We start from the raw sequence: 56530 nt of genomic DNA on the forward strand, positions 1-56530 counted from the left end.
CCCTTCCTCTCCCCCGTCGATCGGGGGAGAGGAAGGGCGCCAAGTCCTACTCGCTTACCGCTCTTCTCGTCGAAACGGCTTCAGCAGCGCCGACGGCGCAACCGCGTTGCGTGACATCACGGCCATCGCGACGATGGTGAAAATGAACGGCAGCATCAAGAACGTCTCATAGGGAATATGCCCGAGGCCGCTCGCCTGCATGCGCAATTGTAGCGCATCGACGAAGGCGAACAGCAGCGCCGCGCCCGCAGAGCGCCACGGGTCCCAGCGGCCGAACACGACCAGCGCGATCGCCACCCAGCCACGGCCCGACACGACACCAAAGGTGAAGGCGTTGAACTGTGCCATGGTGAGGAAGGCGCCCGCAAGCCCCATCAGCGCACCGCCGAGGATGACCGCCTGGAAGCGCGTGGCGATGACGCTGACCCCAGCGGAATCAGCGGCGCGCGGGTTCTCGCCGACCATCCGCACCGACAGCCCCCAAGGCGTGCGGTAGAGCACGAAAGCAGCGAGCGGGATGGCAATGATTGCCAAGTAGACCAGCGCAAACTGGTTGAAAACCGCTGACCCCAGAACCGGAATATCCGACAGCAGCGGGATCGGCACCGTCTGAAAACCCTTGATGCTGGGCGGCACCGATTGCTGGCCGAAGGTCAGACGGTAGAGGAAATAGGCAAGGCCGGACGAGAACAAAGTAACGCCGATGCCGCAGACATGCTGGCTGAGGCCGAGCGCCACGGTGAACAGCGCATGCAGCGCGCTCATCGCCATGCCGGTCAACACCGCGGCCAGCACGCCGAGCCACAGGCTGCCGCTGAGGCTGGCGGCGGTGAAGCCGGTCATCGCGCAGAGCAGCATGATGCCTTCGATACCGAGATTGAGCACGCCGGCCCGCTCGGAGAACATCTCGCCCAGCGTGGCAAATGCCAGCGGCGTGGCGATGCGGATAATGGCGGCGAGGAAGCCGACCTGAAAGATCTGTTCGAACACCGCGCTCATAAGGCGGCACCGACGCGGCGGATGCGATAGGCCGTGAACAGCAGCGCCACCAGCATGGCGAGCAGCGCCGTGCCCTGGATGACATCGCTGAGGAACGCCGGCACGCCGGTGGCGCGCGACATCGCTTCGGCGCCGGTCATCACGGCGGCCAGGAAGATCGCCGCCGGTACGACGCCGAGCGGATTGAGCCTGGCCAGCATGGCAACGACGATGCCGGAATAGCCATAGCCCGGCGAAATGTCGCTCATCACCTGGAAATGCACGCCGCCGACCTCGCCTACGCCGGCAAGCCCGGCCAGCGCGCCCGACAGCAGCGCCGTCGAAATCAGCACCCGCTCGACGTGGATGCCGCCATAGCGGGCGGCTTCCGGGCTTTCGCCGGTGACCCTGATCCGGAAGCCGAGCGTGGTGCGCACGATCAGGAACCAGATCAACGGTGCCGCGATCAACGCGGCGATGACACCCAGATGCAGCCTTGTGCCTTCGAGCAGCACCGGGAAATTCGCCGAATCCTCGATCGGCGGCGAGATCGGATAGCCGCTGAACGAGTCCTTCCACGGCCCCTCGATCAGCGCCATTAGCGCATAGTAGATGACCGAATTGAGCAGCAGCGAACTGACGACGTCATCGACTTTGAATTTCACTCGCAGGGTCGCCGGCACAAGCGCGACAGCGGCACCGGCAGCAGCGCCGGCCAGCGCCATCGACAGGATCGCCAGCGCGCCCGGCATTGGGATGGCGCCGACGAAGCAGCTGGCCACGGCGCCGGCCAGCAATTGGCCCTCGGCGCCGATGTTCCAGAATTTGGCCCGGAAGGCGACGGCCACAGCCAGCCCGGTGAAGATCATCGGGGCGGCGCGCACCAGCGTTTCGGTGATGGCATAGCTGTCGCCGAACGAGGCCGACAGCATCACGCCATAGGCCTCAAGCACGCCGGCGCCGGCCAGCGCGATGAGGCCGCTGCACAGGACCAGCGCTGCGCCGATGGCCAGCAGCGGCAAAGCGAGATTGAACCAGGCGGGGGTGGAACTGCGGGCTTCGAGGCGGAACATCAGCTATGCCCCTCCGCCGCCCAGACGGTCGCGCCGCCCTTCATCCGCCTGCCGGCACCTTCTCCCCGTATAGACACGGGGAGAAGGGATCCGGGCCCTATGCAACTCCCCTCTTGCAGCTGTGGTGATTGGCGAAACCATGGGTGAGAGCCCCTCTCCCCGTCTCTATACGGGGAGAGGATGCCGGCAGGCAGGTGAGGGGCAGCGCTGACGCTTAAAGTCAGCCAAAAGCGGGCAGTATTATTTGAGGTTTCTGCGAGGAACCGAGTGAGAAAGTCCATCTAGGCTCTGCCCTCCGCCCCGGTCATCAGCAGCCCAAGCCGCGCGATGGTCGCATCGGCGCTGTCCAGCGTGCCGGCGATGCGGCCCTCATACATCACCGCGATGCGGTCGCAGAGCACCAGCAGCTCTTCGAGATCCTCGCCGATGACGATGATCCCGCAGCCCTTGGCACGCATGTCGAGGAATTTTTCGTGGATGAAGCGGGCGGCACCGATGTCGAGGCCGCGCGTCGGCTGCGAGACGATCAGCACCTTCGGGTCGAAAGCCAGTTCGCGCGCCAGCAGCGCCTTCTGCAGATTGCCGCCCGACAGCGCGCCGGCGCGGGTCATCGGCCCGGGGCACCTGATGTCATAGGCCTTGATCTGTTCTTCGGCGAAGGCGCGGATCGCATCTGGCTTGAGCAGGCCCCGGCTGCTGAAAGCCGCAGTACCAATGCGCGGCAACACCATGGAATCGGCGAGCGGCAGATTGGTGACCAGCCCGGTCGTCATACGGTCTTCCGGGATGCGGCCAAGGCCGAGCGCCTGCACCTCGCGCGGCGAGAACCGCGTAACAGGTTTGCCGGCTATCGTCATCGCGCCGGCGTCGGGCGCGCGCGTGCCGGAAATCACCTCGGCCAGCGCCCGCTGGCCATTGCCGGAGACCCCGGCAATGCCGAGGATTTCGCCCGCGCGAACGGCAAGCGATACATCGCGCAGCGGCGTCCCCGAATGCCGTGAGGTGGAAATACCGTCGAGCGTCAGCACCGCCGCGCCTGGGGTCGAAGGTCCTCTTGCCGGCGGCACGATCTCATGGCCGCACATCAGCTGCGCCATTTCTGCCGATGTCGTGTTCGCCGGATCGTCGACACGGCCGGCGACGCGGCCGTGCCGCAATACGGTGCAGCGATGGGTGAGCGCCCGCACCTCGTTCAATTTATGCGAGATGAAGATGATTCCGAGCCCCTGCGCCGCCATCGAGCGCAGCGCCGAAAACAGCCCGTCGACCTCGCCCGGCGCCAACACCGCCGTCGGCTCGTCGAGGATCAACAGCCTGGCGCCGCGAAACAGCGCCTTGACGATTTCGAGCCGCTGCTGCTCGCCGACCGACAGCGCGGAGACAGGCAGGTTGGGGTCCAGCGTCAGCCCATGCCGACGGCTGATGTCGGACAACCGGGCAAGTCCGCCGGCGCGGTCGATGCGGCCGGATTTGCCGGGAATGCCAATCAGAAGGTTTTCCAGGACCGTCAGCCTTGGCGCCAAATGAAAATGCTGGTGCACCATGCCGATGCCGGCGGCCAGCGCATCGGCCGAACTGGTGATCCGCACGGTCTTGCCCTGGATAAGAATTTCGCCGGCATCCGGCGCATAGGCGCCGAACAGCACATTCATCAGCGTCGTCTTGCCGGCGCCGTTTTCGCCCAGCAGGCCGAGGATCTCACCTGGGGCGACGCTTAGATCGACAGCCTCATTCGCCTTGACGGCGCCGAAGCTCTTGGTGATGGCGCGCATTTCGATGAGAGGGGCGGACAAAGGTGCTCCTGCGGAGGGCTGCGCGAGTCTTCACCCTCCCCCTTGTGGGGAGGGCCGGCTTACGATCGCAGCGAAGCGTAGATCGGAAGACGTAGATCGGAAGACAGGGTGGGGGTGCGGCGCCGAAGACCCCCACCCCGATCCGCTTCGCGGATCGACCCTCCCCACAAGCGGGAGGGTAAAAAGCGCCTAATCCGAAACCGGCGTGTTCTCATCCACATCCACCCGGAAATTGCCTTCCAGGATCTCGGCCTTCTTCTTCTCGACCAGATCCTTCACATCCGCCGGCAGCGTCTTGTCGAATTTATGGTAGGGCGCCAGGAACGACCCGCCCTTGGCCATGCGCGAGAAATCGCCATAGTCCTGCGCGGTGAAGACACCGGCCTTGACCAGCTTGATCGCCTGCTCGACCGTCGGATACATGTCCCAGACCGGCCCGGTTATGACCGTGTCGGGGCCGAGGCTCGACTGGTCGGACATGTTGGAGATGGCGAGGATCTTCTTGTCCACCGCCGCCTCGATGACGCCGAAGCGCTCCGCATAGATGACATCGACGCCGGCATCGATCTGGGCGACCGCCGCTTCCTTGGCCTTGGGCGGATCGAAGAACGAGCCAATGAAGGCGACCTTCTTCTTGATGTTGGGATTGACCTCCTTGGCGCCGGCAAAGAAGGCGTTGACCAGCCGGTTCACTTCCGGAATGCCCATGGCCGCCACCGCGCCGATCGTGCCCGACTTCGACATCTTGCCGGCGATCATGCCGGAGAGATAGGCCGGTTCGTGGATCCAGTTGTCGAAGACGCCGAAATTGGGCTCGGCCGGCCCGGCGCCCGAGCCGAACAGCCATGCCGTCTTCGGGAACTGCTTTGCCGTGCGGCGCGATTCACGCTCGGCGGCGAAGGCGTCGCCCAGCACCAGCTGATACCCGCCTTGCGCATATTCGCGCATGACGCGGCTGAAATCGGCGGTCTGCACCTTTTCCGACCATTTGTATTCGATGCCGAGTTCCTTCTCGGCCTTCTGCAGGGCGACGTGGATCTGGTTGTCCCACGGCTCCTCGATCGGCGTGGCGAAGATCGCCGCCACCTTCAGCTTCTTGTCCTTGGCGAAGGCTGCACCCGGCAGCATGGCTGCGGCCAGGCCAAGTGCGCCGAGTTCCAGCACGTCGCGCCGCGACAGGCCGGTCGATTGCGATTTGTTTTTCCGGTTTTCCATCTAGTGCCCCTCTGTTTGACAGCCGTGTCGAGCCGGCTGTTCCGAAATCAGACGCGGAACTATGGAACGGGTGCGGACTTTTGTCCACATGGTCAAATTTGGCGGTGTCGCTGGCAGGAGCCGGCGCTAGCGTACCGCTTTCTCGCCGCCGGCTACGGTGATGACGCCGACGATGATCAGCCCGGTCAGCAACAGCCGAACGCCGGCGCTGACGCCGAACGTGTTGAGCATGGTCAGAAGCAGTACCAGGAACAGCGCCGCGCCCCAGACACCGGGAACATTGGCCTTGCCACCGGCGACCGAGGTGCCGCCGATGACGACGACGGCGATCGAGGCCAGCAGGTACTCGTTGCCGATATCGACATTGGCGCCGCGGAAATAGCCGGCGAGCAGCGCCCCGTCCATGCCGCCGAGCGCGCCCGACAGCGTGTAAGTCAGGAAGCGGGTGCGGCCGACATTGACGCCGGCAAGCCACGCGGCGCGGATGTTCTGGCCGATCGCCAGCACCGAGCGGCCATAGATCATGCGCTGCAAGGCGATGGCCGCACCGATGCTGAACAATACGGTAAGGATCGCCAGCACTGGAATGCCCAGGATTTGCCAGTTCGCAAAATCGGCAAAGCCGGGCGGCGGCTTGATCTGCAGGCCACGCCCATAGCTGATGTCGATCGACTGGATGATGAAGCTGGCCGACAGAGTGGCGATGATCGGCGGGATCCTCAGCGCCCAGATCAGGAGATAGTTGACGGCACCGATGGCGGCGCCGCAGGCGAGCGCGGCGAGCAGCCCGACCACGATCATGGAATCGCTGCCGCCCATGACCTTCATGGCGACGGCACTGGCGAGCCCGATATTGGCCGGCAGCGACAGGTCGACATTGCCTGGCCCGAGCGTGATGACGAACATTTGGCCGACTCCGACGATGACGGTGAACACCGCCAGCGACAGTGCCGCCGTGACCATGCCACCGCCGCCATAGCCGCCGGTGAAAGCGATGGTCGCCAGCCAGACGAACATCGCGCCGATGAACGACCATATCCAGGGTTTGGCGGCCAGCGATTTAACCAGCGTCATCGCTACCTCTCCCTGCGGCTGATCAGGACGCGGGCTGCCAGCACGATGATCAGGATGGCGCCGTTGGCGGCGACCTGCCAATCCGGCGGAATGTGCATGAAGGTGAGCAGAGGCGATGCCGCCAGCGCCAGTGTCAGCGCGCCGAGCACGGCGCCGATCGGCGACACCCGGCCGCCGACGAACTCGCCGCCGCCGAGAATGACGCCGGCGATCGCCAGCAGCGTGTAGCCATTGCCGATATTGGCGTCGGCCGAGGTGGTGATGCCGATCAGCGCCATGCCGGACAGAACGCCGAACAGGCCGGTCAGCGCAAACAGCACGATCTTGGTTCGAAGCAGCGACCAGCCAGCGCGCCTGAGCGCCGCCGGATTGCCGCCGGATCCCCGCAGGATGACGCCATAGGAGGTGCGCATCAGCCCAAAATGCACCACCGCTGCGATCGCCAGCGCGGCGATGATAGGGAACGGAATGAAGGGCGGCTTGAAGGCCATCAGCGACAAGAGCCAGTCCGGCGCCTTGCCACCGGGCTTGGGCAGCACCAGAATGGCAAGCCCCTGCCAGACGAAGCTCATGCCCAGCGTCACCACGATCGACGGCAGATTGCGCAGATGGATCAGTGCGCCGAGCAGCGCATAAACGCCTATGGAGCCGAGCAGGATGATCACGCCGAGCAGCGGCGCGTCCTTCAGCCAGGTCGCGGTGACGCAGCCGACAAAGCCGACAAAGGTGCCGATCGACAGATCGAGCTCATTGCCGGCGATGACGAACATCTGGGCGATCGTCGCCAGCGCGATCGGAATAGCGAGGTTCAACATCAGGCTGAAGCCGAAATAGCTGATGGCGCGTGGGTTGAGCCAGGCGATGGCGATAACCACCAGCGCCAGCGACAGCGCCGGCAACAGGCTGCGCAGCAGGCGCGCGCGGGCCGCGCTGCTGCGCGGCGAGGACGTAGGGCCGGGAGCGACTGCCGTCATCTCAGGCCGCGTCGCCGAATGAGGACTGGATGATCTTTTCCTCGGTCAGCTCGTCGCGCGTGAGATTGGCGACGATGCGGCCGTTCTTGAAGACATGGATGTGGTCGCAATTGTCGAGCTCTTCGGTCTCGGTGGTGTACCAGAGGAAGGTCCGGCCCTTGGCCGCCTCCTCGCGCACGAGATCGTAGACCTCGAGCTTGGTGCCGATGTCCACGCCGCGCATCGGATCGTCCATCAGCACGATCTGCGCATCGGAACCCAGTGCGCGGGCAAACAGCGCCTTCTGCTGGTTGCCGCCGGACAGCGAGAAGATGTTGTTGGTCATGTCAGGCGTGCGGATGCCGATCTTCTGCTTCCAAAACTCAGCAAGCTCGGCCTCGCGCTGCGGCGAGATCAGCAACCCTTTGCGCAGCCGCGCCAGCGAGCGGATGCCGATGTTTTCGGCAATAGACCATTGCGGGAAAATGCCGTCCGATTGGCGGTCTCCGGCCACCAGCGCCACCGGGGCGGTCACCTCGATATCAAGCCTTCTACGCGTCGCGGCGGCAAAGATCGCCAGCAACAGGTCGGTCTGGCCATGGCCGGCAAGCCCGGCAAGCCCGATGATCTCGCCGGCGCGGGCGACAAGCTCCTTGCCGTCCTGCTGCCGCTCGGGCCGCGCCCGCACCCTGAGCGGGCCCGCCGCCGGCCTGGCGGCGATCTCCGCCGCGATCTTCTCGCGCGCTTCCGCGCCGCCCATCGTCGTCACCAGCCGGTCGCGGTCGAACGCTTTTGCAACGTCCGTGGCGACCACCTTGCCGTCGCGCATGACCACGATGCGGTCGGCATTCTGCAGCACCTCGCCCAGCACATGCGAGATCAGGATGCAGCTGCCCCCGGTGGCGACGAAACGGCGCACGAAGGCAAGCAGCTGGCCCGCAGTATGCGCGTCCAGCGAAGAGGTCGGCTCGTCGAGGATGACCAGGTCGAGCGGATCGCGCGTCACCGTGAAGGCGCGCGCCACCTCGACCATCTGCCGCCGGCCGATGGAGAGATCGCCGGCAATGTCGTCCGCCGAGATGCCGTGATCCGGAAAGATTTCGTCCAGCTTGGCGGCAATGAGAGCAGCCGCCTTGCGTCGCCAGCCGAAGCCGGTGAGCGCCGGATGGTTGATGCGCGTATTCTCCGCGATACTGAGGTTAGGGCAGAGCGACAATTCCTGGAACACGCAGCGTATGCCGAGTTTCAGCGCGCGCGCCACCGAGTAGTCGGTTTCGGCATTGCCACGCACCGCGATCTCACCGCCATCGGGCTGCAGTGTACCGGCCACCATATGCATCAGCGTCGACTTGCCGGCGCCGTTGTGGCCGACCAGCCCGACGCATTCGCCTGATGCGACATAAAAATCGACGCCGTTAAGCGCCCGAACGGCGCCGAAATGTTTTTCGGCGCCGTTCAGCCTGATGATGTCCAAATGGGCGGCGCCGATTTGTTTTTCGGCGCCGCCCAGTCTGATGATGTCCGTATTGGCCTCAGGCATGCTCAACGATATCCGGTCGGTCATGCCGCTGGCAATGAATGCAATGCATCACTTGATATTGGCTTTGATCGCCGCGATTGCGTCTTCCTGGCTGTATTCGTGGGTGGCGACGCCGCCCTCCTTGATTTTCGGCAGCTCGGTCTCGAAATTGTCCTGGGTAAAGGCGAGATACGGCACCAAAAGGTCATGCGGAATGTCGGTGCGGCCGTCGAGCACCTGCTGCGCCACCCAGAAGGCCAGCGACGACACGCCGGGCGCGATCGAGGCCGACCAGGTCTGGTAGCCATCCTTGTCCTTCTGCTCCTTCCACCATTTCAGCTCGTCCTGGCGGTTGCCCATGATGATGGTCGGACGCGGCTTGCCTGCGGCGGCAAAGGCTTGTGCCGCGCCATAACCGTCACCGCCCTGGTCGACGATGCCGACGATGTCGGGCAACGAAGGCAGGATCGTCGCGACCGCCTTCTGCGCCGTCGTCTGGTCCCAGTCGCCGGTCACCGAACCGACGATCTTGAACTCGGGATGGGCGGCGACGCCTTCGAGGATGCCGGCATGGATGGCATCGTCGATCGAGGTGCCGGCAAGGCCGCGGATTTCCAGCAAATTGCCGCCCTTGGGCTGGAACTTGGCCATCTGCTCGACTTCCTGCTTGCCCATATCCTTGAAGTCGACGACGACGCGGTAGGCGCAAGGTTCGGTGACCGTCCCGTCGAAGGAGACGACGACGATGCCGGCATCGCAGGCCTGCTTGATGGCGCCGTTCAGCGCATCCGGCGAGGCGGCGTTGATGACGATGGCGTCATAGCCCTGCAGGATCAGGTTCTGCACCTGGGCAGCCTGCGTCGGCACTTCCTTGTCGGCGGTGGTGAAGATGTCGGCGGCGCCGACGATCTTATCTTCCACCGCCTTCTTCGTGACGATGCCGTAGCTGTCGAGCATCGCCTGACGCCACGAATTGCCGGCGTAATTGTTGGAGAAGGCGATCTTCTTGCCGCTGGTGTCGGCAAGCGCCGTGCCCGAGGCGAGCATCGCCGCCAGAGCGCTCAGGACGAGCAGTGTCTTCATGTCATAATCCTCCCATGGATTGTCGGCCCCGCCGACTGTTGCTGATGGTTTTGGCGTTGGCTGCCTGTTTTTTATCTATTGTCAGACAAATGCAGATGAGCTCGCTTGTCAACTGCGATCGGTTACGCTTTGGCGATCAACTTCAGGTGCGATGATTGAAAAGCCTTCGCCTGCTGGTCTAGGGAAGGGCCCAGGAGACCATGCATGGCAGCGACGCCGCCGACCCTTCCCCCCAGTGCACCCAAAAGAATGGGCGCGCCCGGAATTCCGGCGCGCTGGACGTCAAGCGCCAAGAGCGGCGTAGGTGCCGCGCTTTCAACGGCGAGTCGCGTCTGGTTCACGCTCAGCCATGGCATCGTCAATGAAGTCTACTATCCCGGCCTCGACAGCGCCTGCACGCGCGACATGGGACTGCTGGTCACCGGCCTCGGCGGCTGGTTTTCCGAGGAGAAGCGTGACGCCACGCATGCCATCGAGCCGTTCGAGGAAGGCGTGCCCGCCTACCGGCTGGTCAACGCGACGGCGCGTTACCGGATCGAAAAGCGCATCCTGGCGGATCCGGCGCGCCCGGCCCTGCTGCAGGAAATCAGCTTCACGGCACTCGAGGGCGTGGCCACGGACTACCGCGTCTACGCCCTGCTGGCGCCGCATCTGGTCAATGCCGGCATGGGCAACACCGCCTGGATCGGCGAGCACAAGGGCAAGCCGATGCTGTTTGCGTCCGGGCACGGCGCCTGCTTGGCGCTTGCCTCCTCGCTGCCCTGGGGCGACTGCTCGGCCGGCTATGCAGGCTTTTCCGACGGCTGGCAGCAACTCAGCCGCGCCGGCCGGCTCGATCCGACCTGCCAAAGCGCGGAGGACGGCAATGTCGCGCTGACCGGCGAGATCGGCTTTTCTTTAGCCAACAGCGAAGCCTTGCTTGCGCTTGGGTTTGGGGCGACGCCGGATGAAGCGGCCGAAAACGCCGCCGCCAGCCTGAAACGCGGTTTTGAGCCGGCGGCAAAGGCCTATGTCGCGAAATGGCGGAAATGGCAGGCAGGCCTGACGCCGCTCGACCACCATGATGCATCCGGCCTCAACACCTACCGCGTCAGCACAGCGGTGCTGGCGACGCACCTGTCGCTGGCGAGGCCCGGCGCGGCCGTTGCCAGCCTGTCGATCCCGTGGGGAGCGAGCAAGGGCGACGACGACCTTGGCGGCTATCATCTGGTCTGGCCGCGCGACCTTGTGGAAACCGCGGGCGGCTTGCTCGCCGCCGGCGATCCGGCGCAGGCGCTTGAGATCCTCGCCTATCTCCGTTCCATCCAGCAGCCGGACGGCCACTGGCCACAAAATGTGTGGCTCGACGGCTCGCTCTATTGGCCGGGCATCCAGATGGACGAATGCGCCTTCCCACTGCTGCTTGCCGATGCGCTGCACCGCGCCGGCCACCTGCCGCGCGCCAAGCTCGCCGCCTTCATGCCGATGGTCGAGAAAGCAGCGTCCTATGTCGTGCGCAATGGTCCCGTCACCGGGCAGGACCGCTGGGAAGAGGATGCCGGCTACAGCCCATTCACGCTCGCCGTCGAAATATCGGCACTGCTTGGCGCCGCCGATCTGTTCGACGTTGACGGCAAACCGGAGCCGGCTAACTATTTGCGCGAGGTCGCGGATTGCTGGAACGACCAGATCGAGCGCTGGACCTATGTCAGCGGCACACCGGAGTGCCACGAGGCTGGCGTCGACGGCTACTACATCCGCATCGCGCCGGCCGACGGTTCAGGCGCCGCATCGCCGAAGGACGGCTTCGTACCGATCAAGAACCGTCCGCCGGGCGATACCGACAAGCCGGCCGAAGCGATTGTCAGCCCGGACGCGCTGGCGCTAGTCCGCTTCGGCCTCAGGGCCGCGGACGATCCGCGCATCGTCGGCACGGTCAAGATCATCGACGCGCAACTGCGCTGCGACCTGCCGCAAGGGCCTCTATGGTACCGCTACACCAGCGACGGTTATGGCGAACACTCCGACGGCGCCCCCTTCGACGGCAACGGCCAGGGCCGACCCTGGCCGTTGCTGGCCGGCGAACGCGCCCACTACGAGCTGGCCGCCGGTAACAAGGACAAGGCGGCAAGCCTGCTCAGGACATTCGAGGCTTCGGCTGGTGTGGGCGGTCTGCTGCCGGAACAGGTCTGGGACGGCGCCGACATACCGGAGCGCGAATTGTGGCTGGGCAGGCCGTCGGGCAGCGCCATGCCGCTGGTCTGGGCGCATTCGGAACACATCAAGCTGTTGCGCTCGCTCCGCGACGGCGCCGTCTTCGACATGCCGCCGCAAGGCGTCAAGCGCTATGTCAGGGACAAGACCGGCTCGCCGCTGAGGATAGGGCGCTTCAACAACAGGCTGCGCACCCTGGAAGCCGGCAAGACGCTGCGGGTTGAACTGCTGCAGCCGGCACTGATCCGCTGGAGCGGCGACCAGTGGCAGACCAGCCATGAAATCAACACGTCCGTGAATGTCTTTGGCGTCCATCTGGCGGATCTGCCGGTGGCCGATATTCCGCGAGGTAATACGATCGTCTTCACTTTTTTCTGGCCCGACGGCGACCGTTGGGAGAATGTCGACTTCACCGTCGGCATTGAGAACTAACTCGCCCACAATTTTCTTTCCTCAAGCGACTAGGACAAGACCATGCAGATCGGAATGATGGGACTGGGCAGGATGGGCGCCAACATGGTGCGCCGCCTGATGCGCGACGGCCATGAATGCGTCGTCTACGACATCAACCCGGCAAGCGTTGCCGCCCTGGTTGCCGATGGCGCCATCGGCGCCGCCTCCATGGAAGAGTTCGTCGGCAAGCTGTCCAAGCCGCGTAGCGCCTGGCTGATGCTGCCGGCGGCGATCACCGGCAGGATCGCCGACCAGATGGCAGCATTGATGGAGCCCGGCGATATCATCATCGACGGCGGCAATTCCTATTATCACGACGCTGTCGACCAGGCGGCCGAGCTCGCGGCCAAGGGCCTGCACTATGTCGATGTCGGCACCAGCGGCGGCGTCTGGGGCTTGGAGCGCGGCTATTGCCTGATGATCGGTGGCCCCGACACGGCGGTCAAACACCTCGACCCGATCTTCGCCACGCTGGCGCCCGGCGCCGATGTCGGCGCCACGCCCGACAAGGCGGGTGGAACCGCACCCTTTGGCTACCTGCATTGCGGACCGAGCGGCGCCGGCCATTTCGTCAAGATGATCCATAACGGCATCGAGTATGGCGTCATGGCCGCCTATGCCGAAGGCATGAACATTTTGAAATCGGCAAATGCCGGCAAAAGACAGCGCACGGCGGACGCCGAGACCAGCCCTTTGGAAAACCCGCAATACTATCAGTTCGACATCGACCTGCCGCAAGTGGCCGAGGTCTGGCGCCATGGCAGTGTGATCGGCTCGTGGCTGCTCGACCTCACCGCCGGCGCACTGAAGAGCGACCCGGCATTGGCCCAGTTCGGCGGCCGCGTCTCCGATTCCGGCGAAGGACGCTGGACGCTGAAGGCGGCGATCGACACCGGCGTGCCGGCGCCGGTTCTGTCCTCGGCTTTGTTCGACCGCTTCTCCTCGCAGGGCGAATCCGAATTCGCCGACAAGCTGCTGTCGGCCATGCGCTATGCCTTTGGCGGCCATGTCGAAAAGCCGAAGGCCGGCAAGTGAAGGCCGCAGGGGAGACGCGCAAGATGAGCCCGGAACGGTCCGACACGCTGGTGCTCTTCGGAGCAACCGGCGACCTTGCCCACAAGAAGATATTTCCGGCCCTCTACCAGATGGTAGCCAAGGGGACGCTGACCGAGCCGATGATCGGGGTCGCCTTCGATGCCTGGGACATCAACCAATTGCAGGCGCGGGCCCGCGACGGCATCGTCAACGCTGTCGGCAAGATCGACGAAAAGATCTTCGCCAAATTCGCCAATCTGCTGCGCTATGTCAGCGGCGACTACCGCGACGGCGCGACCTTCGAGAAGCTGAAGACGGCGCTCGGCTCGGCGCAGCGGCCGCTGCACTATATGGCGGTGCCGCCGACCATGTTCGAGACCGTCGTCCAGGGGCTGGAGCAATCCGGTACCGCGCATGGCGCGCGGCTGATGGTGGAAAAGCCGTTCGGCCACGATCTCCAATCGGCGCGCTGGCTGAACCGCGTGCTGCATCTGGTGTTCGAAGAGCAGTCGATCTTCCGCATCGACCACTATCTCGGCAAGGAGGCGATCCAGAACCTGCTCTATTTCCGCTTTGCCAATTCCTTTCTCGAGCCGATCTGGAACCGCAACTTCGTCGAAAGCGTACAGATCACCATGGCCGAGGACTTCGGCGTCGAAGGCCGTGGCAAATTCTATGACGATGTTGGCGCTATCCGCGATGTGATCGAGAACCATCTGCTCAACATCCTTTTGCTGCTCGCCATGGAACCGCCGGTCGGCCGCTCGGCCGACGATCTGATCGACGAGAAGGTGCAGGTGCTGCGCGCCATCCGCACGCTGACCAAGGACGACGTCGTGCGCGGCCAGTTCACAGGCTATCTCGCTGAACCCGGCGTGAAGCCGAACTCGCCGGTCGAAACCTTTGCCGCGGTGCGCTTCATGGTCGACACCTGGCGCTGGCAGGACGTGCCCTTCTTCATCCGCACCGGCAAGAACATGCCGGTGCATGTGACCGAAGTGATCGTGCGGCTGAAGCGGCCGCCGCTGGACGTCTTCGATCCGATCAAGCCCAGCGACGCCAATTACGTGCGCTTCCGCATCGACCCGCAGGTGGCGATCTCGATCGGCGCGCAACGCAAGGCACCCGGCGACGACATGGTCGGCGAGCAGGTCGAACTCACCGCGCTCGACGATTCGAAGGGCGACATGCCGCCCTATGAGCGGCTGATCGGCGATGCCATGAACGGCAATGGCCAATTGTTCACCCGCCAGGATGCCAGCGAGCTTGCCTGGCGCATTGTCGGCCCGGTGCTCGGCGACACCACGCCGCCGCATATGTATGAGCCGAAGACCTGGGGGCCTGCCGACGCCATGGCCAGCTTCGGGCCGCCCAACGGCTGGATCAATCCGAGTTGAGCAACTCCACGAAAAGTGCGAGCGGTCTTTCCGTCCGGAATTGCGTAAAACAAAGAGTTGGAGCATTCCCCGTTTCCCTGAAACGGGGAACGCGCCAAGTGAGCGGAGGAAACGACATGGCCAAGGCAGCCAAGGCAGCCAGGCCCGCGAAGGCCAAGGCCGAACCGATCGTACTGACGATCGATGTCGGCGGCTCGCATGTGAAAATCCTCACCAGCGCAGGCGGCGAGATGCGCCGGGCCGATTCCGGACCGGACCTGACGCCGCAGCAAATGGTCGCCACGGTGAAGACGCTGGCCGAAGGGCTGGCCTATGACGTGATCTCGATGGGCTATCCCGGCCCGGTCAGGCACAACAGGCCTTCGCTCGATCCCGCCAACCTCGGCAAGGGCTGGGACGGCTACGATTTTGCTGCCGCCTTCGGCAAGCCGGTCAAGGTCGTCAACGACGCGCTGCTGCAGGCGATCGGCAGCTACGATGGCGGGCGCATGCTGTTCCTCGGCCTCGGCACCGGCCTGGGCGCGGCGATGATCCTCAACAATGTCGGCCAGCCGATGGAACTGGCGCATCTGCCGTACCGCAAGGGCGGCAGTTTCGAAGATTATGTCGGCGAGCGCGGCCTGGAGAAATACGGCAAGAAAAAATGGCGCAAATACGTTTTCGACGTCGTCGGGCGGCTGCGTGCGGCGCTGCAGCCGGATTATGTCGTCATCGGCGGCGGCAATGTCGACAGACTGGATGAATTGCCCGGCACATCCAGGCGCGGCGACAATACGCGCGCTTTCGAGGGCGGTTTTCGACTATGGCGCGACAAGGCGCTGATCGTCTGATAGTATTAAAATTCAGTATAGTTGTTCAAAATGACGTGTGGCGCGATACGAAGTCATTGCGTTACGCAGATTTGGCGATTAGATCGGTGGCACCGGATGGAATCATCTGGCGCAACCGCACATATGCGGCAAGACAAATGACTAGAGCGGATTTCCGGCTCCGCTGGGACCACTCTGGGAGTTTCCGCCACCCCCCTAGCGACGGAGAGATAAATTGGCCGACGACAGCAACGACTCTGACAAGGACATCGACCTGCTCGAGCTTACCGCCCATATCGTGTCCGCTTACGTCGAGAAGAACCGCTTGCCCGTTGCCGGCCTGAGCGATCTCATCGCCAGCGTTGCGGCGTCGATCGGCGGGCTCAGCCAGCCGCCGGCCCCAGTGGCGGCGCCGCAGATCCCGGCCGTCAATCCCAAGCGGTCGGTGACGCCGGATTACATCATCTGCCTCGAGGACGGCAAAAAATTCAAATCGCTGAAGCGCCATCTCGGCGTCCATTTCAACCTGACGCCGGAAGCCTATCGTACCAAATGGGGCCTGCCGGCCGACTATCCGATGGTTGCCCCCAACTACGCGGCGTCGCGCTCCGAGCTGGCCAAGTCGATCGGCCTCGGCCGCAAGGCTGCAGTGGCCGCGCCGACGAAAGCCAAGGGTCGGAAGGCCAAAGTTCCGGCCTGAGTGGGATCAGCGCCTCGGCCCTGAGCCAATCGTTTGGACGACTGGAACAGAAGCCTGCCGGCGAATGAGCCTTGGCAGGCTTCGTGCTTTTATGGCTTGTACCTCTGAGTGTCAGGACTTTGGGGGAGCAGCCATGAACTACGCCAGAATGGTGATCGAGAAAGAGGCGCCGGAGGAATACGGCTACGATCGCATTCGGTTCAATCTCTCCGAAAGCTCGATCGCCGATCAGAAACTCTCCGACGTCGGCCTGTCGCTGCCGGATCTCACGCTGTTCTACGGCGAGCATCGCGGCGACAAGGAGTTGCGGGCGCTGATCGCGGCGCAGGATTCCGGCATTTCGCCTGACGATGTTCTGGTGACCGCCGGTGCGGCGGGCGCGCTCTTCATCATTTCGACCTCGCTTCTGTCGGAGCGCGACCACCTTGTCGTCGTCCGGCCGAACTACGCCACCAACATCGAGACCCCCAAGGCGATCGGCTGCGCCATCTCCTATGTCGATCTCGATTTCGACGCAGGCTTTGCCATCGATTTCGGCCGCGTCGCCGCCAGCATGCAACCGAACACCAAGCTGATCAGCGTCACCTGCCCGCACAACCCGACCGGCACGATGATGGGCCGGGCCGATCTCGACGCGCTGATTGCGCTGGCCGAAGCGAGCGGCTGCCATCTGCTGGTCGACGAGACCTATCGCGACCTCTCCTATGGACAGCGCCTGCCGGCGGCGGCTTCTCTCAGCCCCAAGGCGATCAGCGTCTCGTCGCTGTCGAAAGCCTTCGGCATTCCCGGCATCCGCATTGGCTGGCTGATCACCAGCGATGCCGAACTGCAGGAGCGCTTCCTCGCCGCCAAGGAGCAGATCGGCATTTGCGGCAGCGTCATCGACGAAGGCATTGCGCGCGGCATGCTGGGGCGCCGCGACGCTTTCCTGGCCGCGCTGCTGCCCGAGATGGCGAAACGCCGCGACATCGTGCAAGATTGGATCGACCGCGAGCCGCTGGTCGACTGGGTGCGGCCACAAGGCGGCGTCGTCGGATTTCCAAGGCTCAATGTCAGTCCAGACTTCGACCTCGACCGTTTCTACGTCAATCTCTTGGAAAACCACGGCACCTATGTCGGTCCCGGCCACTGGTTCGATATGCCCAAGCGCTTCTTCCGCGTCGGTTTCGGCTGGCCGAAAGAGGCGGAATTACAGGGCGGCCTCGACGCCATCACCGCCGCGCTGAGGCAGTAACGTCCGCGTGCAATCGGGCGAGCGGCTTGAAAACCGCTTGATCCAGGTCCGATTTTCACGCATACGCGCCCCGAACTTTGATAAGTTTCATTGGCCGGAACAGCGCCCATTTCCGGGAAGTGCCCCGCCGGCCAATGCAAGCAACGGGGCCTGTATCCATGACATCCCATTCCCATACACCGCCTGACCGGCGTTACGCCGCCTTCCGCCATCGCTCCTTCCTGAGCTATTGGGCGGCGCGTTTCCTGACCACCTTCGCCAGCATGATCGTGTCCGTCGCCGTCGGCTGGCAGATCTATGATCTGACGCGCGATCCCTTCGATCTCGGCATTGTCGGCATCGTCCAGTTCCTGCCGTCGCTGCTGCTGGTGCTGGTCACCGGCGTTGTCGCCGACCGTTTGGGCCGCCGCCTGATCATGGCGCTGGCGACGGTAGTCGAGGCAGGTTGTGCGCTTGTCCTGTTGTACTTCACGCTGCGCGGTCTCGTCAGCCCGCTGCCGATCTTCATCGTGCTGGCTATGTTCGGCCTGGCGCGCGCTTTTTACGGACCGGCCTCGTCGTCGCTGTTCGCCAACCTTGTTCCGCCGGAAGATTTCGGCAATGCGATCGCCTGGAACTCGTCCGCCTGGCAAACGGCGACCATTGTCGGCCCGGTCGCCGGCGGCCTGCTCTATGGCGTCTCGGCCGAAGCCGCTTACGCCGTTGCCTCCGTGCTGATGCTGGTGGCCGGTCTGCTGATCTTCACCATTCCGAAACCGGCCCAGCAGAGCGCCACCGACAAGCCGACGATGGAGACGCTGTTTGCCGGCTTCCGATACATCTGGAGCGAGAAGATCGTCCTGGGCGCCATCTCGCTCGACCTCTTCGCCGTGCTTCTGTCCGGTGCCTCGGCGCTGCTGCCGGTCTATGCCCGCGATATTCTGGAACTCGGCCCGTGGGGCCTCGGCCTGCTGCGCTCGGCGCCCGGCATCGGCGCCATCTGTGTCGCGGTCTGGCTTGCCGGGCATCCGCTGCGCGACAGTGCCGGCAAGATCATGCTCGGCTTCGTCGCCGGGTTCGGCGCCTTCACCGTGCTGTTCGGCGTCTCGACCATCACCTGGCTGTCGATCCTGGCCCTTGCCGGCCTCGGCGCCACCGACATGTTCAGCGTCTATATCAGGGAGACGCTGATCCAGCTGTGGACACCCGACGAGGTGCGCGGCCGCGTCAACGCCGTCAACCAGGTCTTCGTCGGCGCCTCCAACGAAGTCGGCGAGTTCCGCGCCGGCACCATGGCGGCGCTGATCGGCACCGTGCCGGCGGTGGTGATCGGCGGCGTCGGTGCGATTGCCGTCGCCGGACTGTGGGCGGTGCTGTTTCCGCAACTGCGAAGGGTGCGGCATCTCAACAGCCGCAACTGATCGAGTAAGCCGCAGGATCCGGCGCTCGGTCCAAATCAGCTTGCGCCGATGACGGCTGAGATGGGCCGGAAGCGGATGGGCCGGTTCTGGGCGAACTAGCCAGATGGCGGGGCAGCCACAGGGTGGACATTTCAGTCCATATGGAAAATGATTATGTTGCCATGCACAATACTGCAGTGCTCTGGTCTCGACGAGAAACCTTAAATATAGAAGAGAACCACCCGACCTCCGGGTCCAGCTAGCGGGGACGCAAATGGACACTTCAGGGAATCGGCAATCGCATCGCGACGCAAGCGGGCGACCCAGCCGATCGGTCGGCTGGCTGGCCCGCTCCGCCGTCCCAGTGGCATTCCTGCTCGGCATGGCTTTCAGCAGCAACGCGTTTGCGCAGGACCAGCAACTGCCGGTGGTGACGGCGGCCAAGCCGGTGGTGCGTGAAATCGTCGAAGACGATGAGTTCGTCGGGCGCTTCGAAGCCGTCGACGAGGTCGCCATCCGTTCGCGCGTCAGCGGCTATCTGGACAAGATCAGCTTCCAGGACGGCGCACTGGTCAACAAGGGCGACCTGCTCTTCACCATCGACCAGCGTCCGTACCAGGCGGCCTACGATGCCGCCAAGTCGCAAGTAGACGTCGCCAAGTCCCTGCTCGAATTCTCCAAGATGCAGCTGGATCGCGCCGATGAACTCGCCAAGACCGGCAATATCTCGGCCGCGACGGTCGACGACCGTCGGCGGGAATACCTTTCGGCGCAGGCGCAGATGCAAGGCGCGACGGCTGCGCTGACGACGGCCAACCTGAACCTGGAGTTCACCGAGATCAAGGCGCCCTTGTCCGGCCGCATCGACCGCCGGCTGGTGTCGGTCGGCAACCTCGTGCAGCCGGATTCCACCTTGCTGACGACTATCGTCACACGCGATCCGATCGACTTCTATTTCGACGTCGATGAGCGCCTGTATTTCAGCTACGCCCGCGACGCGAAGGAGCGCGGCGGCAGCATGCAGGAAGGCGCCGGCGGGCTCGAGGTGGTGGTTCGCGTCGCCGACCGCGCGGAGGCGGTATTCAAGGGCAAGCTCGATTTTGCCGAGAACCGGATCGACAACGCGACCGGCACCATGCGGGTGCGTGCAAGGTTTGCCAACGCCGACGGCGTTCTCCAGCCAGGCATGTTCGGGCGCATCAACGTGCCGGGGTCGCTGCCGCATAGCGGCGTCCTGGTGCCCGACGAGGCGGTCGGCGCCGATCAGGATCGCCGCATCGTGTACCTGGTGGATGAGGCCGGGATGGTGTCGGCGAAGCCCGTGCGCACCGGCCCGCTTCTCGACGGCTACCGGGTGATCCGCGCGGGCCTGACCGGCGACGAGACGATCATCGTCAACGGGCTGATGCACGCCAGGCCCGGCACCAAGGTGAAAGTCGAGATGGTGACGTTGCCGCCCAAGGTCGAGACCGCCGGGTTGCAGCAATGAGGTTCGCCCATTTCTTCGTCGACCGTCCGATCTTCGCATCGGTGGTTTCGATCGTCCTCCTGATCCTCGGCGGGATTGCTTATACCCAGCTGCCGATCGCGCAATATCCCGAGATCGCGCCGCCGACCATCGTCGTTCGCGCCCAGTACCCGGGCGCGGACGCCGAGACGGTCGCAGCGACGGTGGCAACGCCGATCGAGCAGGAGATCAACGGCGTCGAGGGCATGCTTTACATGTCGTCCTATTCGTCCGGCGACGGGGCGATGGCGCTGACCATCACCTTCAAGCTAGGCACCGATCTCGACCAGGCACAGGTGCTGGTACAGAACCGCGTCTCGGTCGCCGAGCCGCGCCTGCCCGAAGAAGTCCGCCGCCTCGGCATCACCACAATCAAGAGCTCGCCCGACCTGATGATGGTCGTGCACATGCTGTCGCCCGACAATACCTACGACCAGCTCTACGTCTCGAACTACGCCCGCTCGCGGGTGCGCGACATATTGCTCAGGTTGGACGGCGTTGGCGACCTCATCATCTTTGGCGAACGCGAATATTCGCTGCGCATCTGGCTCGATCCGGAAAAACTGTCCGCCCTGGGGATGACCTCGGGCGATGTGGTGCAGGCGCTGCGCGACCAGAACGTCCAGGTGTCGGGCGGCTCCATCGGCGCGCCGCCGACCAATACCGGCACGGCGTTCCAGTACACGGTCACCACGCAAGGCCGCTTCAACGACGCACGGGACTTCCGATACGTGATCGTCAAATCGGCCGAAGACGGCCGCCTGATCCAGCTGCAGGACGTGGCGCGCATCGAGCTCGGCGCCAAGGATTACGTCACCAACTCCTATCTCAACGGCAAACCGGCGGTGGCGCTCGCCATCTTCCAGCGGCCAGGCACCAATGCGCTCGCCGCAGCCGCGGAGATCCAGGACAAGATGAAGGAGCTTTCCCAGGACTTCCCGAAGGGATTGAGCTACGACATCGTCTACAATCCGACCGAGTTCGTCGCCGAGTCGATCCAGGAGGTCTACAAGACGATCCTCGAGGCGATGGTTCTGGTCATCATCGTCATCATCGTCTTCCTGCAATCGTGGCGCATGGCGATCGTGCCGATCGTGGCGATCCCCGTGTCGCTGATCGGCACGCTGGCGGTGCTTTACGCCGCCGGCTTCTCCCTCAACATGCTGACGCTGTTCGGCCTCGTGCTGGCCATCGGCATCGTCGTCGATGATGCGATCGTCGTGGTCGAGAACGTCGAGCGAAATATCGCCAGCGGGCTGGCGCCCAATCCGGCGTCGCATCTGACCATGGACGAAGTCGGAACGGCGGTCATCGCGATCTCGCTGGTGCTGATAGCGGTGTTCGTGCCGACGGCCTTCATTCCCGGCATTTCCGGGCAGTTCTACCTGCAGTTTGCGATCACCATCGCGGTGTCGACGGCGATCTCGGCATTCAATTCCCTGACGCTCTCGCCGGCGCTGGCCGCGCTGCTGTTCAAGCCGCACCACACTGCTGCGGCGCCGCCGCGCTTTTTCCTGGCGCGGTTCGGACGGGCGCTCGCCGACGGCTTCAATCGCGGCTTCGACAAGGTCGCCCATTGGTATTCGAGCATCGTGCGCGTGTTGGTCGGCTCGCGGATAGCGATCGCCGCCACGCTGGCCGTTTTCGCGGCCCTCATCTACGCCACGGTCTATATGGTTCAGACGGTGCCGCGCGGTTTCATTCCGTCGCTCGACCAGGGCTATGCGATCGTCGTCGTCCAGTTGCCGGACGGCGCCTCGCTATCGCGGACCGATGCCGTCATCCAGCAGGCGTCGCAGATCATCCAGAAAACGCCGGGCGTCGACTACGCGGTCGCCTTCGCCGGCTTCTCCGGTGCCACCTTTACCAATGCCAGCAACGCGGGCGTGATCTTCGCCAGGTTCAAGCCGTTTGACGAGCGACTGGAAGCCGGCCAGTCCGCGACCCAGGTCATCGGCAATTTGTTCGGCAGCCTGCAAAGCATCAAGGAAGCCTTCATTATCGCACTGCCGCCGCCGCCGATCCGCGGCGTCGGCAATGCCGGCGGCTTCAAGCTGCAGATCCAGGAGCGCAACAGCGCCGACATGCGGCAGATCCTGGCGCTTGCCTATGAAATTGCCGGCAAGGCCAACAAGACGGCGGGGCTGACCGGCGTGTTCACCACCTTCTCCGCGTCCAGCCCGCAATTCTTCCTGGCGATCGATCGCGACAAGGCGCGCATCCTGAACGTGCCGATCCCCAACATCTTCGAGACGCTGTCGATCAATCTGGGCACCGCCTACGTCAACGACTTCAACGCTTTCGGGCGCGTCTACCAGGTGCGCGCGCAGGCCGACCAGGCGTTCCGCCTCGATCGCGCCGACATCTTGAAACTGAAGGTGCGCTCGGCGACCGGCGCGCTGGTTCCGCTGGGCACGTTGATCGAGATCCGCGACGTCACCGGCCCGGCGCTGGTCCAGCGCTACAACATGTACGTCTCCGTGCCGCTGCAGGGCAACGCCGCGCCCGGTGTTTCCACCGGCGATGCGCTTGCCAAGATGGAAGCGATCACGGCACAGACGTTGCCGGCCGGTACCTCCTACGAATGGACCGAACTCGCCTATCAGGAGCGCAACACCGGCAATGCCGCTGTCTATATCTTCGGACTGTCGGTGCTGTTCGTGTTCCTGGCGCTGGCGGCGCAATATGAAAGCTGGGTGCTGCCGTTCGCCATCGTGCTGGTGGTGCCGCTCGGCGTGCTCGCGGCGTTGCTCGGCGTGTCGTTCCGAGGGCTGGACAACAACATCCTCGTGCAGATCGGCCTCATCGTGCTGATCGGGCTTGCCGCCAAGAACGCGATCCTGATCGTCGAGTTCGCGCGGCAGGCCCAGGAACGCGGCCTGTCGGCGGCCGAGGCTGCCGTCGAAGCCTGCCGGCTCAGGCTGCGGCCGATCCTGATGACCGCCTTCTCGTTCATCCTCGGCGTCGTGCCGCTGATGATCGCGACGGGCCCGGGCGCGGAAATGCGCCAGTCGCTCGGCACCGCGGTGTTCTCCGGCATGCTGGGCGTCACTTTCGTCGGCCTGTTCCTGACGCCGGTGTTCTACGTCACGCTCAGGTCGCTGTTCTCACGGCGCAAGCCGCATGCCGAGGCCGAGTCTTCGGCACCGGCAGAGGTGCCGTCCGAGACGGCCGCCGAGTAGTGTTACACGGGCAGTTCGTGGCGCTGCCGACTATTTCGTTTTGGTGTTGAATTCACGGTTTGCAGCATAGTCGATAGTGAAGGTGCCCGCAGGAGCGCGAACGCCCTGCTTCACGTTGGATATGGTGACTGTCGAGGTAAGGCCCCTCTCGTCAGTCAGGGTCCATCTCCGTAGATCCAGCGATTCCCTGTCAAACGCCATAGTGATATTCGAATTGCCGAAGGCCGACTTGTCGGCCAGCCTGATGATCACCTGGGCGCCATCGTCCCTGATACTTTTGAGGCGATTGCCGGAAAAGTTGACCTGATTGTCGAGGAGCAGCTTGAGCGGCGTCTTCGAGAGAGCATAAAGCCGCGATGTCTTGAGCTTCTTGTTATAGACCACCAAGGATTTTCCATCTGCAATTACGCTGACCCCTGATTGGCCTGCATAGTTGAACCGGATCTTGCCCGGCCGCTGGAGGAAAAATTTCCCTTTGGTCCTTTCCGCTCTTGGGCCCGACTGGACAAAGTCCCCGGACATGGACTTTACCGATGAGAAGTGATCGGCAATCGTCTTCGCTTCTACAGGTGCGGCCAACGCCGCGGTCGAAAGTTCGGCGTTTATCGCGACAGCGCTGACAACGGCTAACCGGAAAGCCAGCAGTCTTTTGCTGTTATATGCCATTCAGTTATCCTACCCCGAGCAGGCGCGTGATCGAAAGAGATCACGCGCCTTTGAGATCAGTAGCCGTCCGGGCACTGAGCAACGTAAACTCGACCGTTCCGACCGCGATATCTGCACTGGCCGGCTTCGCTGGCGTGCCCGATGACCGCCCCGGCCAGCGCTCCGACCGCACCGCCAACAACCGCCCCTTTTACCGGGTCGCCGGCCACTGCTGCGCCTACAGCTGCGCCACCCAAACCACCGACGGCAGCGCCTTGTTCGGTGCGGGAGCATGCCGCGAGCGGAATGAGTAGGCTTAAAATGAGCAGCGTCTTCTTCATTGGTTCTCTCCTGGGGCCGTTATTAGCCGAAGCTTAAATGCGCCACGGAGTTTTTCGATCCATCGGAGTGTTTGGGGCGCAATCCAAATCTGCGGGAACGGGCTAAGGTCCCGGATCCATCGTACACGCCTCCCAGAGGTAAGTCGTCTTTGGGCAAGCTCGGCCGTTCAGAGTAGTTGGATTTTGCTCAATCCCTCAGTAGGCTTGCCGAAGATCAGGCTCAAAAATTCGCTCAGCCAGCGCTTGAGGTGCATATCCCAGATCAGCCGGCCGCCGAGATGGTCGCGGCCGGGCTGCGCGCCGGGCAATTCGAAACGGTGCGCGCCGCGCACCACCCAGCGCTGCATCATCAACCGGGTCAGTTCGCCATGGAACTGGATGCCCCAGGCATTGTCGCCATAGCGAAAAGCCTGGTTGGGGTAGGTTTCCGCCGTCGCCAGCAGCGTCGCATCCCTGGGCAGCGAAAAGCCTTCGCGGTGAAACTGGTAGACCATGTCGGGCCAAGGCAGCAGTTTCTTGCCGGCTTCGGTCGGCTTCAGCGGATACCAGCCGATCTCGACCAGCCCCTCGCCATGCCCCTCGACCTTGCCGCCGAGATGATTGGCCAGCATCTGCGCGCCAAGGCAGATGCCGAGGAAGGGCCGGTTCTCCTTTAGCGGAACAGTGAGCCAGTTGGTCTCGCGGCGGACGAACTCATCTTCGTCATTGGCGCTCATCGGCCCGCCGAACACCACGGCGCCGGCGTGTCCCTCGAGCGTCTCCGGCAGGCTGTCGCCGAGAGGCGGCCGGCGGATGTCGAGGTCGAAACCTTCCTCGAGCAGCATGTGGCCAACCCGGCCGGGGCTCGAAGTCTCCTGATGCAGCACGATCAGGATTTTTGGTTTCGAGCTCGGTCTGGGCGGCATGGAAAGGCGGAATCCTATTCGTCGCTCGACGTTCCGCTGGCGCCGGGCGCGGCGGCCGCCGCCTTGCGGCGCGCCTCGACGCGGTCGTGGCGCTCGACGCCGATCAGTTCGGCGACGCGCCAGACGGTGTTGTCCTCCAACTCGTGCAGTTCGCCATCGGCATAGACGATTTCCCACATCAGGCCGATGAAAGCCTTGCGCGCCTCGGCGTCGAGATGGCGCTTCAAGACGCTGGTGAAGGCATAGAGGTCGATCGCCTCATTGTCGGCGCGCTCGCCGGCGGCAGCCAACGCATCGAGTTCGTCGCCGCTGATCGAATAGCTCTGCGCCAGCACCTGCTTGAACCGCTCCCACTCGACATCCTGGCGCACGCCGTCGGCATTCATCACATGATAGAGCAAAGCCGACGCCGCAACGCGCGGATCGTCCGCATTGGCGCGAGCCCCAGCCCCGGAGGGCAGGTCTTTCAGAAAGGCCAGGACGCGTTCGAACATGGTGCTCACTTCACTTTATTAGAGCATGATCTTTTCCAAAAACCGGTATCCACTTTTTGGGATCATGCTTCAGGGATCAAAACAGGCGGAAGCGGCGCGGTGACTTCTCCGCTTCGTCATCGGGGTCGACGCCGGGGTCGTCGGGCAGCCGCGCCAGTTCCTCGGCAGGTTCGACGGGTTCGGCGTCGTTTGGTATTGCGGCGAAAGCGGCGGCGGTGACCGGCGTGACCTGGTCATCGCCCACAGCGGGCTTCGGCTCGGTCGGCGCCTCGCTGATCGTCTTGGCAACGGCGGGATGATCGATCACTTCGGCTTCCTTTGTCGGCTTGGCGGGTGCCGCAAGCACCGGCACATCGGCTTCGTCTTCATGGCTGTCGATGAGCTGGCCCAGCCGCTCCATCGGTGCGCGCCAGGCGAAAGCGTCGAGCTTGCCGCTGACCGGCGATACCGGCGCCCAGCGTTCGGAGACGACGGCGTCGGCGACCCAGGCCGGATCGCGCGGCGCCCTGACCGCCTTGGACAGCAATTGCCTGATCTTGCCCTGGTCGCCGGTCTCTGCCTCCTCGATATCGGCCAGCAGCAGGTAAGCGCCTTCCCGGCGATCCATGCGGATCGCGGCTTCCGCCTCGCGGCGGGCGGTGGAAAAATCCTGCGCATCGAGCGCGGCGCGCGCCACCGTCATTGACGATTCGGCATTGTTGCGCTTCAGCTCCTGCAGCTTCTTCGCCCGGTTGAGACGATCGACCACGGCATCTCCCGGCCTTGCATGGGTGTAGAGCTCGGCGATCTCGGGATGCGGCTCCGCCTTCCAGGCTGCCTCAAGGATCTTCGAGCCTTTGCGCACATCGTTCTGTTTGAACAGAAGATTGGCGGCTGCAACCGCGGCCGGCGCGAAATCGGGCGCGAGCTTGTTTGCCTCGAGTGCCGCTGCCTTGGCTGCATTGGGGTCGCTATCGGTCAGCGCCTGCGCCTTGGCGGTCAACAGCACAGCGCGGCGGCGATTGGCGGCGTCGCGTTCGATCTGCCTGGTCGACTTCTGCGCCTCCACCAGCTTCAGCGCGCCGTCCCAGTCGCCGCGCCCGGTCAGATCTTCCAGCGTCGATTCGGCGGCCCAAGCCAGTTGCGGTGCGACGGAAGCGGCGCGCCCGGCATAGTGACGCGCCGCGTTGCGGTCGCCGAGCCGTTCGGCTTCGAGATAGAGCCCGCGCAGGCCGAGCAGCCGCATTTCGGGGTCGTCGAGCATGGCCTCGAATTTTTCGCGCGCGCCCTCATGGTCGCCTTCGAGCAGCGAGGCTTGCGCTTCGAGCAGCTGGATCAGCGGCTCCTGGTCGGAGCGGATCAGTTTGGCGGCTTCCTTGGACTTCTTGCGGGCCAGCGCGCCATCGCCGGCGCCGGCTGCGATCATGCCGGTCGACAGCGCCTGATAGCCACGGTCGCGGCGGCGGACGCGGAAATAGCGCGAGATCGTGTACGGGCTGTTCCACAGCGACTTGATCAGCCACCAGACGATCATCACCGCTGCGACGACGGCAACGATCGCCACCGCCGCCACCATCAGGCTGACCTGGTATTGGTAACCGTTGAAGGTGACGACCATCTCGCCGGGACGATCGGCCAGCCAGGCAAAGCCGAGGCCGAGCGCGAAGACGGCGGCGAGAAAGATGAGAATGCGGATCATCGTGTCGTCCTCATGCCTTCATCGCACCTGCAATCAGCGCGTCGACCTGCGTCTCGACGTCGATGCGCGCCTTCAGTTTGCCGGCAAAGTCGGCGCCGGCAGCCTTGACTGGATCCGGCAGCGTTGCGTATTCGCTGAGCGCCTTGGCGTAGTCGCCCTGATTGACCGCCACTTCGATGCGCGCCACGGTTTCCGGCGCGCCGGCGCCTTCGACGGCGCCGATCGGCCGAACCTTGACCAGCGATTCGGCGCTCGACAAAAGGTTCTGGAAGAAGCCGGCATTTTCATCGACCGGCGTCGCCGCCGCGACCATCGCATTGGCCGCGGCATCGGCCTCGCCGGCGATCTCGGTGCGGGTCGGGACGCCCTTTTCAGCGTAGGGACGCAGCGCCGCAATCTGCGGTGCATCGGGCGAGATCGCTGCGAAGGTCTCCAACTCGGCGGCGAACGGCGCGCCGCGGTCAAGCGCCGCCTTCAAGGCCGAAGCGGCGATGGCCATCGCGATCTTTGGCTGCGAGGCCTGCGCATCGACCTTGCCGGCGAGCTGCGTCACCGACTGCTCCAGCGCGGCGATCTTGCCTTCCTGCGTCTTGGCTGCCTCACCGGCCGATTTCACCAGTGCGTCGAGGCCCGCCAGTCTTTCATTGAGCGGCGCGAGATCGACGGGCGCTGCACCACCGGCCTGGCCAAGGGCGGCAACCGCCGTCTCGATCTGCTTGACCTTGTCGCCAAGCGCTGCAAGCCCGGCATTGTCGCCGGCGCCGCCCTTTTCGACCGCCGATTTCAGCGATGCGACATCGGCCTTGACCTGATCCAGCGCCGAAGACAGCCCGTCGACCTTGGCGGTTGCGGCGCTATTGCCGCTGGCTTCCCTGAGGTCGGCGATTTCGCGCTTCAGCGAAGCGATCTCGCCATTGACGCCGTCGAGCGAGACCGTGCCCGCCCCTGAGCCCGGAGCGCCAAGCATGCCGGCAAACTGCAGCCCGCCGGCGGCAGCCAGCGCGATGACACCGCCGATGATGCCGGCGGCAATGCCGCTCGTGCGCTTCGGTTGCGCGGCCATGGGCTGGTTCCCGGCTGTTCTTGGGGTTTCCTTGGGTGCACCCGGCTTGGGCGAGGCATCCTCGAAATTGTAGTCGGAGGTTCTGGCGCGCGGTGGCGCATCCGAAGCGGTGGGATAAGGCTGCTCCGCCTGGGTGAACGCCTTGGCATCGGCGCTTTCGGGAGCGGCCTGCGCCGCGGCGTCGGAGTGCTCCCACGGCTCGAGATCGGCTTGATCGGCATGAACGGGCTCGTCAGGCGTCTCCGGCTGCGCATTGGCCATGGCAGCCGCATCCTCGGCCGCAACCGATTCTGCCGGGCCCCCGACGTCATCCGAGTTGGCGACATCCGTCTTGGCGGCATCCGCATCGGCAATGCGCGAGACAGCGCCGGGTTCGAGTTCGATGGTCACCGGCTCGCGGCGGCTTTTCGAATGTCGCATCTTCGGCGTCTTGACCATGCCTGGGCTCCGCAATCCTGCTTCGTCTGGGCGCCCGACGGCGCGTGATGGTTTGAAAAATGGTCTAGCACATCATCATCAGGTGAAAAGGGGCGGCGTGATGACACGGGGCTCAGTCGCCGCGGTGCAACAGCTCAAGCAGCGCCTCCTCCTGCGGTTCCCGCGCCATGCGTATTTTTTTGCCGGCGGCATTGTCAAATGCCGCTGCCACGCGCTCGGAGAGCGCAAAAGCCTGCATGTTTTCAAAGAGATCGCGCAGCCCCGCCCGGTTGGTCAAGGCCTGCAACGCTGCCGCCGCCTTGGCTGAATAGAGCAGCACCGCGTCGACCGCCTGATCGGACAGGCGTGCACGGATTTCATCATCGGAATAATCGAGCGAAATCGTGTCGTAGGTTTCGACGGTGCGGACCTCGACGCCGGCCTTTCGCAGCCGCGCCTCGAATGCCGGAAACCGCACGCGCCCTGTGAGATAGACGACCGCCTTGCCGGAAAGGCCGGCAGCAATCGCCTCGGCCAGCCGCTCGGCGTCGCCCGCCCCTTCGCTGACCGACAAGAACCCTGTCGAACGTGCCGCTTCAGCCGTCCTGCGTCCGACGGCATGGCAAGGCAAGGCGGCGAGCGCACGAATGAGTTCTTTCGGCGCATGCCGCACCGCATTTGCGCTGGTCACAGCGACGGCCACGGCATTGTCGCTCGCAGCATCGGCGCCAACCCGCAGTGTCACCGTTTCGGTCAGCGGCAGAAGGAGCGGCTCAAATCCCAATTCCTGCAGCCGCCGCATGGTTCGCGACGCCCCAGGTTGCGGCCGCGTCACCAGGACACGCATATCAGACCCAGCCGTCGAAGAAGGTTTCGCCCGCTTTGACCCGCACCATCCTGGCCGCGTCCGTGCCGATGTCAGCGGCATCCAGCGCCAAGCCTTCGGCCTTGACCTCATGCGATTGCGTGCCATCGGGCGAAATGATCAGCCCGGCGAAAACCAGCCTGCCGCCCGATATCGTCGCATAGCCGGCGATCGGCGTGCGGCAGGAGCCATCGAGCGCCGCCAAGAAGGCGCGCTCACAGGCCAGCGCCTGGCCTGTCGGCACATCATGGATGGCCACCAGCATCTTTTCGACCTCGCTGTCGCCGATGCGGGTTTCGATGCCGATTGCGCCTTGTCCCGGCGCCGGCGGAAAAGCATCGAGCGGCATCAGATCGGTGACGACATGGCCGAGCCCGAGCCGCTTCAGCCCGGCATAAGCGAGGATCGTGCCTTCGGCGACGCCTTCCTCCAGCTTGCGCAGCCTGGTCTGCACATTGCCGCGGAACATGACCACGTCTAGGTCCGGCCGCATGCGCCGGATCAGCGCCTGACGCCTGAGCGAAGACGACCCGACCTTGGCGCCTTGCGGCAAATCAACAATGCGCTCCACCGCCTTGCCGATGAAGGCGTCCCGCGCATCCTCGCGCGGCAGGAAGGCGGACAGCTCCAGCCCGACCGGCAGCACTGTCGGCATGTCCTTGGAGGAATGCACGGCGATATCGATCGTGCCGGCCAGCAGCGCCTCTTCGATTTCCTTGGTGAACAGGCCCTTGCCGCCGGCTTCCGACAGCGGCCGGTCCTGGATGCGGTCGCCGCTGGTCGAAATGACGACGACCTCGAAGGCTTCCGCCGGCATGCCATGCGCTTCCATCAGCCGCGCCTGCGTCTCATGCGCCTGGGCGAGCGCCAGCGGGCTGCCGCGTGTTCCTATTTTCAAAGTTTGCATGGCGCGCGGTCCGTGATAACCCCCGGCTGGCTTTGCGTTTCCGGCGCTCTCCCTTGCGAGGCCCGCCTCTACTAACTAGGAAAGTCCGGCGACACAATCTCTGGAGACAGCGACGAATTGATCCGCGTTCTGGGCATTGAGACGAGTTGCGACGAGACCGCCGCCAGCGTGGTGACGCTGGACGGCGATTCCGTGCCGGTGATTGCGTCCAACATCGTGCTCAGCCAGATCGAGGAGCACGCCGCCTTCGGCGGCGTCGTGCCGGAGATCGCCGCGCGCGCCCATGTCGAGGCGCTGGACGGCATTGTCGAGGCCGCTCTTGCGGATTCGGGCGTAGCCCTGGCCGACATCGACGCCATTGCCGCTACTGCCGGCCCCGGCCTGGTCGGCGGGCTGATCGTCGGCCTGATGACGGCCAAGGCGATTGCAGCGGCCGCCGGCAAGCCGCTGATCGCCATCAACCATCTCGAAGGCCACGCACTGACCGCAAGGCTGACCGACGGGCTCGATTTTCCCTATCTGCTGCTGCTGGTTTCCGGCGGCCACACCCAGATCGTCGCCGTGCGCGACGTCGGCGACTACCAACGCTGGGCGACGACCATCGACGACGCGCTCGGCGAAGCTTTCGACAAGACGGCCAAAATGCTCGGCCTGCCCTATCCCGGCGGCCCGAATGTCGAAAAGGCGGCAATCTCGGGCGATGCGACGCGATTTGCCTTTCCACGGCCGATGAAAGGATCTGCGCAGCCCGATTTCTCCTTCTCCGGCCTCAAGACCGCGGTGCGCCAGGCGGCGACCGCCATCCAGCCGCTGAGCGAGCAGGATGTCGCCGACATCTGCGCCTCGTTCCAGGCGGCGGTAGCCGATGCGCTGGGCGACCGCGTGGCCCGCGCGCTTGCCCGCTTCCGTGACGAATTTCCGGACAAGGCCAAGCCGGCGCTGGTCGTTGCCGGTGGCGTCGCCGCCAACAGAGCGATCAAGGCGACGCTGCAGAAGCAGTGCGCCGAGGCCGGCTTCGCCTTTGTCGCGCCGCCGCTGAAGCTTTGCACCGACAATGCGGCGATGATCGCCTGGGCCGGGATCGAGCGGTTGCGGGCAGGCCTGTCGCAAGAGAACGGCTTCGATTTCGTGCCGCGTTCGCGCTGGCCGCTGGACAGCATTTCGGCGCCGATGGTCGGCTCCGGCCGGCGTGGAGCGAAAGCATGAGCGCCGGCAACACAAGCGGCAGGGACAGAACCGGCTGGCGCGTCGCCGTGCTCGGCGGCGGCGCCTGGGGCACGGCGCTGGCGCTGGCGATGCTGCGCTCCGGTCACGATGTGCGGCTCTACGCCCGCGACGAAGAGACGGTTTCCGTGATCCGCCGCGGCGAGAACCCGCGTTATCTCCCCGGCATCGCCATTGAAACAGGCATTGCGGCGACGAGCGATATCGGCACGGCCCTGACCGATGCCGATTGCGCGCTGGCCGTGGCGCCGGCGCAGGCGCTGCGCGCCATGCTGACGACGGCAAAGCCCCATATGCCGAAAGGCATCCCGCTGGTTCTCTGCGCCAAGGGCATTGAGCGCGACACCGGCGCGCTGCTGTCGGCGATCGTTGGTGAGATCCTGCCCGAAACCCCGGTTTCGGCCCTGTCCGGTCCCAGCTTTGCCGCCGATGTGGCCAAGGGTCTGCCGACCGCTGTCGTGGTTGCTGCACGCGACGACGCCTTGGCGGCCGAGCTTGCCTCGCGCTTTTCGGCGCAGAATCTGCGCTGCTATTCCAGCGACGATTTGATCGGCGTCGAGATTGGTGGCGCTTTGAAGAATGTCTTCGCCATTGCCGCTGGCGCCGTCACCGGCGCCGGGCTCGGCGCCAGCGCGCAGGCCGCCATGGTGACACGCGGCTTCGTCGAACTGCGCCGCATCGGGGCGTCCTTCGGCGCCAAGCCGGAGACGCTGATGGGGCTTTCCGGCCTCGGCGACCTTTTGCTCACCTGCTCTTCGGCCCAGTCGCGCAATTTCGCCTATGGGCTGGCGCTGGGGCAAGGTAAGCCCTTGTCCGGACTGCCGCTCGCCGAAGGCGTGCCGACGGCGGCGATCGCCGCCCGCATCGCCACCGAGCGCGACATCGACGCGCCGATCATCGCTGCGGTGTCGGCGATACTGGACGGCACGATCACCATTCGGCAGGCTGTCACGGCATTGATGACCCGGCCGCTGAAGACCGAAACCGGTATTTAATTGTAAACTCCCGTAAACAGCTCGGCATTGTCCCCGCCAGGCACGATGCGGTTTTCATAGTCACCTTCCGGCAGCAGCAGTGCCTCGGCTGGACCGTTGCGCAGGACAACGTCGCTGGTACCTGCCTCCAAGGATAGGGGCGAAGAATGCGAGGTGCCGTTTATCTCGACCTCGCCGTCTGCAAGCTCCCCGCTGGTCGTGTACAGGCTGTATCGTCCGGCGACAGGCACCTTGAAAACGACCGGACGACCGGAATAGAGGCGACGACCAGCCATTCTGATGTTGGGAGCGATCTGGACGTAGCTGTCGCGGATGAGAGGCGCGATGACGGTATCGATCAAATCCAGGCGATATGACCAGAGGACCATCTTGGGCGGGGAATCCGAGAGAACTTTGTAGGCTTCCGATTGCCTGCCTTCCTGCAATGTTTTCAAGACATAATGCTGGTCGAGCCAGAGTGTGGAGGGCTCCTGTCGATTGGGCAGCATGGCGATGCCGTCGAAATACTTCTCATCCGGTGCGAGCAAAGATTCCGCGCGCGAGACCAGTTCAAGCTGGGTCTGATTGTTGAGGCGTAGGTAAACGACATTGCTCGCGTAGCTCATGGCGATGGCTGTGATCAGCACCGCGAGGACAGGAACCCGGTAGCGCGCGTGGGTTGCGGTGCTGTCGAGAAGCTCCAACGACCAGAGCGCAACGAACGGCAACGCCATGATGAAGACATAAGGCCAGGGCTGGTCGTGCGTGAATACCAGCACCGTGATGACGAGTGAAAAGATCAGCGCAATTCGCCTTCGACCATCGAGTTTCATGATCCGCATCAGTGACAGGGCCAAACCGGAGAAACAGATCCCGTAAAGAAGGGCGTTCCGCGCCAGTGTCTGTAACACGAACTGCCTCAGTCCCCCGTAGTCACCGCCTCCACGCGTCGCAATCTCGACCGGGCCAAGTATAAGGTTTTTGGCCGCGAGAACAGGGGCGCCTCCACCGAAGATCAAGCAATAGACCATTATCGGAACGGCCCATCCAAGCACGAGCCACCCTCCGCGAACCGCCCCTGTTGCGTAGCGCCTCATCAAGGCTGCGTCAGCAACAAGGCCGATGCCGAGCGCAACGTTGAAGTAGACCGATTTCTGAGTGATGACGAAGGCAAGGCCACTTAGCATGCCGGCGGCAACAAGCTGCCTTGCCCTCAACCCAGGTGCGCGCAGGACAACCAGCAACGCCGCCACGGCGAAGAACACTGCCGGCGGTTCGGCGATGGTACGAAAGATGCGCTCCATGAAATTCGAAAAGCACAGGAGAACGAGGACGATCGTCAAAGCGCGCACGCGATCCTCGCCCAGAGCGCGAGCGCATGCGTAGATCAAAGAGATCGTCCCGCAGGCCAGCAACGCAGTCTGCATGCGGCCAGCAAGCAGAATCGACGTGGCATTCCAGCCGATCAGATGAGCAATCTCATAAAAAGCCGCATAGCCGACCGCCTTGGGATGCCAGATCGTATCGAACAGGCCGTTGGAGAAATATTTCGCCCATCCGAGTTGGACGAATTCATCCATGACGAAGCGGATGTTCCAAGCCAGAACGAACAGCAAGATGATCTTGAGTGCGATCAGGATATGCAGAAAAGTTGTTGTTGGGCGCTGCCCGAGAGCGAACAGCTTGTTTGGTCCCGGCTCCTGCGTATTCAAGACAACCCCCTCGATCGTGCCCAGGCAGACCAGCGCCAGGCGTGCTGCCTCGCTGGGCACAACGCCCTTCATCCTCAGACAACAACTTCGAGGCCGGCAGCTCCGCTTGGCGAAGCATGGTTCCACCGCGGTTAATTTTCCGAGACTGTGCGGAACTGAAGCCGTCGCGCTTCGGATTCTTGCAGCGCTCCGCTCCAGCCTGTCTATACGCAGCGGACTTTAGCCGCTGTTAGCCTTTTGCTTGTTAAGAAGGGTTATGTTCAAACACGGCAGCCAGCCTTCTGCGACAATGCGGAGGCTTGAAAGGACATCGCGTGCTACAACCCAAGATGGCATCGGGCCTCGTCTGCCCAGTCTGCTATTCCAGGCTTGGCACAAGCCCGGTTGCCCTGACCTGCGAATCTTGCCCTGCCCCCTATCCCGTGCACAAAGGCATTCCGTTCTTTGTCGAGTCGCCGGTGAGGGAGGGCTTCGACGCGAGCTTCCATGAAGAGGCGTATGCCGGTACCAGTACGCGCGCCCGTCTCTACAATTCGCTCAAGCAGGTCATCACCAGCGAATATTCACCGCACGACACGCTGAATTCGTTTCTTGCCTCGATACCTCAGGACTCAATGATCGTTGAGTTCGGCTCCGGCGCACGGCGCGTCCGCCCCGATGTTCTCAACATTGACCTGTTCCCCACCCCGAACGTCGATCTGGTCGCGAATATCGAGCACACGCCGCTTGCGAGCGATTCCGTCGACGTCGTCATTCTGGACAGCGTGATCGAGCATGTTCCCAATCCGGTAGCGGTCGTCGATGAAGTGTTCCGTGTCCTGAAGCCGGGTGGGAAGCTGCTCTGCATCAACCCTTTCCTGTTCCCCTATCACGGCTATCCCGCCCACTACTGCAACTTCACAAAGGACGGGATCAAGCAGCTTCTCCAGCGGTTCGCAAGGGTAGAGGTCCAGACGCATCAAGGGCCGACAAGCGCGATCGTCAACATCCTGTCCGAATACATCGGCGTCGTTGTCGGTCGAGAGAACCGAACCCGCTACATGGTAGCGAAAGCCGCGATCCTGACGCTGACATTCCCGTTGAAGTTTATCGACAAATTTCTGGTCGATCGCCCGGAGAGTCACCGGATCGCCAGCATGCTCGGCACCATCGCGACCAAATAGCGTGTCGCTGACCAGCGCTTATCGCCAAGAGCAATTCCAGGAAAGTGTGATCGGTTTTCCCAGGAAAAGCGCGTAGCGCTTTCCCTTGGGAATTGCGCAAAAACAAAGAGATAGAGCGGTTCGCCGTTTCCGTGAAACGGTGAAACGTTCTAGCGACCCGCCAGGATCTACCCATCTGCTACCAGCTGAGCAGTTCACAATAATTCGGCCGGTCCGGTAACGCCGATGCTCTTTTTGCTGTGGGGAAATGCCGTCTTGCCATGGCCGTGAAGTCCGAGCGTGAAAATAGCACGACATGCTTGTCTCCGGTAATGTGCCGGTCCGCAAGAAGCGACAAGGTGGCGCGTATTCCACCAGGCTCGATGTCCTTCAAGATGATCTTCCGGCAGGCCCAGCGTTCGCAACTGTCGGCCAGCGATTTGAAGAATGCGTCGCGCCCATCGACCGGCACATGATGAATGACGTCGGAAATCGTCACAACATCAAAAGATCCCTGCACGCTGGAAAGGTCCGTGGCGGGCAGAAGTTCGACCTTCGCCCGATTTGCGTTGCTTAGAAAGGCACCGATTGAAGGTGCGAGATCGCACATCGTAACCGTTAGGTCGGGGCGCCGATCAAGCAACCGGTCGACGAGCGCTCCATCCCCGCCGCCGATATCCAAAACCCTCGCGCCGTTCGGCAATTCGCGATCGAGAAAATCCGCAATTACATTGAGATTGACGAAAACACGCCGGTAGATGTCTCCGACCGGCTTGAAATGACGGCCAAGAGCCCTGCGCATGATCTGTCCTGGCGGCAACATTCTCATTCCTCGTTTCCCGTGGTTGAGCGAGAGGATGTCGCCGGCAAGGTGACGGGCTTTAGATTGAACCGTGACAAGATAGCAAAATGCGCAACGACAACGTTCCAGATGAGCAACGCAACTGTGGCGATCGGAGACGCAATCGCAACGCCAAGGCCGAGGCATGAACAGAGAAGCACCATCATGGCTACCGAGATCGGATAGGCCGCAGCCACACCTGCCGCAAAACGCGCAAACGCTTTCAAGCGAAGTGGCTTGCCGAAGGTGAACCAGCTGTGCAGAGCGTATCCCGTAGGCATCACAGCCAGGAATGAAATCATGATGCCCAGCAGGTAATGCCCACCCAGCTGATCAACCGCAATCATGATGGCATTGTGCGCAATTGCGCATATCGCTCCCACCACAGTGTACCGCCATCCACGTTCCAAAAGCGGTCTTTCGTGAGCTCCGGCATGGTTGCTCTTGTCCACTTGGTCGTCGGCGATCCTGGCAGAGCTGAACATTGCCTCAGAACGCTCCTGTCAGTTTCGCGCGAAGCCGGCACATGACGCGCTCCAGCAATCGCGAATCGCGCAAGTAGCGCCTTAATCCCGTCGGCCCGAGCGACAGCATGGTGCGAGCCGCTCGAACCAAGGCCTTCAAGTCGCCGCCCGACGCAGCCGCCAGCGACACATTGACGCTGATCGATGCCCGAGCAGCAGATTCAATCTGGCGTCGGCTGCGCGCCGAAAGCCGGTACAGATGGCGCTCTAGGACAGTCTGCATTTGCGAACGGAATTCGTTCGCATCGCGCGATCCGGTTACGGTCAGCGAATCGCCATGAACCCGGAAGGCTGTGGTTATCTCTTTGTGATAAACGACAGATCCGGCAACAGCGAGCTTCGCCCACATATCCCAATCCGCCGTATACCAAAGCATCTCATCCATGCCCCCGCATGCCAGCCAAGCACTCCGACGAAAAATCGGAGCAGGCACAGACACGAAATTCTGTACGAGAAGCCGTTCCAGCAAGAATTCAGATTCGAGCACCTTTTCGGTTGGCAAGGGACAGTTCCAGCATCCCATTCGCCGGCCGTGGCGGTCAACGATCGCAGTCGGGGCTAAATGAAGCGCTGCTTCGGGTGCGTCCGCGAGCCAGCGTCGAGCGGCCTCAATGCGCCCGGGCAACCACAGGTCGTCTTGGTGGAGTATGCAGACATAATCGGCGGCGGCTAGCTCAACGCCCAGGTTGGTCTTCGACTGCCAAGGCCCGAGATCTTTTCGCCGAAGCAGCCGGAACGCCGGCCGGTAGAGGAATCGCTCGACAATGGCAGCTGTGGCGTTCGTCGGGCTGCTGTCGATAATGATTATCTGCAGGTCGCCAGTCAGCTCCGCAGCAAGTGAATCAAGTGTCGCTCCAATCCATGCCGCCCCGTCATGGACAGGCATGACGACCGACAGAAAAGGCTTTTCGGCTGCGCGGCTTACGGCTTGAATTTCCGCTCGCGAGGCTGCTGAAGGGTTAGAACTCATGTCTGGCGCTCAATGTATCAAGCAGCAACTTGAGCACGAAGCCAGATAGCACCATGGACATGCCGGCCACGCAGATAGTGGTGACCACAAAGGTCTGATGCACTGATTGCTCCATGGGGCCACCGACAAAAATCCAATGTAGCGCCAGTGCCACGTCCGCCGCGAAGCCAGCTGCCGCGAGTACGCCACCGGAAAAAACCAGCCATTCCAAAGGGCGACCGCGCGTCAGCCATGACACAATTCGACCGCTGTAGACCGGATGGTAGATGGCGATTGCCACCTTTGCCAGCATACCGAACAGGATCGCTGAAAGGCCAATCAACGTCGCCATAGCCGAGAGCGCGACGAAGTGAATTCCGAAGTACCATCCACCGATGCGAACAGGTCCGGCAGCGAGAACTGCAAGGCCGGCAATGCCAGTGATCAGCAAGGTCAGCCCAGGCACGAGATACATGGTGTCCGGCGCGTGAGCAATAATGAGCCGCAAATGGCGCCAACCGTCGCGGAAGGAACGCAGATGCGGGGCGCGGTTTCGCTTGTCGGGGTAGAGCTTGATCGGCACTTCACGAATGGTGAGCCCAGCGCGATGCGCATTGATGATCATTTCCGAGGCGAATTCCATTCCCGGCGAGCGTGCGCCGATTTTCTGAAATGCCTCTCGAGTGAAGCCGCGCATGCCGCAATGGAAGTCGCGAATCGGAGATTTGTGCAGCCAGCGAGCGATGGTGGACAGGACGGGATTGCCCAGGTAGCGATGCAGTAGCGGCATGGCGCCCGGCTCGATACCGCCGGCGAACCGATTGCCCATGACAAAGTCCGCACCCAATTCCAACGCATCGATGAAATCGCCCAATTGGCTCCAGTCGTAGGAATCATCGGCATCGGCCATGATGAGATATTTGCCCTCGGCCGCTTCAACTGCAGCGCTGATTGCCGCGCCATAGCCCTTTACCGGCTGATGGACGACCCGCGCTCCCAACTGTTGCGCAATCTCCACCGACCTGTCCGTGGAGCCATTATCGCCGACGACGACTTCCCCCTTGACGCCGCGCCTCAAGAAGGCATCGAAGGCTTTGCGAATGCAAATGCCAATCGTCAATTCTTCGTTCAGGCAAGGAATAATTGCAGAGACGAGAACGCGCTCGGTCTCCATGCTGACCGTGAAAGCAGGCGTGGCGTCGTCGATCCTGACTGTCGTGTCCCCCGCGATGCTCTCCATTGCGTCCTCTATTCAGGCGTTCTGGAAGAACCAGCCCATCCCCACAACTGACCCGCTGGGAGCGTATCATATCGAAAATTGATTATCTTTGACTTACGAAATATCCAGTGGCGTCTTTATAAGCAGCAATCGCAAAGGCCAGGCGCTCTTTTTTCGCAATGCAGCGCTGTTGCCTGTGTCTGCTCTTTCGGGCGAAGCGATATCGTCTGTGACTTTCATCAAACTCATGTGGATCCATCATTTCAATGCCTTGGCCTTGAGCGGGGCGGAGATCCATCGCGACAGATCATTTGGCATTGACCCGAAGGCACCATAAAAGCAAAAACGCGGTTTCGGCAGTTCAAGGCGAACTTTAGTCGCAATCCCAACCCGGAGTTTCGAAAGCATGCTGTTTGCGTTGATTTGCAAGGACAAGCCCGGCAGCCTGCAGGTGCGGGTCGATACGCGGCCGGTGCACGTCGCCTTTCTCGAAGGCCTGAACGCCGACAACAAACTGGCCTTTGCCGGCCCGTTCCTCGACGCCGAAGGCAAGCCCAACGGCAGCCTCGTCGTCGTCGAAGCGCCCGATCTCGCCGGTGCGCAGGCGCTGTCGGCTGCCGACCCTTATGCCAAGGCCGGGCTGTTCGAAAGTGTCGAAATCCGCCAGTGGAACTGGACCTTCAACAAGCCGGCGGCTAGTTAGTTCCGGCGGCGCCTAGAGCGATCCCAGGAAAAGTGTGTAACGGTTTTCCGTCCGGAATTGCGCAAAAATAGTAGTTGGAGCAAAGACATGAACTACTGGCTGTTCAAATCCGAACCTTCGGTCTTCTCCTTCGAGGCGCTGAAGGCCAAGGGCAAGGCCGGCACGCAGTGGGACGGCGTGCGCAACTATGCAGCGCGCAACAACATGAAGGCGATGCAGATCGGCGATCTCGGCTTCTTCTATCACTCCAATGAAGGGCTGAACGTCGTCGGCATTGCCGAGGTCTGCAGGCTTGCCCACCCCGACAGCACCACCGACGATCCGCGCTGGGAATGCGTCGACATCCGAGCCTTCAAGGATGTGCCGAACCCGCCGACGCTGGAACAGGTCAAGGCCAATCCGAAACTCGCCGAGATGGCGCTGGTGCGGCTTGGACGGCTTTCCGTACAGCCGGTGACGCCGGCCGAATGGAAGGAAGTCTGCCGCATGGGCGGCCTGACGCCGGCTCCGTGACGGCCCTCATGCCGAACAGCGCGAAAAAGTTCATTCTCGACAACACGGCGCTTATGTCGCCGCCGCATGTGCCGGAGATTGTGCTCAATCTTGCCGACGAAGCGCATGACCTCTGGCAGCGCACGGAGAACGAGCTGATCGAAATCGGCCTGCCGCCGCCGTTTTGGGCCTTTGCCTGGGCCGGCGGTCAGGGCCTTGCCCGTCACGTGCTGGACAATCCGTCGGATGTGCGGGGCAAACGCGTGCTCGACTTCGCCTCCGGCTCCGGCCTTGTCGCCATCGCCGCCGGCAAGGCGGGTGCGGCGCACGTGATCGCCGCCGACATCGACCCGTTCTGCGAAACGGCGGTCCGCCTCAACGCAAAGGCCAATGGCGTTGCCATCGACTTTTGCGGCACGGACTGCATCGGCACCGACGCCGGCTGGGACGTGGTACTGGCCGGCGACGTCTTCTACGACAAATCCTTCGCCGACACGCTGATGCCGTGGTTTTCGACACTGAAGGCGCGCGGCGCTGACATCCTCGTCGGCGATCCGGGCCGCTCCTACATGCCGAAGGCGGGACTGGAGCCGCTCGCCGTCTACGAAGTGGCGGTGACGCGGGCGCTGGAGGACGCCCTGGTCAAGCGCACCACGGTGTGGCGCTTCGCTTGACGGCATTGCCGAACAGGCGTTCCATCGCGCATTTTGAAGAATACGCATGTCGTTATCCCAGAACCGTCAGGCTTTGGGCGGCATGCTTGAGGGGAGGACTTTATGGATTTTTCAGTGGTGAACTGGCTGGCGGTGGTTGTCGCGGCCGTCGCGGCGTGGCTGTTTGGCGCCGTCTGGTACACGGCCCTCAGCAAGCCTTGGATGAGGGCGGCCAGGATCGATCCGTCAACGTCAAAGAAATCAATATTGCCCTTCATCATCTCCTTCATCGCCGAGCTGATCATGGCGCTGGTCTTAGCCTTGGTCGTCGGCGCGATGACCGGCGGCGAGCCGGTCCTTGTCGCAGGGCTGATCTTCGGCTTCGTCCTCTGGCTGGGTTTCGTCGCCACGACGCTGACGGCCAACCATCGCTATGAGAATTTCGGCTGGGACCTGACCCTGATCGACGGCGGCCACTGGCTCGGCGTGCTGTTGATCATCGGCGCGGTGATCGGCTGGTTCGGGACGCCGGTCGCCGGCTGAGGCCTGCAGAAGTCGTCAGGTCTGCGTCCTGGCGACTTCGTCGAGGATCCATTCGCGGAAAGCGATGATGCGCGGATCGTTGGCAGTGCTCTCGGGATAGACCAGGAAGTAGCCGAACTCCGGCCCCACGCGCAGACCGAGTTCAAAGGGCTGCACCAGCCTTCCCTGGGAAAGGTCGCTTGCCACCATGGCGAACTCGGCGAGCGCCACGGCATTGCCGTCGAGCGCCGCCTGCACGGCATCGGTAGAGGTTCCAAACACGATAGTCCGGCTGTCGTCGAAATCGTTGATGCCGGCCGCCGCCATCCACATGCGCCAGTTCGGCCATGTCACGCCTTGGCGCGACCATTCGATATGGGCAAGCGTGTGGTTGAAGAGGTCGCGCGGTTCGCGCAGCGGCGGGCCGGAGGTCAGCAGGCTCGGGCTGCACACCGGAATGAGGATGTTGTCGAACAGGCGATGGGCGCGAAGCCCCGGATACTTGCCGACCCCGAACCGGATGCCGACATCGACGTCGTCGAGTTCGAAATCGCGCACTTCGTAGCCGATGTCGAACCTCAGCTCGATACTGGGCTGAAGTTTGCGAAAATCGTCGACGCGCCGCATCAGCCATTTTGACGCGAACTGCGCATCGAGCGTCACCTTCAGCAATGCCGTGCCGCGCGTCAGCTTGCGCGCCCGCGACACCGCCCGGTTGAGCAGGTCCAGCGCATCGATCGAGGCCTCGAACAGCACCGTACCTGCCTCGGTCAACCGGATGGTACGACTGGTTCGCGTGAACAGCACCAGCCCGAGCTGATCCTCGATTTCCTTGATCTGGTGGCTGACCGCCGCCGGCGTCAGCCCGAGCTCGTCGGCAGCGCGGGTGAAATTGAGGTGGCGGGCGGCGGCTTCCAGAGTCCTCAGCGCGCGCGTTCCGGGCAACAGACGGGACATCAACGTATCCTCAAATAAAACTTGACGATCCGAAAAGAACTACTCGTTTCTCTCATGGATTTCAATGCGGCATGATGCATCCATCGAAACACCATCAAGCCGGATTTGATATCCGGCGGAACACGGGAGCGCATCATGTCCATCTTCGTTTTGAACTCGCCAGCAGCTCGCTCGAACTGGTTGCATGCCGTAACGGACTGGCTTCGCCAGGCGAAAGTCGCCATCAACCTGCCGCGCCATGACGTGGAGGATCTGTCGGATCGCCAGTTGCGGGACGTCGGCGCGCAGCGCAAGGACGTGACGCGGGCCGTGGACCGGGAACTCGGCCGGCTTGGATTGCTGGACACTGGGTGGCAGAAGCCGAGAAGGCGTTAGGCAATGGTGAGTAGTGAGTAGTGAGTAGTGAGTAGTGAGTAGTGAAGGATTGAAACGACGCCGAGACCATCCTACTCCCTACTCCCTACTCCCTACTCCCTACTCCCTACTCCCTACTCCCTACTCCCTACTCCCTACCTCACCACCCTCACCACCGTCCGGTCCGACACCAGCGGCAACAGCCGCGCCATTGTCCGCGCTGTCACCGCCACGCAGCCTTGCGTCGGTGTGAAGCCTGGGCGCGCCAGATGGAAGAAGATGGCGCTGCCGCGGCCGCGCCGGCGCGGCGCCATGTTCCAGTCGAGCACCAGGCAGGCGTCATAGAGGCGGTCGTCGCGCCGCATTCGCTCATGGCTGGCGCCATAGGGGATTTTCACCGGCCGGTTGTAGTTGCGGTCGTCCGGCACCTCGCACCAGCCGAGATCGGCGCCGATCGGCGCCATCGCCAGCCGGGTTTTGCGGCCGGCCGCGAAATGATCGCCCCGAAAATATCCTGACAAAATCCGCATCTCGCCAAGCGGCGTCGCACCGTCGCCTTCGCGCTTGTTGGCTGAGATGCCGCCGCGTCCGAGCGCGCAGGCAAACACCTTGCTGCCGGCCTGCAATATCCCCTGGCTGGGGTTGCCCGGCCTCGCCCGAACCACCAGCACACGCAGCCCTTTCGGCAAAATTGCGCCGGCTGCATTGCGATCGCGTTTTTTCTTGTATGATCGTGTCACGGAACAAATCACTGTGATCGGACTGTTGCGCCGGTCAGCTTCCGCATAAATGGGGGGCGGTCAACTGAAAATTCTTTTCAAAACAATGGATTGATCCATGACATCACGTACCATTCTGATCGTTGACGACGATGACGACCTGCGCGGAACCCTCGTCGAGCAACTGGCCCTTTACGAAGAATTCGACGTCTTGCAGGAAGCGACCGCCGCCAAAGGCGTCGCCGCGGCGCGCGGCGGGCTCATCGACCTGCTCATCATGGACGTCGGGCTGCCCGACATGGATGGCCGCGAGGCGGTGAAGATCCTGCGCAAGGGCGGCTACAAGGCGCCGATCATCATGCTGACCGGCCACGATACCGATTCCGACACGATTCTGGGCCTCGAGGCCGGCGCCAACGACTATGTCACCAAGCCGTTCCGCTTCGCCGTGCTGCTCGCCCGCATCCGCGCACAACTGCGCCAGCACGAGCAGAGCGAGGACGCCACCTTTTCGGTCGGCCCCTACACGTTCAAGCCCAGCCAGAAGCTTCTGATCGACCCGCGCGGCGGCAAGGTGCGGCTGACCGAGAAGGAAGCCTCGATCATCAAATATCTCTATCGAGCCGACCAGAAGGTGGTGACGCGCGACGTCCTGCTTGAGGAAGTGTGGGGCTACAATTCCGGCGTCACCACGCACACGCTCGAAACTCACGTCTACCGGCTGCGCCAGAAGATCGAGCGCGATCCTTCCAATGCTGAAATTCTTGTGACAGAAAGCGGCGGCTACAAGCTGGTTCCTTAAACTTTTCATTGTTCAATAAGCGGTCGGGGCGGGACTGTTTCGGGGAGGATCCGGCTGGGGGAGCCTGGATCGGCCCGCTGCGCAGATTGAAGTGTTAGAGCGTCCTTTGCGCGTTCAATTGGACACGCGGCGCTCTAAGGGAGGGATTGGACTGACCGTTCGGGGACGCAGCTAGAGATGGCGCTGGATGACGACATCCGCATCCTGTCCGCCGTGAAGCTCTTTGAGGGTTTCACGCAGGAACAGCTGCGCCTGCTCGCCTTCGGCGCCGAAGCCACCCATCTGCAGGCCGACCGCAAGCTGTACCGCGAGGATGACGAAGCCGACTCGGCCTATATCGTGGTCAGTGGCCGCATCGTGCTCTACCGCGAGCATGACGGCGACCGCATCCCGATCGGCACCGCCGGCCCCGGCACGATCCTCAGCGAACTGGCGCTGATCGCCGACTCAAGACGGCTGACCAGCGCCTCGGCCGAGACCGATTCGGAAGTGATAAGGTTGAGCCGCAAGATGTTTCGCCGCATCCTGGAGGAATATCCCGAAGTGGCGGTGAAACTGCACCAGCGAATCCTCGATGATTTTCAGGCCATGATCGCCCGCATCGAGAAGTTGGCGCCAAGGTTTGGCGGGTAGGTCCCCGCGACCGCGCTCACGCTTGGGTGTGTCGAGATTCAGGTCAGGCCGAGTCGAAAATGGCTGATACCGAGAACCGGAGCGGAGCGTACTCAAAGTACGCACCGGAAGCGCAGGTATCGGCCATTGCAGGCCGGCCTCACCTGAATATCGGCACGCCTAATCCAGGTCGAACCGCGCAATCACCGGCACATGGTCCGAGGGCCGCTCCCAGCCACGCGCCTCTCGCAGGATCTCATAGCCGGCAAAGCTCGGCACCAGGTTCGGTGACGACCAGACATGGTCGAGCCGGCGGCCGCGGTTCGAGGCTTCCCAGTCCCGCGCGCGATAGCTCCACCAGGTGTAGAGCTTCTGCTCTGGCGGCACGTCGAGCCGCATCAGGTCGACCCAGTCGCCGGCGATCCGCATCGCGTCGAAATTTTGCGTCTCGACCGGCGTGTGGCTGACGACGTTGAGCAATTGCTTGTGCGACCAGACATCGTGCTCCTGCGGAGCGATGTTGAGGTCGCCGACCAGGATCGAGGCCGACACCTCGTCATGCGCGGCGCGGATGGCGTTCATCTCGGCAACGAAATCGAGCTTGTGGCGGAACTTGCGGTTGATCTCCGGATCGGGCTCGTCGCCGCCGGCCGGCACGTAGAAATTGTGGACCAGGATTGCCTTGCCGCCGGCCTGCACCTTGACCGACAGATGCCGGCTGTCATCGATCTCGCAGAAGCGCCGTTTCTCGACAATCTCGATCGGCCGCCGCGCCACCGTCGCAACGCCGTGATAGCCCTTCTGGCCATGGAATGCGATGTGCTCGTAGCCGGCCTTGCGGAACGCCTTTTCCGGAAACAGCTCGTCGGGAACCTTCGTCTCCTGCAGGCAAAGCACATCGGGCGCCTGCTCCGTCAGCAGCCGCTCGACGATCGGCATGCGCAGGCGCACGGAGTTGATGTTCCAGGTGGCGATGGAGAAGGGCATGCGGCGGTCCGAACAAGGTCGCCGATCTACTGCCAGCCTAGCGCCACAAACACAAGCCAGCCTTTGCGGGCGGCGGCTCTGATTCAGGTCAGGCCGAGTCGAATGGCGGTCTCCGAGAACCGGAGCGGAGCGTACTTAAACCACGTGAGCACCGGAAGCGCAGGAGATCGCCATTGGCAGGCCGGCCTCACCGCATCTAGCGCTGGTTGGTGTTCAGCTCGCGGTTCGCCGCATAGTCGATGGCAAAGGTGTCCGCAGGGAAGCTGACGCCTTCCTTGGTGTTGTAGATCATCACCGTGGTGTCCTTGCCCTGCGCGTCGGTGATGGTCCACTGGCGCAGATCATAGGATTTCGGATCGAACATCATAGTGATCTTCGAATTGCCGAACACCGACTTGTCGGCAAGCTGGATGGTGGTGAGGTCGCTCTCTTCCTTGATCGATTTCACGCGGCCCCCCGAGAGGTCGATCTTGGTGTCGAGCAACAGCTTCAGCGGCGTCTTCGACAACGGATAGAGATCGGACGTTTTCAGCCGCTTGTTGAGGATGACCACCGACTTGCCGTCGGAAATCACCCGGAAATTCGACTTGCCGTCATAGTTGAAGCGAATCTTGCCTGGCCGCTCAAGGAAGAACTTGCCGCCGGTCTGCTGGTTGTTGGGGCCGAACTGGACGAACTCGCCGCTCATCGACTTGACCGAGGAGAAATGGTCGGCGATCTTTTGCGCCGTCGGCGGTACCGCCGCCTGCGCCGAGGCCAAGAGCTGGAACCCCGGCACGACGTTGATGGCCGCGGCGCCGGCAAGCATCAGGCCAAGGCCGAGCAACTGGCGACGGTTTGGAGCGAAATCGCTGATCGCGGAAAGATCGTTTTTCATGCCGGTCACTCTCGTGTGGTGTGTGTCTCGTTGCAGTCCGTGGACCCCCAGTTAGACTTAAGTTTGGCGGGCCGGACAGCGCTCAGTCGCTGTAACGCGCCAAAAGGTTCAAGGTTGCCGCCGGGCCGTATCGGCTGATCAGAACTTGTCGTCCTCGGTCGGCACCAGGATTTCGCGTTTGCCGGCATGGTTGGCCGGGCCGACAATGCCTTCCTTCTCCATCTTCTCGATGATCGAGGCGGCGCGGTTGTAGCCGATGCCGAGCCGGCGCTGGATATAGCTGGTCGACGCCTTGCCGTCGCGCAGCACGACCGAGACCGCCTGGTCGTAGGGATCGTCGGAATCCTCGAAATTGCTGTTGCCGCCACCACCAGCGCCGCCCTTGCCCGACGGCTCGTCATCGTCCTCGCCGTCATCCTCGGTGATGGCGTCGAGATATTCGGGCACGCCCTGCAGCTTCAGATGGGCGACGATCTTCTCGACCTCGTCGTCGGCGACGAACGGGCCGTGCACGCGCTGGATGCGGCCGCCGCCGGCCATGTACAGCATGTCGCCCATGCCGAGCAGCTGCTCGGCGCCCTGCTCGCCCAGAATGGTGCGGCTGTCGATCTTCGACGTCACCTGAAAGGAGATACGGGTCGGGAAATTGGCCTTGATGGTGCCGGTGATGACGTCGACCGACGGACGCTGCGTCGCCATGATTACATGGATGCCGGCCGCGCGCGCCATCTGTGCCAGGCGCTGCACCGCGCCTTCGATGTCCTTGCCGGCGACCATCATCAAATCGGCCATCTCGTCGATGATGACGACGATGTAGGGCATCGGCTCAAGATCGAGGTTCTCGGTCTCGTAGATCGCCTCGCCGGTCTGGCGGTCGAAGCCGGTCTGCACGGTGCGCGAGATTTTTTCGCCCTTCTTTTCAGCCAACTGCACGCGCGCGTTGAAGCCGTCGATGTTGCGCACGCCGACCTTGGACATCTTGCGGTAGCGGTCCTCCATCTCGCGCACCGTCCACTTCAACGCCACCACGGCCTTCTTCGGGTCGGTGACCACCGGGGTCAGCAGGTGCGGGATGCCGTCATAGACGGAGAGTTCGAGCATCTTCGGGTCGATCATGATCAGCCGGCAGTCCTGCGGCGTCAGCTTGTAGAGCAGCGACAGGATCATGGTGTTGATGGCGACGGACTTGCCGGAGCCGGTGGTGCCGGCGACCAGCACATGCGGCATCTTGGCGATGTCGACGATCACCGCCTCACCATTGATGGTCTTGCCCAGCGCCAGCGCCAGCTTGGACTTGGTCGTCTCGAAATCGCGGCTGGCCAGGATCTCCCGGAGATAGACGGTCTCGCGCTTGGCATTCGGCAATTCGATGCCGATGGCGTTGCGGCCGGGCACCACGGCGACGCGGCAGGCAATCGCGCTCATCGAGCGGGCGATGTCGTCGGACAGGCCGATGACGCGCGACGATTTGATGCCGGGCGCCGGCTCCAGCTCATAGAGCGTGACGACGGGGCCGGGCCGCACCGCGATGATCTCGCCCTTGACGCCGAAATCCTCCAGAACGCCTTCGAGCAGGCGCGCATTCTGCTCCAGCGCGTCCTTGGACAGGCTGGCGTCGCGCACCACGTTCTTCGGCTCCGACAGGAAATGCAGCGACGGCATTTCGAATGTTTCCGAGCCAATCAGCGAGGTCTGCGCCTCGCGCTGGACGCGCGCGCCCGGAGCGGGACGCGGCGCAGGTGCGGCGACGCGGGTCGCTGCATCGGAGCGGAAGTTCTGCACCTTGGCGTTCGTCGCGGCACGGCGCTGGACCGGCTCGTCGTCGAGTTCGACCTCCTCGTCGCCATTGTCGAAACCGGCATCGAGGACGTCGTCATCGTCCGGATCGACGGAAACGCTGCGGTCATTGACCATGGCGGCGAAGAACTCCGGCTCGACGCGGGCACGGCCATCCGGGCTCATCCGCGCTTCGGCGAATTCCGCCGATTCGACCCGTTCGGCGGCGCGGCGCCATGCGGTGGAGCGCTGCTCCATCTCCGGCTCGAACTCGTCGCGCTCCTGCTGGCGGCGCACAGCCCGGCGATGCATCCAGGCGCGGAAAGACAGCCACCAGTGGGTAACGGCGCCGAGCGCCAGTATCCCCTCGTCGCCCTCGTCCTCGTCTTCGTCGAAGAGCAGGTCGTCCTCTCGGGGATCGGGCTCCGCGGTGCGCTCCATGACGGCAAAGCCGTTCTTGCGCGCAATCAGCGCCGAGCCATAGGCAAACAGCCACAGCGCCGGCGCAATGAGCACCATGGCAATGATGCTGGCAACAATGCCGGTCGGGTAGCCGCCAATGACCAGGCCCGGAATATTGAGCACCATGTCGCCGAACACGCCACCGAGGCCGGTCGGCAACGGCCACGTCTTGGGCGGCACCACGCAGCCGGCCATCGCCGCCGCGAGCAGCGCGAAGCCGAACCAGGCAAGGCCGCGCTTCGGCAGCCTGTCGACGCCGCGCGCCGAAAACAGAAGAAAGCCCCAGATCACCGCCGGCACCAGGGCGGCAACCGCGGCAAGGCCGAAGAACTGCATGGCGAGGTCGGAGAATACCGCGCCCGCATAGCCCATGGCGTTGGTGACGATGTTGTCGGTGGCGTGCGAGAAGCTGGGATCGGCGACGTTCCAGGTCGCCAGCGCCGCGACGCCAAAGGCGACCAGCGCAAACAGGCCGGCGCCGACCAGCCGCCCGACCTGGCGCCGCGCGAATGCCTGGATGCCGTGCCCCGTATCGGTCAGCGCGAGCGGTGCTGAAGCCCCTGAACGCATGCTTCGTTCCCCGTCTGTCATGGACTGGCCGGGCGCATGACGCACTCCGGCAGATTCGGATGTCAGACTATCGGGGGGAAGGTTAAGGCCGCATTAACTATACGCACCCGGAGCCACGATCTTGCTCACTCCACTGTAGGCAGTCTCAACAGTTCGGAACCAATCCGGTCGACGTCTCCCCGCCGGCGGCCATCACTAGAACGTGATTGCGCAGGGACCGAGGCCTGCCAGCACGGTTGCCAAAAAGAGAGGCCCGGAATGACCCGGGCCTCAAAGCGTGAACTCCTTTCGGGAGCGTCACGACGGGATGGGAGAATGCGGGCGGCCGAGGCCGCCCCGCAAGGCTTACGAGTGGTAGGCCGCTTCGCCATGCGAAGTCAGGTCGAGGCCTTCGCGCTCGGCGTCGGCTGTCGGACGCAGACCGATGATCAAGTCGACGACCTTGTAGAGGATTGCGCTGCCGATGCCCGACCACAGCAGGGTTACCAGGACGCCTTTGCCCTGCGCCAGGAGCTGCGTGGCCGTGCCGGCATAGCCGGCGGCGAAGTCGGCCGTCGAATAGTCGACGATGCCGGCGCCGCCGAGGGCGGGATTGACCAGAATGCCAGTGCCTAGCGCACCGATGATGCCACCGACGCAGTGGACGCCGAAGACATCGAGGCTGTCATCATAGTCGAACGTGTTCTTCACCACCGAGACGAAGAAGTAGCAGACGAAGGTGGCGACGATGCCAAGCACGATAGCGCCCATCGGGCCGGCAAAACCTGCAGCCGGCGTAATCGCGACGAGGCCGGTGACCGCGCCCGAAACAGCGCCGAGCATGGAGGCTTTGCCGCGCAGCAGCGATTCAAGCACGATCCAGGCCACTGCCGCCGCCGCCGTAGCGACGAAGGTGTTGATCATCGCCAGCACCGCATAGGCGTTCGCTTCGAGGTTCGAACCGGCGTTGAAGCCGAACCAGCCGACCCACAGCAATGAAGCGCCGACCATGGTCAGCGTCATCGAGTGCGGCGCCATGATGTCCTTCTTGTAGCCGATGCGCTTGCCGATCATCAGCGCGCCGACGAGACCGGCAATGCCCGCATTGATGTGAACGACCGTGCCGCCGGCGAAGTCGATGGCGCCGAAGCTGAAGATCAGGCCGGACGGGTCGGCATAGGCGCTCGGGCCGCCCCAAAACCAGACCATGTGCGCGATCGGGAAGTAGATTAACGTCACCCATAGGATAACGAAAAGGATCAAGGCGGAGAATTTGACGCGTTCGGCGAATGCGCCGACGATCAGGGCGGGCGTGATGCAGGCGAAGGTCATCTGGAAGACGACGAACACCAGTTCAGGAATGGCGACGCCCTTGCTGAAGGTTTCCGAAAGCGTCGATACGTTGACGCCGGAGAGAAACATCTTCGAAAGGCCGCCGACGAAGGCGTTGCCCGGGGTGAAGGCGAGGCTGTAGCCGTAGAAGACCCAGATGATCATGACCACGCTGGTGATGGTGAAGACCTGCATCAGCACCGACAGCATGTTCTTGGTACGAACCAGGCCGCCGTAGAAAAGCGCAAGGCCGGGAATGGTCATCAACAGCACCAGCACGGTGGAAATCATCATCCACGTGGTGTCGCCCTTGTCGACGGTAAAAGCCGGCGCTGCTGGCGCTGCCGCCGCGACGGCGGGAGCCGCCTCCTGCGCGAAGGCAGCAACCGTGCCCAATGCTCCGAGCGCTAAGGAGCCCAGCAGCGCGGAGCGCGCTACTGACTTCAAGGTGGAAGGTATATTCATTGAACTCTCCATTGGAATACGTGTTCGCCGCTCAAAGTGCGTCGGTGTCTGTTTCGCCGGTACGGATGCGCACCGCCTGATCGATGCCGAAGACGAAGATCTTGCCGTCGCCGATCTGGCCGGTCTTGGCCGCCGCCGTGATGGCTTCGACGGCCTTGTCGACCAGGTCTGTGCTAACCGCGACTTCGATCTTGATTTTCGGCAGGAAACTGACCGCGTATTCCGCCCCGCGATAGATTTCCGTGTGTCCCTTCTGACGCCCGTAGCCTTTGACTTCGGTGACGGTCAGGCCCTGGATGCCGACGGCGGTGAGCGCTTCGCGCACCTCGTCGAGCTTGAACGGCTTGATGATTGCCATCACGATTTTCATAAGGTTTCACCCTTTGCTGTTGCGGTCCCCCGCGTTTGCACACCTTCACCGATCCCAAAAAGCCCGGAGAGTGCCCAACAGGATTCAAGCTCCGTGCCAGTTGCCGAAGCAGGGTGTTAACTCATTGTAAACAAACGGATCGCTCGAGTCCCGGCGCCACGGTGCGCACTGTCAACGGACAGTCACTGATTAAAAAGTAGGCAATTTTTCGAAAATGCCTATTCCGCAGGCGGCCGCTTCAGCCGGATCAGGCCTTCTTGGGCAACCGAGGCGATCAGCGTGCCGTCGCGGGCAAACAGCGAGCCGCGGGTGAAGCCGCGCGACCCCTGCGTCGACGGGCTGTCCTGCGTGTACAGGATCCAGTCATCGAGCGGATGGCTGCGATGGAACCACATCGCATGGTCGAGGCTCGCCGCCTGGATGTCGCGGTCGAAAATGGCGCGGCCGTGCGCAAAGGTCGAGGTGTCGAGCAGCGTCATGTCGGAGAGGTAGGCAAGCACCGCCGCCTGGATGCCGCGGTCGGCCGGCACCGGGCCGGTGGTGCGGATCCAGATGTTCTGCTGCGGCTCCAGCTTTTCGCGGCTGGTGTAATGCTTCAGCATCACCGGCTTCATCTCGATCGGCCGGTCACGCTCCCAGTAGCGCTTGATGCCGTCCGGCACCGCCTCGCCGAACTTGCCCAGCAATTCGCGCTGCGACAACAGGCTGTCGGGCGGCGGCACGTCGCGCGGCATCGGCAGCTGATGCTCAAGGCCAACCTCGTCCTGCTGGAACGAGGCTTCCAGCGAAAAGATCGCCTGGCCGTGCTGGATCGCCACCACGCGCCGCGTGGTGAACGAGCCGCCATCGCGGATGCGGTCGACCTCGTAGACGATCGGCACCTTGGTGTCGCCGGGCCGCATGAAATAGCCGTGCAGCGAATGCACGTGGCGCTCGGGCTCGACGGTGCGCTGCGCGGCGACCAGCGCCTGGGCGATGGTCTGGCCGCCGAAAACGCGCTGCCAGTCGAGCTTGGGGCTGCGACCACGGTACAGATTGTGTTCCAGCTGCTCGAGGTCGAGAATGCTGAGAAGCTCGTCCATGGCCGCCGTCATGCTTCGTGACCTCGCCGTAAGATGCTATGGCGGTTTCCGACAGGAATGGCGGGCAGTCAAGGCCGGAATGCCCCAGTGGGCGGGGATGGTCGAGACTTCGAAAGGAATTGACATGGCGAACCGCAACCCGGACGCAAAAACCCCGCTCGACGTGCTGGTCGCTGGCGCCGGCTATGTCGGCCTCGCCGCCGCCGTGTCGCTGAAACAGGCGCGGCCGGGCCTCGCCGTGGCGGTCGTTGATGCTGCCCCCGCCGGCGTCTGGCAGAAGGACCGCCGCGCCTCGGCGATCGCCGCCGCCGCCTGCCGCATGCTCGACCAGCTCGGCGTCTGGCAGGAAATCGTCGGGCAATCGCAGGCGATCACCGAGATGATCGTCACCGATTCGCGCACCGCCGATCCGGTGCGTCCGGTGTTTCTCACCTTCGATGGCGAGGTCGCGCCGGGCGAACCGTTCGCCCACATGGTCGCCAACAAGGACCTGAACGGCGCCTTGCGCCGCCGCGCGCAAAAGCTAGGCATCGACATCATCGAAGGTGTCGCGGTCGCATCGTTCGACGGCAATGGCGCCGGCATCACCGTGCATCTGGCCGACGGCGCGGCGATTGAGGCGCGGCTGCTGGTCGCCGCCGACGGCGTCAATTCCAAATTGCGCGACATGGCCGGCATCAAGACGGTGAAATGGGAATATGGCCAGTCCGGCATCGTCTGCACGGTGGCGCATGAGCGCCCGCACAATGGCCGCGCCGAAGAGCATTTTCTGCCGGCCGGCCCGTTTGCAACGCTGCCGCTCAAGCCCACCGAGGACGGCACCAACCGCTCGTCGCTGGTCTGGGTCGAACGTTCCGAGGATGCCGAAAAGCTGGTCTCGGGCGACGACCTCGTCTTCGAGCAGGAGCTTGAATTGCGCTTCGGCCTGAAGCTCGGCGAAATCCGCGTCACCGACAAGCCGCGCGCCTGGCCGCTCGGCCTGACCATCGCGCGCGCCTTCGTCGCCCCGCGCGTAGCACTTGCCGGCGACGCCGCGCACGGCATCCACCCGATCGCCGGCCAAGGCCTCAATCTCGGCTTCAAGGATGTGGCGGCCCTTGCCGAAGTGGTGGTCGAGGCCGATCGCTTGGGACAGGATATCGGCGCGCTCGACGTGCTCGAGCGCTACCAGCAATGGCGCCGCTTCGACACGGTGCAGATGGGCGTCACCACAGATGTGCTGAACCGGCTGTTTTCCAACGACATCGGCGCGCTGCGCCAGGTCCGTGACATCGGCCTCGGCCTCGTCGAACGCATGCCCAGGCTGAAGGAGTTCTTCATCCGCCAGGCGTCGGGGTTGTCCAACGGCACACCGCGACTATTGAAGGGGGAGGCGATCTAGCAGCCAGACAAGGTAGTAGAAGACCACAATGGCGACCAGCGTGCCGACCACCAGCCTGCCGGCGCGGGATTTGCGCAATCTGTCACCAAACAGCATGCCGATCAGATCGGCCAATTCCGCAGCCACGTACGCAATTGCTTCCATCTGTGCCTTGACGGTTTGGGGGTACCGTCCCATTGATGTGGGGACGACCGCCTTCCGTTCAAGATCAATGTTGACCGAGGTCAGTTGACCTCAAACCCCAGCTTCTGCCGCAGTCGCAGCATGCGTTGGTCGGCGACCTTGAAACTCTGCTCGCCGCTCTTGGCAACACGATCCAGCATCTGCAGCAGATCTTCGCGCTCGTGGGGATCGAGGCGCTCGCGCAGGAAGGGCGCCAGCTTGTCGATGACGATCGTCGTGTCGTCGATCTGCGCCGCGGCCCATTTGGCGTAGACGACGGCTTCATCGGTCTTCTTCTGGTTGTCCGCAATCTGCGAGATCACCTCGCGGATGACCGTTTCGCGCTTCGGCAGGATCGGGCCGTGCTCCGCTGCCAGTGCGGTGATCAGCGTTGCCGCCGCCACCACAGGATCGTCGATCGCCGTCAGCGGCGACAGCGCCGCCTGCTTGCGCAGCTTCTTGCGCCTTATGTTGCCCTGGACGCGGCCGACGACGTCGGCGACCTCGCGCGCGGCTTCGTTCATGGCCTTCATGCGATACCACCAGAACGCCCCGGCTCCCAGCACGCCGAGAATAGCAATCAGGAAAGGCATGTCCAATTCCCCCGAAAATTGCGGCGACGATAGGAGAACTCCGGCGTTGCTTCAACACGCAAGAATTGTATCTGATGAGAAACAGAGCGGCCCCCTAATCATCCAGACGCCGAGATCGGACGTCCTGGGTTCAGGTCGCTCGTCACGGGCACTAATGATGCAACCGCTTGGCGATAACGCCGACTTCGCATCCACCCCACCCCACCTGCAAGATATTTCACATACTGATATTTCGTTCGCCATCATTGACATGCCATAAATCCCGCCGTATTCAATCTCGCCAGAGATTTCATCTGATGAAATTTCTTGCAAAGCTGATGCGACGAGGCTTTCATCGTCGGGGAACCCGGAGGAGAGAATGAACAGGATTGGGCTGGTGGGCGCGCTGAGCGCCGCTGTGATGACGTTGACCCTGGCGATGCCAGCGTCGGCAGAGAGCAAGTTTCAGTGCAAGCCGGATGAGACCTACGTGATGAACGTCATGGTCTCCGCGCATCCCTATTGGGTGCCGGTCTATCAGGGCTTCAAGCAGGCGGCTGCGGCGATGGGCTGCAAGACAGTGTTTTCGGGCACGCCGGACTATGACATCGCCAAGCAGATCGCTTCCTTCGAACAGGATCTGATCAAGAAGCCGGCCGGCGTGCTGCTGCACCCGATGCAGGCCGATCCGTTCATCGAGCCGATCAACCGCGCCATCGAGAACGGCACCACCGTCGTCACCTTCGCCGCCGACTCGCCAAAATCCAAGCGCGTCTCCTACATCACCTCGGACAATCTGGCGGAAGCCAAGTTTGCCGCCGAGGAGATCGTCAAGCAGGTCGGCGACGACGCCGAATATGGCGTGCTTGAGAACCCCGGCCAGAGCAACCACGATCTGCGCGTCACCGCCTTCATCGACTATCTCGCCAAGAACTATCCGAAGATGAAGCTGGTCGGACGCCAGGCCTCCAATCAGGACGCCAATGTCGCCAACAAGGCGGTGGCCTCGATGCTGCAAGCCAACCCGAACCTCAAGGCGCTGTGGATTCCGGAAGCCGGTTCGGCCGAAGGCGCGGTCGCGGCCGTTCTCGAAGCCAAGGCCAAGGTGCTGATCATGCACGCCGACATCACCCCGGCGACGCTGGAGCAGATCAAGGCCGGCAACATCCACATGGCGCTGAGCCCGAACCAGGGCATGCAGGGTTATCTCGGCTTCGTCGCCAC

At 63.2% G+C, this 56530-nt stretch carries 52 protein-coding genes (1 of these 52 cut by a window edge); 21 read left to right on the plus strand and 31 right to left on the minus strand.

Annotated elements, in window-relative coordinates; genetic code table 11:
• Positions 1 to 54: 54 nt before the first annotated feature.
• The 8 genes from NKI35_RS16905 to NKI35_RS16940 form a co-directional block, all read right to left on the minus strand.
• Positions 55 to 999: an ABC transporter permease gene (locus NKI35_RS16905; protein ID WP_023694455.1), complete on the minus strand. Its 945-nt coding sequence runs from the start codon at positions 997 to 999 to the stop codon at positions 55 to 57.
• Positions 996 to 2051, minus strand: a complete 1056-nt coding sequence (locus NKI35_RS16910) for an ABC transporter permease (RefSeq protein WP_023683937.1) — start codon at positions 2049 to 2051, stop codon at positions 996 to 998. Before NKI35_RS16910 ends, NKI35_RS16905 begins: the two co-directional genes overlap by 4 nt.
• A gap of 281 nt (positions 2052 to 2332) precedes the next feature.
• Entirely contained in the window at positions 2333 to 3844 is a 1512-nt protein-coding gene (locus NKI35_RS16915; protein WP_352740975.1) for an ABC transporter ATP-binding protein, read from the minus strand.
• A 189-nt stretch (positions 3845 to 4033) separates the two neighbouring features.
• Positions 4034 to 5059, minus strand: coding sequence for a BMP family protein (locus tag NKI35_RS16920; RefSeq protein WP_023670460.1), 1026 nt, complete (start codon positions 5057 to 5059; stop codon positions 4034 to 4036).
• Between the two features lie 126 nt (positions 5060 to 5185).
• Positions 5186 to 6133 carry an ABC transporter permease gene (locus NKI35_RS16925; protein WP_352538938.1) on the minus strand — a complete coding sequence of 316 codons (948 nt, stop codon included), beginning with the start codon at positions 6131 to 6133 and terminating at the stop codon, positions 5186 to 5188.
• A 2-nt stretch (positions 6134 to 6135) separates the two neighbouring features.
• Positions 6136 to 7107 (minus strand): ABC transporter permease, encoded by a 972-nt coding sequence (locus NKI35_RS16930; RefSeq protein ID WP_023694460.1) that lies wholly within the window; start codon positions 7105 to 7107, stop codon positions 6136 to 6138.
• Between the two features lies 1 nt (position 7108).
• The gene (locus NKI35_RS16935) at positions 7109 to 8626 is read right to left on the minus strand and encodes a sugar ABC transporter ATP-binding protein (protein ID WP_352740978.1); all 1518 of its coding nucleotides are present in this window, start codon (positions 8624 to 8626) and stop codon (positions 7109 to 7111) included.
• 48 nt (positions 8627 to 8674) lie between these two features.
• Positions 8675 to 9688 (minus strand): ABC transporter substrate-binding protein, encoded by a 1014-nt coding sequence (locus NKI35_RS16940; protein WP_023670464.1) that lies wholly within the window; start codon positions 9686 to 9688, stop codon positions 8675 to 8677.
• Between the two features lie 204 nt (positions 9689 to 9892).
• Between NKI35_RS16940 and NKI35_RS16945 the strand changes: the two genes are divergently transcribed.
• The 9 genes from NKI35_RS16945 to NKI35_RS16985 all read left to right on the plus strand — a co-directional run bounded on the left by NKI35_RS16945 (position 9893) and on the right by NKI35_RS16985 (position 23577).
• On the plus strand, positions 9893 to 12313 hold the full coding sequence (locus NKI35_RS16945; protein ID WP_352740980.1) for a glucan 1,4-alpha-glucosidase: 2421 nt from the start codon (positions 9893 to 9895) through the stop codon (positions 12311 to 12313).
• Between the two features lie 42 nt (positions 12314 to 12355).
• Positions 12356 to 13369, plus strand: a complete 1014-nt coding sequence (gnd, locus tag NKI35_RS16950) for a phosphogluconate dehydrogenase (NAD(+)-dependent, decarboxylating) (RefSeq protein ID WP_023670467.1) — start codon at positions 12356 to 12358, stop codon at positions 13367 to 13369.
• 23 nt (positions 13370 to 13392) lie between these two features.
• Complete coding sequence (zwf, locus tag NKI35_RS16955; RefSeq protein WP_352740982.1) at positions 13393 to 14766, plus strand: glucose-6-phosphate dehydrogenase; 1374 nt, start codon at positions 13393 to 13395, stop codon at positions 14764 to 14766.
• A gap of 116 nt (positions 14767 to 14882) precedes the next feature.
• Positions 14883 to 15596: an ROK family protein gene (locus NKI35_RS16960; RefSeq protein WP_023818287.1), complete on the plus strand. Its 714-nt coding sequence runs from the start codon at positions 14883 to 14885 to the stop codon at positions 15594 to 15596.
• Between the two features lie 214 nt (positions 15597 to 15810).
• On the plus strand, positions 15811 to 16275 hold the full coding sequence (locus NKI35_RS16965; RefSeq protein WP_023726073.1) for a Ros/MucR family transcriptional regulator: 465 nt from the start codon (positions 15811 to 15813) through the stop codon (positions 16273 to 16275).
• A 133-nt stretch (positions 16276 to 16408) separates the two neighbouring features.
• Entirely contained in the window at positions 16409 to 17509 is a 1101-nt protein-coding gene (locus tag NKI35_RS16970; protein WP_023710196.1) for a pyridoxal phosphate-dependent aminotransferase, read from the plus strand.
• 158 nt (positions 17510 to 17667) lie between these two features.
• Positions 17668 to 18909: an MFS transporter gene (locus tag NKI35_RS16975; RefSeq protein ID WP_352740985.1), complete on the plus strand. Its 1242-nt coding sequence runs from the start codon at positions 17668 to 17670 to the stop codon at positions 18907 to 18909.
• Positions 18910 to 19270: 361 nt separating this feature from the next.
• The gene (locus NKI35_RS16980) at positions 19271 to 20377 is read left to right on the plus strand and encodes an efflux RND transporter periplasmic adaptor subunit (protein ID WP_023687741.1); all 1107 of its coding nucleotides are present in this window, start codon (positions 19271 to 19273) and stop codon (positions 20375 to 20377) included.
• Positions 20374 to 23577, plus strand: coding sequence for an efflux RND transporter permease subunit (locus tag NKI35_RS16985; RefSeq protein ID WP_023745388.1), 3204 nt, complete (start codon positions 20374 to 20376; stop codon positions 23575 to 23577). Before NKI35_RS16980 ends, NKI35_RS16985 begins: the two co-directional genes overlap by 4 nt.
• A gap of 30 nt (positions 23578 to 23607) precedes the next feature.
• Here the strand turns inward: NKI35_RS16985 and NKI35_RS16990 are convergent, their stop codons facing one another.
• The 8 genes from NKI35_RS16990 to hemC all read right to left on the minus strand — a co-directional run bounded on the left by NKI35_RS16990 (position 23608) and on the right by hemC (position 30892).
• Positions 23608 to 24243 (minus strand): LolA family protein, encoded by a 636-nt coding sequence (locus tag NKI35_RS16990; protein ID WP_352740987.1) that lies wholly within the window; start codon positions 24241 to 24243, stop codon positions 23608 to 23610.
• 56 nt (positions 24244 to 24299) lie between these two features.
• On the minus strand, positions 24300 to 24563 hold the full coding sequence (locus tag NKI35_RS16995; protein ID WP_023670477.1) for a YMGG-like glycine zipper-containing protein: 264 nt from the start codon (positions 24561 to 24563) through the stop codon (positions 24300 to 24302).
• 167 nt (positions 24564 to 24730) lie between these two features.
• Positions 24731 to 25468 (minus strand): glutamine amidotransferase, encoded by a 738-nt coding sequence (locus tag NKI35_RS17000; protein ID WP_352740989.1) that lies wholly within the window; start codon positions 25466 to 25468, stop codon positions 24731 to 24733.
• A 14-nt stretch (positions 25469 to 25482) separates the two neighbouring features.
• Positions 25483 to 25962: a tellurite resistance TerB family protein gene (locus NKI35_RS17005; RefSeq protein ID WP_023698391.1), complete on the minus strand. Its 480-nt coding sequence runs from the start codon at positions 25960 to 25962 to the stop codon at positions 25483 to 25485.
• A gap of 76 nt (positions 25963 to 26038) precedes the next feature.
• Complete coding sequence (locus NKI35_RS17010; RefSeq protein WP_352740990.1) at positions 26039 to 27640, minus strand: heme biosynthesis protein HemY; 1602 nt, start codon at positions 27638 to 27640, stop codon at positions 26039 to 26041.
• A 10-nt stretch (positions 27641 to 27650) separates the two neighbouring features.
• Entirely contained in the window at positions 27651 to 29141 is a 1491-nt protein-coding gene (locus tag NKI35_RS17015; protein WP_352740992.1) for a COG4223 family protein, read from the minus strand.
• Positions 29142 to 29253: 112 nt separating this feature from the next.
• A complete protein-coding gene (locus tag NKI35_RS17020) occupies positions 29254 to 29967 on the minus strand; it encodes a uroporphyrinogen-III synthase (protein WP_352740993.1) in 714 nt (237 codons plus the stop codon).
• Between the two features lies 1 nt (position 29968).
• The gene (gene hemC / locus NKI35_RS17025; RefSeq protein WP_023683914.1) at positions 29969 to 30892 is read right to left on the minus strand and encodes a hydroxymethylbilane synthase; all 924 of its coding nucleotides are present in this window, start codon (positions 30890 to 30892) and stop codon (positions 29969 to 29971) included.
• Positions 30893 to 31012: 120 nt separating this feature from the next.
• Here hemC and tsaD point away from each other — a divergent pair, with 120 nt between their 5' ends.
• A complete protein-coding gene (gene tsaD, locus NKI35_RS17030) occupies positions 31013 to 32098 on the plus strand; it encodes a tRNA (adenosine(37)-N6)-threonylcarbamoyltransferase complex transferase subunit TsaD (protein WP_352741086.1) in 1086 nt (361 codons plus the stop codon).
• Complete coding sequence (locus NKI35_RS17035) at positions 32095 to 33111, plus strand: NAD(P)H-dependent glycerol-3-phosphate dehydrogenase (RefSeq protein ID WP_352740995.1); 1017 nt, start codon at positions 32095 to 32097, stop codon at positions 33109 to 33111. Before tsaD ends, NKI35_RS17035 begins: the two co-directional genes overlap by 4 nt.
• Here the strand turns inward: NKI35_RS17035 and NKI35_RS17040 are convergent.
• Positions 33108 to 34862, minus strand: coding sequence for a DUF7056 domain-containing protein (locus tag NKI35_RS17040; RefSeq protein ID WP_352740997.1), 1755 nt, complete (start codon positions 34860 to 34862; stop codon positions 33108 to 33110). The genes NKI35_RS17035 and NKI35_RS17040 overlap by 4 nt on opposite strands.
• 269 nt (positions 34863 to 35131) lie before the next feature.
• On the opposite strand from NKI35_RS17040, the gene NKI35_RS17045 reads away from it, so the two are divergent.
• Complete coding sequence (locus NKI35_RS17045) at positions 35132 to 35965, plus strand: methyltransferase domain-containing protein (protein WP_352740999.1); 834 nt, start codon at positions 35132 to 35134, stop codon at positions 35963 to 35965.
• Between the two features lie 178 nt (positions 35966 to 36143).
• Here the strand turns inward: NKI35_RS17045 and NKI35_RS17050 are convergent, their stop codons facing one another.
• From NKI35_RS17050 to NKI35_RS17065, 4 genes are read right to left on the minus strand one after another with little or no spacing between them, the layout of a single operon-like run.
• A complete protein-coding gene (locus NKI35_RS17050; RefSeq protein ID WP_023705009.1) occupies positions 36144 to 36773 on the minus strand; it encodes a class I SAM-dependent methyltransferase in 630 nt (209 codons plus the stop codon).
• Positions 36770 to 37270: a GtrA family protein gene (locus tag NKI35_RS17055; RefSeq protein ID WP_023737975.1), complete on the minus strand. Its 501-nt coding sequence runs from the start codon at positions 37268 to 37270 to the stop codon at positions 36770 to 36772. The genes NKI35_RS17050 and NKI35_RS17055 overlap by 4 nt, the downstream gene beginning before the upstream one ends.
• A gap of 4 nt (positions 37271 to 37274) precedes the next feature.
• Entirely contained in the window at positions 37275 to 38279 is a 1005-nt protein-coding gene (locus tag NKI35_RS17060; RefSeq protein WP_245260377.1) for a glycosyltransferase, read from the minus strand.
• Positions 38269 to 39498 (minus strand): glycosyltransferase family 2 protein, encoded by a 1230-nt coding sequence (locus NKI35_RS17065; protein WP_352741002.1) that lies wholly within the window; start codon positions 39496 to 39498, stop codon positions 38269 to 38271. Before NKI35_RS17065 ends, NKI35_RS17060 begins: the two co-directional genes overlap by 11 nt.
• 385 nt (positions 39499 to 39883) lie before the next feature.
• On the opposite strand from NKI35_RS17065, the gene NKI35_RS17070 reads away from it, so the two are divergent.
• The 4 genes from NKI35_RS17070 (at position 39884) to NKI35_RS17085 (ending at position 41868) form a co-directional block, all read left to right on the plus strand.
• On the plus strand, positions 39884 to 40180 hold the full coding sequence (locus NKI35_RS17070; RefSeq protein ID WP_023670486.1) for a YciI-like protein: 297 nt from the start codon (positions 39884 to 39886) through the stop codon (positions 40178 to 40180).
• Positions 40181 to 40267: 87 nt separating this feature from the next.
• The gene (locus NKI35_RS17075) at positions 40268 to 40693 is read left to right on the plus strand and encodes an EVE domain-containing protein (protein ID WP_023737976.1); all 426 of its coding nucleotides are present in this window, start codon (positions 40268 to 40270) and stop codon (positions 40691 to 40693) included.
• Positions 40648 to 41346, plus strand: coding sequence for a class I SAM-dependent methyltransferase (locus NKI35_RS17080; protein ID WP_352741004.1), 699 nt, complete (start codon positions 40648 to 40650; stop codon positions 41344 to 41346). Before NKI35_RS17075 ends, NKI35_RS17080 begins: the two co-directional genes overlap by 46 nt.
• 102 nt (positions 41347 to 41448) lie before the next feature.
• On the plus strand, positions 41449 to 41868 hold the full coding sequence (locus NKI35_RS17085) for a DUF1761 domain-containing protein (protein ID WP_023737978.1): 420 nt from the start codon (positions 41449 to 41451) through the stop codon (positions 41866 to 41868).
• Positions 41869 to 41883: 15 nt separating this feature from the next.
• Here the strand turns inward: NKI35_RS17085 and gcvA are convergent, their stop codons facing one another.
• Complete coding sequence (gcvA, locus tag NKI35_RS17090; RefSeq protein ID WP_352741006.1) at positions 41884 to 42804, minus strand: transcriptional regulator GcvA; 921 nt, start codon at positions 42802 to 42804, stop codon at positions 41884 to 41886.
• 135 nt (positions 42805 to 42939) lie between these two features.
• Between gcvA and NKI35_RS17095 the strand changes: the two genes are divergently transcribed.
• Positions 42940 to 43179 carry a hypothetical protein gene (locus NKI35_RS17095; RefSeq protein ID WP_352741008.1) on the plus strand — a complete coding sequence of 80 codons (240 nt, stop codon included), beginning with the start codon at positions 42940 to 42942 and terminating at the stop codon, positions 43177 to 43179.
• Positions 43180 to 43313: 134 nt separating this feature from the next.
• Here the strand turns inward: NKI35_RS17095 and NKI35_RS17100 are convergent, their stop codons facing one another.
• Entirely contained in the window at positions 43314 to 43850 is a 537-nt protein-coding gene (locus tag NKI35_RS17100; RefSeq protein ID WP_196813612.1) for a L,D-transpeptidase family protein, read from the minus strand.
• A gap of 145 nt (positions 43851 to 43995) precedes the next feature.
• Between NKI35_RS17100 and NKI35_RS17105 the strand changes: the two genes are divergently transcribed.
• On the plus strand, positions 43996 to 44679 hold the full coding sequence (locus NKI35_RS17105; RefSeq protein ID WP_023737980.1) for a response regulator transcription factor: 684 nt from the start codon (positions 43996 to 43998) through the stop codon (positions 44677 to 44679).
• A gap of 177 nt (positions 44680 to 44856) precedes the next feature.
• Complete coding sequence (locus NKI35_RS17110; protein ID WP_023670494.1) at positions 44857 to 45312, plus strand: cyclic nucleotide-binding domain-containing protein; 456 nt, start codon at positions 44857 to 44859, stop codon at positions 45310 to 45312.
• Positions 45313 to 45471: 159 nt separating this feature from the next.
• Here NKI35_RS17110 and xth read toward each other — a convergent pair whose 3' ends face one another.
• The 6 genes from xth to tesB all read right to left on the minus strand — a co-directional run bounded on the left by xth (position 45472) and on the right by tesB (position 53203).
• Positions 45472 to 46278, minus strand: a complete 807-nt coding sequence (gene xth, locus NKI35_RS17115) for an exodeoxyribonuclease III (RefSeq protein WP_023670495.1) — start codon at positions 46276 to 46278, stop codon at positions 45472 to 45474.
• A gap of 196 nt (positions 46279 to 46474) precedes the next feature.
• Positions 46475 to 47155 carry an outer-membrane lipoprotein carrier protein LolA gene (locus tag NKI35_RS17120; protein ID WP_023670496.1) on the minus strand — a complete coding sequence of 227 codons (681 nt, stop codon included), beginning with the start codon at positions 47153 to 47155 and terminating at the stop codon, positions 46475 to 46477.
• A gap of 138 nt (positions 47156 to 47293) precedes the next feature.
• Entirely contained in the window at positions 47294 to 49963 is a 2670-nt protein-coding gene (locus tag NKI35_RS17125) for a DNA translocase FtsK (protein ID WP_352675678.1), read from the minus strand.
• A gap of 345 nt (positions 49964 to 50308) precedes the next feature.
• Positions 50309 to 51739 carry an ammonium transporter gene (locus tag NKI35_RS17130; protein ID WP_023670498.1) on the minus strand — a complete coding sequence of 477 codons (1431 nt, stop codon included), beginning with the start codon at positions 51737 to 51739 and terminating at the stop codon, positions 50309 to 50311.
• Between the two features lie 31 nt (positions 51740 to 51770).
• Complete coding sequence (locus NKI35_RS17135) at positions 51771 to 52109, minus strand: P-II family nitrogen regulator (RefSeq protein ID WP_023670499.1); 339 nt, start codon at positions 52107 to 52109, stop codon at positions 51771 to 51773.
• A 218-nt stretch (positions 52110 to 52327) separates the two neighbouring features.
• Positions 52328 to 53203 (minus strand): acyl-CoA thioesterase II, encoded by an 876-nt coding sequence (tesB, locus tag NKI35_RS17140; protein ID WP_023687727.1) that lies wholly within the window; start codon positions 53201 to 53203, stop codon positions 52328 to 52330.
• Positions 53204 to 53315: 112 nt separating this feature from the next.
• Between tesB and NKI35_RS17145 the strand changes: the two genes are divergently transcribed.
• On the plus strand, positions 53316 to 54572 hold the full coding sequence (locus NKI35_RS17145) for a ubiquinone biosynthesis hydroxylase (protein WP_352741010.1): 1257 nt from the start codon (positions 53316 to 53318) through the stop codon (positions 54570 to 54572).
• Here the strand turns inward: NKI35_RS17145 and NKI35_RS17150 are convergent.
• On the minus strand, positions 54549 to 54698 hold the full coding sequence (locus NKI35_RS17150) for a hypothetical protein (RefSeq protein ID WP_352741012.1): 150 nt from the start codon (positions 54696 to 54698) through the stop codon (positions 54549 to 54551). The two genes, NKI35_RS17145 and NKI35_RS17150, sit on opposite strands and share 24 nt — an antisense overlap.
• A 98-nt stretch (positions 54699 to 54796) precedes the next feature.
• Positions 54797 to 55327 (minus strand): hypothetical protein, encoded by a 531-nt coding sequence (locus tag NKI35_RS17155; protein ID WP_023670503.1) that lies wholly within the window; start codon positions 55325 to 55327, stop codon positions 54797 to 54799.
• Positions 55328 to 55727: 400 nt separating this feature from the next.
• Here NKI35_RS17155 and NKI35_RS17160 point away from each other — a divergent pair, with 400 nt between their 5' ends.
• Positions 55728 to 56530 carry the 5' portion of a substrate-binding domain-containing protein gene (locus NKI35_RS17160; protein ID WP_050587426.1) on the plus strand. It continues 169 nt past the right edge of the window, so the window shows 803 of its 972 coding nt (coding positions 1-803); the start codon lies at positions 55728 to 55730; its stop codon lies off the right edge, out of view.

The sequence above is a fragment of the Mesorhizobium sp. M0676 genome, from assembly GCF_040320535.1.
In the GTDB taxonomy this organism is placed as follows: domain Bacteria; phylum Pseudomonadota; class Alphaproteobacteria; order Rhizobiales; family Rhizobiaceae; genus Mesorhizobium.

What these genes read in the sequence shown, in the direction of transcription:
- NKI35_RS16905 (WP_023694455.1), bottom strand. Translation starts at nt 999, where the DNA reads ATGAGCGCGGTGTTCGAACAGATCTTTCAGGTCGGCTTCCTCGCCGCC.
- NKI35_RS16910 (WP_023683937.1), bottom strand. Translation starts at nt 2,051, where the DNA reads ATGTTCCGCCTCGAAGCCCGCAGTTCCACCCCCGCCTGGTTCAATCTC.
- NKI35_RS16920 (WP_023670460.1), bottom strand. Translation starts at nt 5,059, where the DNA reads ATGGAAAACCGGAAAAACAAATCGCAATCGACCGGCCTGTCGCGGCGC.
- NKI35_RS16925 (WP_352538938.1), bottom strand. Translation starts at nt 6,133, where the DNA reads ATGACGCTGGTTAAATCGCTGGCCGCCAAACCCTGGATATGGTCGTTC.
- NKI35_RS16930 (WP_023694460.1), bottom strand. Translation starts at nt 7,107, where the DNA reads ATGACGGCAGTCGCTCCCGGCCCTACGTCCTCGCCGCGCAGCAGCGCG.
- NKI35_RS16935 (WP_352740978.1), bottom strand. Translation starts at nt 8,626, where the DNA reads ATGCCTGAGGCCAATACGGACATCATCAGACTGGGCGGCGCCGAAAAA.
- NKI35_RS16940 (WP_023670464.1), bottom strand. Translation starts at nt 9,688, where the DNA reads ATGAAGACACTGCTCGTCCTGAGCGCTCTGGCGGCGATGCTCGCCTCG.
- NKI35_RS16945 (WP_352740980.1), top strand. Translation starts at nt 9,893, where the DNA reads ATGGCAGCGACGCCGCCGACCCTTCCCCCCAGTGCACCCAAAAGAATG.
- gnd (WP_023670467.1), top strand. Translation starts at nt 12,356, where the DNA reads ATGCAGATCGGAATGATGGGACTGGGCAGGATGGGCGCCAACATGGTG.
- zwf (WP_352740982.1), top strand. Translation starts at nt 13,393, where the DNA reads ATGAGCCCGGAACGGTCCGACACGCTGGTGCTCTTCGGAGCAACCGGC.
- NKI35_RS16960 (WP_023818287.1), top strand. Translation starts at nt 14,883, where the DNA reads ATGGCCAAGGCAGCCAAGGCAGCCAGGCCCGCGAAGGCCAAGGCCGAA.
- NKI35_RS16970 (WP_023710196.1), top strand. Translation starts at nt 16,409, where the DNA reads ATGAACTACGCCAGAATGGTGATCGAGAAAGAGGCGCCGGAGGAATAC.
- NKI35_RS16975 (WP_352740985.1), top strand. Translation starts at nt 17,668, where the DNA reads ATGACATCCCATTCCCATACACCGCCTGACCGGCGTTACGCCGCCTTC.
- NKI35_RS16980 (WP_023687741.1), top strand. Translation starts at nt 19,271, where the DNA reads ATGGCTTTCAGCAGCAACGCGTTTGCGCAGGACCAGCAACTGCCGGTG.
- NKI35_RS16985 (WP_023745388.1), top strand. Translation starts at nt 20,374, where the DNA reads ATGAGGTTCGCCCATTTCTTCGTCGACCGTCCGATCTTCGCATCGGTG.
- NKI35_RS16990 (WP_352740987.1), bottom strand. Translation starts at nt 24,243, where the DNA reads ATGGCATATAACAGCAAAAGACTGCTGGCTTTCCGGTTAGCCGTTGTC.
- NKI35_RS16995 (WP_023670477.1), bottom strand. Translation starts at nt 24,563, where the DNA reads ATGAAGAAGACGCTGCTCATTTTAAGCCTACTCATTCCGCTCGCGGCA.
- NKI35_RS17000 (WP_352740989.1), bottom strand. Translation starts at nt 25,468, where the DNA reads ATGCCGCCCAGACCGAGCTCGAAACCAAAAATCCTGATCGTGCTGCAT.
- NKI35_RS17005 (WP_023698391.1), bottom strand. Translation starts at nt 25,962, where the DNA reads ATGTTCGAACGCGTCCTGGCCTTTCTGAAAGACCTGCCCTCCGGGGCT.
- NKI35_RS17010 (WP_352740990.1), bottom strand. Translation starts at nt 27,640, where the DNA reads ATGATCCGCATTCTCATCTTTCTCGCCGCCGTCTTCGCGCTCGGCCTC.
- NKI35_RS17015 (WP_352740992.1), bottom strand. Translation starts at nt 29,141, where the DNA reads ATGGTCAAGACGCCGAAGATGCGACATTCGAAAAGCCGCCGCGAGCCG.
- NKI35_RS17020 (WP_352740993.1), bottom strand. Translation starts at nt 29,967, where the DNA reads ATGCGTGTCCTGGTGACGCGGCCGCAACCTGGGGCGTCGCGAACCATG.
- hemC (WP_023683914.1), bottom strand. Translation starts at nt 30,892, where the DNA reads ATGCAAACTTTGAAAATAGGAACACGCGGCAGCCCGCTGGCGCTCGCC.
- NKI35_RS17035 (WP_352740995.1), top strand. Translation starts at nt 32,095, where the DNA reads ATGAGCGCCGGCAACACAAGCGGCAGGGACAGAACCGGCTGGCGCGTC.
- NKI35_RS17045 (WP_352740999.1), top strand. Translation starts at nt 35,132, where the DNA reads ATGGCATCGGGCCTCGTCTGCCCAGTCTGCTATTCCAGGCTTGGCACA.
- NKI35_RS17050 (WP_023705009.1), bottom strand. Translation starts at nt 36,773, where the DNA reads ATGAGAATGTTGCCGCCAGGACAGATCATGCGCAGGGCTCTTGGCCGT.
- NKI35_RS17055 (WP_023737975.1), bottom strand. Translation starts at nt 37,270, where the DNA reads ATGTTCAGCTCTGCCAGGATCGCCGACGACCAAGTGGACAAGAGCAAC.
- NKI35_RS17060 (WP_245260377.1), bottom strand. Translation starts at nt 38,279, where the DNA reads ATGAGTTCTAACCCTTCAGCAGCCTCGCGAGCGGAAATTCAAGCCGTA.
- NKI35_RS17065 (WP_352741002.1), bottom strand. Translation starts at nt 39,498, where the DNA reads ATGGAGAGCATCGCGGGGGACACGACAGTCAGGATCGACGACGCCACG.
- NKI35_RS17070 (WP_023670486.1), top strand. Translation starts at nt 39,884, where the DNA reads ATGCTGTTTGCGTTGATTTGCAAGGACAAGCCCGGCAGCCTGCAGGTG.
- NKI35_RS17075 (WP_023737976.1), top strand. Translation starts at nt 40,268, where the DNA reads ATGAACTACTGGCTGTTCAAATCCGAACCTTCGGTCTTCTCCTTCGAG.
- NKI35_RS17080 (WP_352741004.1), top strand. Translation starts at nt 40,648, where the DNA reads ATGGAAGGAAGTCTGCCGCATGGGCGGCCTGACGCCGGCTCCGTGACG.
- NKI35_RS17085 (WP_023737978.1), top strand. Translation starts at nt 41,449, where the DNA reads ATGGATTTTTCAGTGGTGAACTGGCTGGCGGTGGTTGTCGCGGCCGTC.
- gcvA (WP_352741006.1), bottom strand. Translation starts at nt 42,804, where the DNA reads ATGTCCCGTCTGTTGCCCGGAACGCGCGCGCTGAGGACTCTGGAAGCC.
- NKI35_RS17095 (WP_352741008.1), top strand. Translation starts at nt 42,940, where the DNA reads ATGTCCATCTTCGTTTTGAACTCGCCAGCAGCTCGCTCGAACTGGTTG.
- NKI35_RS17105 (WP_023737980.1), top strand. Translation starts at nt 43,996, where the DNA reads ATGACATCACGTACCATTCTGATCGTTGACGACGATGACGACCTGCGC.
- NKI35_RS17110 (WP_023670494.1), top strand. Translation starts at nt 44,857, where the DNA reads ATGGCGCTGGATGACGACATCCGCATCCTGTCCGCCGTGAAGCTCTTT.
- xth (WP_023670495.1), bottom strand. Translation starts at nt 46,278, where the DNA reads ATGCCCTTCTCCATCGCCACCTGGAACATCAACTCCGTGCGCCTGCGC.
- NKI35_RS17120 (WP_023670496.1), bottom strand. Translation starts at nt 47,155, where the DNA reads ATGAAAAACGATCTTTCCGCGATCAGCGATTTCGCTCCAAACCGTCGC.
- NKI35_RS17125 (WP_352675678.1), bottom strand. Translation starts at nt 49,963, where the DNA reads ATGCGTTCAGGGGCTTCAGCACCGCTCGCGCTGACCGATACGGGGCAC.
- NKI35_RS17130 (WP_023670498.1), bottom strand. Translation starts at nt 51,739, where the DNA reads ATGAATATACCTTCCACCTTGAAGTCAGTAGCGCGCTCCGCGCTGCTG.
- NKI35_RS17135 (WP_023670499.1), bottom strand. Translation starts at nt 52,109, where the DNA reads ATGAAAATCGTGATGGCAATCATCAAGCCGTTCAAGCTCGACGAGGTG.
- tesB (WP_023687727.1), bottom strand. Translation starts at nt 53,203, where the DNA reads ATGACGGCGGCCATGGACGAGCTTCTCAGCATTCTCGACCTCGAGCAG.
- NKI35_RS17145 (WP_352741010.1), top strand. Translation starts at nt 53,316, where the DNA reads ATGGCGAACCGCAACCCGGACGCAAAAACCCCGCTCGACGTGCTGGTC.
- NKI35_RS17155 (WP_023670503.1), bottom strand. Translation starts at nt 55,327, where the DNA reads ATGCCTTTCCTGATTGCTATTCTCGGCGTGCTGGGAGCCGGGGCGTTC.